Genomic DNA, 55,556 nt, shown 5'->3' on the forward strand with positions numbered 1-55,556 from the left:
CACCAGCATCGTTGAAGGGATCAACAACACGATCAAGGTCATCAAGCGCAGAGCTTACGGGTACCGCGACGAGGAGTACTTCTTCCTCAAAATCCGCGCCGCGTTCCCCGGAAATCCTCGATGAACCGAAAAAAAGCCCCGCGTGCCAGGCATCGCGGGGCTTCTCAACGATTCACAGTCGACATTGCGCGCCACCGGCGCGCAATGTTCGCGTTACTCCGAGCGCTGCGGATTCAATTTGTCCGCATTCGAATAGAGTTTGTTGAGCGCCGAGAAATATGCCTTCGCGGACGCCGCGACGATATCCGGATCGGTGCCGGTGCCGTTGACGATGCGTCCGCTCTTCGACAACCGAACGGTCACTTCGCCCTGCGCCTGGGTGCCGGTCGTGATCGCGTTGACCGAGTACAGCAGCAGCTCGGAGCCGCTGCCCACTTCCGTTTCGATCGCGTTGAGCGTGGCGTCGACCGGGCCATTGCCGCGCGCTTCGCCGGTGAACTCTTTACCCTCTACCGAGAATACGACCTTCGCGTGCGGCTGCTCACCGGTTTCCGAATGCTGCGACATCGACAGGAATTTGTAGTGCTCCTTCTCGTGCGCTTCGGCCGATTCCTCGTTGACGATCGCGATGATGTCTTCGTCGAAAATCTCCGCCTTGCGATCCGCAAGTTCCTTGAAGCGCGCGAACGCGGTGTTCAGTTCGGCTTCGCTGTCGAGCGCGATGCCGAGCTCCTGCAGACGCTGTTTGAACGCATTGCGGCCCGACAGCTTGCCGAGCACGATCTTGTTCGCGGTCCAACCCACGTCTTCCGCACGCATGATTTCGTAGGTGTCGCGGGCCTTCAGCACGCCGTCCTGATGGATGCCCGACGCATGCGCGAATGCGTTCGCGCCGACCACGGCCTTGTTCGGCTGCACGACGAAGCCGGTGATCTGCGACACGAGCTTCGAGGCCGGCACGATTTGAGTCGTATCGAGACCGACGTCGAGTCCGAAGTAATCCTTGCGGGTCTTCACCGCCATCACGATTTCTTCGAGCGACGTGTTGCCCGCGCGCTCGCCGAGACCGTTGATCGTGCATTCGACCTGGCGCGCGCCGCCGATCTGCACGCCGGCGAGCGAATTCGCGACCGCCATGCCGAGGTCGTTGTGGCAATGCACGGAGAACACCGCCTTGTGCGAGTTCGGAATGCGCTCGCGCAGCGTCTTCACGAGTTGGCCATAGAGCTCCGGCACACCGTAGCCGACCGTGTCCGCGATGTTGATCGTGGTCGCGCCTTCGGCGATCACCGCTTCGAGCACGCGGCACAGAAAGTCCATATCCGAGCGGCTGCCGTCTTCCGGCGAGAATTCGACGTCGTCGGTAAACTTGCGCGCGAAACGCACCGCGAGCTTGGCCTGCTCGAATACCTGCTCGGGCGTCATGCGCAGCTTCTTTTCCATGTGCAGCGGCGACGTCGCGATGAACGTGTGGATGCGGAAATGATCGGCCGGCTTCAGTGCGTCTGCGGCCTTCTGAATGTCCTTGTCGTTCGCGCGCGCAAGCGAGCAGATCGTGCTGTCCTTCACCAGGCCGGCGATCGTATGGATCGCGTCGAAGTCGCCGTTCGAGCTGGCCGCGAAGCCCGCTTCGATCACGTCGACTTTCATCCGTTCGAGTTGCTTGGCGATGCGGATCTTCTCTTCCTTCGTCATCGACGCGCCGGGCGATTGCTCGCCGTCACGCAGCGTGGTGTCGAAAATGATCAGTTTGTCGGACATGTCGGGCCTCCTCGGGAGTCGTTCAGATGTGTGACCTGGTTTTGGAATAGGACGATGGGTGCGGCCGCTGGCAAGGTAAGGCGATCGCGATGATCGCGGCCGGCGCGGACGGAACGCAAAGACGCATAAGGGCGAGAACCAAGCATGATGGCGCGGCGCAGCGAACGATCTCGCCGACTCGGCAAAATCGGCCAGGTCAACGCACTGATCCGACGACTATAGCGGCATTCCAGCCACCACGCAATGCGCTCCGGCGCGGCCTGCCCCGCGCTCCGAAGCGGGCTCGTAACAGCATCAGCCAATGAAAAACGGCAGCGCGTGGGCTGCCGTTTTTCGTATGTCGCTGCGATGCAGCGAAGCTCAATTCGTCACCGGTCGTGCGACATCGAACGCGCCGGATTGGCCCGGCCGCGTATCGCCTGATAGGCCCAGAACACGTAGCCGGACAGACCGTACAGCACGAACAGACCGAACAGCATCAGCGGCGGATCGGACGACACGAGCACGAACGCGACCACGACCAGCAGGATCACGCCGAACGGCACGCGATGCCGCACGTCGAGCGCCTTGCCGCTGTAGAACGGTGCGTTCGACACCATCGTCACGCCCGCATAGATGGTCAGCACGAAGGCGACCCACGGCAGCCAGACGAGCTTCAGCGGCACGCGGTTGTCGGTGGCGAGCCACACGAAACCGGCGATCAGCGCCGCCGCGGCCGGGCTCGGCATGCCCTGGAAAAAACGCTTGTCGACCACGCCGATGTTCGTATTGAAGCGCGCGAGCCGCAGCGCCGCGCCCGAGCAATAGACGAACGCCGCGAGCCAGCCCCACCGGCCGAGGTCTTTCAGTATCCACTCGTACATCACGAGCGCGGGCGCAACACCGAACGACACCATGTCCGACAGGCTGTCGAACTGCTCGCCGAACGCGCTTTGCGTATGCGTCATGCGCGCGACGCGGCCGTCCATGCCATCGAGCACCATCGCGACGAAGATCGCGATCGCCGCGATCTCGAAGCGCACGTTCATCGCCTGCACGACGGCGAAGAAACCGCAGAACAGCGCGGCCGTGGTGAACGCGTTCGGCAGCAGGTAGATGCCGCGTTTTCTGAGGAACTGCTGACGCTGCGCGCGCCGGCTGTCGGCGGCCGGCGACTCCGTGACCACCGGCTTGTTGCGGCGAAACGGACGCGGCAGCGGTCCGCTGCTGCGAGGTCGACGCGGTTTGAATGCGGCCATTCGAACAACCTCCTGTATGCCGCTTTACAGCTCGGCGAGGATCGTGGACGACGCCGACACCTTCTCGCCGATCGATACGCGCGGACGGCTGCCCACCGGCAGATACACGTCGACGCGCGAACCGAAGCGGATGAATCCGTAACGCTGGCCGCGGGTCAGCGGCTCGCCGGCACGGACGTAGCAAAGAATGCGCCGTGCGATCAATCCGGCGATCTGCACCGAGGTGACCGTCTGGCCGCCGGCCATTTCGATCACCACCGCGTTGCGCTCGTTTTCGAGCGAGGCTTTATCGACCGCGGCGTTCAGATACGCGCCAGGAAAGTATTCGACCTTCGAGATCGCGCCGTCGACCGGCGAGCGCTGCGAGTGCACGTTGAACACGTTCATGAAGACGCTGATCTTCAGCGCTTCACGATTCGCATAAGGATCATGGGCGGTTTCTACCGCGACGATGCGACCGTCGGCGGGACACAGCACCGCGTTGGCCTGCGTCGGAATCGGACGCGCCGGGTCGCGGAAGAACTGCACGACGAAGATCAGGATCAGCCAGAAGAGCCACGCAAAGCCGAACCCCGCGAAGGCGTGAACCAGTAGTGCAACGACGGCCGCGATGGCGATGAACGGCCAGCCTTCTCGCGCGATGATCGGATGAGGGTAATTCATGGATGGCTTCTGTGTTTTTGTAAAACCGTAGGATAGCAAAAGCCGCCCAGGGTTCAGCACCCTTGGACGGCTTTTTGACTGGTCCGGCCGCCGCGCCGAAGCGCCGCGCCGGACCTGGTTACGTCGAGACGCTTAGTTCTTCGACTGGTCGACGAGCTTGTTCTTCGCGATCCACGGCATCATCGCGCGCAGCTTCGAGCCAACCTGCTCGATCTGGTGCTCGGCCGTCAGACGGCGACGCGATTGCAGCGTCGGTGCGCCAGCCTTGTTCTCGATGATGAAGCTCTTCGCGTATTCGCCGGTCTGGATGTCGGTCAGCACGGCCTTCATCGCCTTCTTCGTTTCGGCGGTCACGATGCGCGGACCCGTCACGTACTCGCCGTACTCGGCGTTGTTCGAGATCGAGTAGTTCATGTTTGCGATGCCGCCTTCGTAGATCAGGTCGACGATCAGCTTCAGTTCGTGCAGGCACTCGAAGTACGCCATTTCCGGCGCGTAACCCGCTTCGACCAGCGTTTCGAAGCCAGCCTTGATCAGGTCGACGGTACCGCCGCAAAGCACGGCCTGCTCGCCGAACAGGTCGGTTTCGGTTTCTTCGCGGAAGTTCGTTTCGATGATGCCGGCACGGCCGCCGCCGTTAGCCGCTGCGTACGACAAAGCGATGTCGCGCGCCGCGCCCGACTTGTCTTGCGCAACCGCGATCAGGTGCGGCACGCCGCCACCTTGCGAGTAGGTGCCGCGAACCGTGTGGCCCGGGGCCTTCGGCGCGATCATGATCACGTCGAGGTCAGCACGCGGGATCACCTGGCCGTAATGAACGTTGAAGCCGTGCGCGAACGCGAGCGCTGCGCCCTGCTTGATGTTTGCGTGGACTTCCTTCGCGTACACGTCGGCGATCTGCTCGTCCGGCAGCAGCATCATCACGACGTCCGCGCCCTTCACCGCTTCTGCGACTTCCTTGACTTGCAGGCCGGCGTTTTCAGCCTTGCTCCACGATGCGCCGCCCTTACGCAGACCGACCGTGATGTTCACGCCGCTTTCCTTCAGGTTCAGCGCGTGCGCATGGCCTTGCGAGCCATAGCCGATGATGGTGACCTGCTTGCCCTTGATGAGGGAGAGATCGGCGTCCTTGTCGTAGAAAACTTTCATGTCGGTTCCTTGGCTAGATTCGATGATTCAGAGAAATTCAGGTACTGCGAATGTTGTTATTGCAGCCGGGCGATGCCGCGTTGCCCGGCCTTTCGATCGGGACGTCAGACCTTCAGAATGCGCTCGCCGCGACCGATGCCCGAGCTGCCCGTGCGAACCGTCTCGAGAATCGCCGTGGAGTCGAGCCCCTCGATGAAGGCGTCGAGCTTGTCGCTCGCCCCCGTCAGTTCGATCGTGTAGGTCTTTTCGGTGACGTCGATGATGCGGCCGCGGAAAATGTCCGACATCCGCTTCATCTCCTCACGTTCCTTGCCGACCGCCCTCACCTTGATCAGCATCAACTCGCGTTCGATGTGGGCGCCCTCGGTAAGGTCGACCACTTTCACCACCTCGATCAGGCGGTTCAGATGCTTCGTGATCTGTTCGATCACGTCGTCGGAGCCAACGGAGACGATGGTCATGCGCGACAGCGAACGATCTTCGGTCGGAGCCACCGTCAAGGTTTCAATGTTGTAGCCGCGTGCCGAGAACAGACCCACCACGCGCGACAGCGCGCCCGGTTCGTTTTCCAGCAGGACTGAAATGATGTGTCTCATGTTTCGCTTCTTCCAGATGATGTGTCGATGTCTGCGAGCGGAGCGGCGCCGCCTCGTCTGCTCTCGCCTTTTGTGAAGGCGCGCATTACGAAGCCGGCGCTGGATTCAACCAAACGCCCCGTCGTTAAAGATCTTCCGAACCCATGAGCATCTCGGTGATGCCCTTGCCGGCCTGAACCATCGGCCAGACGTTTTCGGTCGGGTCGGTCTGGAAGTCGAGAAACACCGTGCGATCCTTCAGGCGCAGCGCTTCCTTCAGCGCCGGTTCCACATCGGCCGTCCGCTCGATGCGCATGCCCACGTGACCGTACGCTTCGGCGAGCTTCACGAAGTCCGGCAGCGCATCCATGTACGAATGCGAATAGCGCTTGCTGTATTCGATCTGCTGCCACTGGCGCACCATGCCCAGATAGCGGTTGTTCAGCGAAATAATCTTGATCGGCAGGTCGTACTGCTTGCAGGTCGACAGCTCCTGGATGCACATCTGGATCGAGCCTTCGCCCGTGATGCACAGCACGTCGTCGTCCGGATGGGCCATCTTCACGCCCATCGCGGCCGGCAAACCGAAGCCCATCGTGCCGAGGCCACCGGAGTTGATCCAGCGACGCGGCTTGTTGAACTTGTAGAACTGCGCGGCCCACATCTGATGCTGGCCGACGTCGGAGCACACGAACGCGTTGCCGTCGGTCAGTTCCCACGCCTTTTCGACCACGTACTGCGGCTTGATGATGTCGCTCTTGCGGTCAAACTTCAGGCAGTCTTTCGCGCGCCAGCCTTCGATGTCCTTCCACCACTCGGCGAGCGCCGCGGTGTCGGGGCCATGCTCGGCCGTCTGCAACTGCTCGATCAGTTCCTTCAGCACTTCCTTCACGTCGCCGACGATCGGAATGTCGACCTTAACGCGCTTCGAAATGGAAGAAGGATCGATGTCGATATGAATGATCTTGCGCGGCCGCGACGCGAAGTGGTTCGGGTCACCGATCACGCGGTCGTCGAAGCGCGCGCCGATGGCGATCAGCACGTCGCAGTGCTGCATTGCCATGTTGGCTTCGTACGTACCGTGCATGCCGAGCATGCCGAGGAATTTCTTGTCGCTCGAGCGGTAGCCGCCCAGGCCCATCAGCGTATTGGTGACCGGATAGCCGAGCAGATCGGCAAACTGGTTCAGCTCACGCGACGCGTCCGCGAGCACGATGCCGCCGCCGGTGTAGATATAGGGGCGCTTCGCCGACAGCAGCAGCGACACCGCCTTGCGGATCTGACCGGAGTGGCCCTTCGTGACGGGGTTGTATGAGCGCAGCGACACGCTCTTGATCGGCTCGTACTGGCACGGCGCCTTCGACACGTCCTTCGGAATGTCGATCAGCACCGGGCCGGGACGGCCGGTACGGGCGATGTAGAAGGCTTTCTTGACGGTGGCCGCGAGGTCGCGCACGTCCTTCACGAGGAAGTTGTGCTTCACGCAGGGACGCGTGATGCCGACCGTGTCACATTCCTGGAATGCATCCTGACCGATCGCGGCAGTCGGCACCTGGCCGCTGATCACGACCATTGGGATCGAATCCATATAGGCGGTGGCGATGCCGGTCACCGCATTGGTGACGCCGGGGCCGGAGGTCACGAGACACACGCCGACCTTGCCGGTGGAGCGGGCGTAGGCGTCGGCAGCGTGCACGGCAGCCTGCTCGTGGCGCACCAGCACGTGCTGGAACTTGTCCTGCTTGTACAGCTCGTCGTAAATGTAGAGTACCGAGCCGCCGGGATAGCCCCAGATGAATTCGACGTCTTCGTCGGCCAGTGCCTTCATGAGCACGGTGGCGCCGATAGAGTCTGCTTCGTGAGGGGGGGTCGTATCCGACGTGGAGAATTCCGCGCTGGGCATATTCATTGATTCACCTTTCGAATTTTCGGCAAAAAATTGATCGGGTGCTCTCTGCCGGGCTTGTGGCTCGGGTTCAAGCGGCGCGTCCAGTTGACAGGCGGGCTTCTTGGGCCACACCTCAATTGAGACAACTCACTTATGTTGCGAACCAGCGACGATAGCTGTTGGCGCGCTCGCGGTCAAGAAAATATTGCCATTAGTACACGCGCGGGAGCGCGCGATCGGGCGGAATGTCGACTGTCATGCAAATGCAAGGTTCAGCAGGTTTCACCCCAATCTGAGCAAAAGTTTGTTAGCATCCGCGGGTTTTACGACATTTTTCGACCGATTACGCGCACGCTTGCTGCGCCGACCCCACACGGATGGCATCAGACAAGGAACTCGCCGATTTTCTGGCGGGCGTCGAAAGGCGCGCGTTCAAGCAGACGGTCTACGCCGTGCGGGACGACGATGCGTCCCTCGACATCGTGCAGGACGCGATGATCAAGCTCGCCGAGAAATACGGCGACCGCCCGGCGGCAGAGCTGCCACTGCTGTTTCAGCGTATTCTGCAGAATGCGACACACGACTACTTCCGTCGTGCCAAAGTACGCAACACTTGGGTTAGTCTGTTCTCGTCGCTCGGCAACGCCGATGACGACGAATTCGATCCGCTGGAAACCTTCGAAGCGGAGGCGGGTTCGACTGGCGCCGAGAGCAACGAACAGAAGCTCGAGCGCGAGCAGGTCCTGCAGTTGATCGACGACGAGATCCAGAAATTACCGGCACGTCAACGGGAGGCGTTTCTCATGCGTTATTGGGAAGATATGGATGTCGCCGAGACTGCCGCCGCAATGGGCTGCTCCGAAGGCAGTGTGAAAACGCACTGCTCCCGGGCCACCCACACGCTTGCGCAAGCGCTCAAGGCGAAAGGAATCACGCTATGAGCTCCCTCGAAAACACAGAACTCGAGTTCGCGCGTCAACTGCGCCGCGCGCTCGACGAAAACACCGCCAGCCTCCCGCCCGCCACCGTCGACCGGCTCGCCGCCGCACGTCGCGCCGCGTTGGCGCGCAAAAAGCCTGAAGCCGTCAGCGCGCCGGTGTTCGTGCCTGCGTTCGCCGGCATGCCGGCGGGGCTGCCGCAGGGAGGCTTCGAGCCGCGCCGCCGCTGGTCGCTGCGCCGCTTCGCGCTCGCGTGGCCGCTCGCCGCGCTGGTGGTGAGCCTGATCGGCATCGCGTACTGGGAAGACCAGCAGCGCACCGCCGAACTCGCCGATATCGATGCCGCCATGCTTAGCGACGATCTGCCGCTCAATGCCTATCTCGACCACGGCTTCAACGCGTATCTTTCACGCGCACACTGAGCGGGAGATTCCTCGGGTGAGTTACAAGCGCGGCCTGGCCGTTGTTTTCGGATGCGCAATCGCGGCTCTGGTGTCCTTCGTCGCGACCTATCCGCGTTTTCATCCGAGCCCGTCCCCGGCGGGCCATCCGTCGCCTGACGTCAACGTCGCCGCGTCCACGCCCGCCCCCGCACTTTCCGTCGACTTGCCTGGCCTGCCCGGCAGCAACAGCCCGCTCGCGTGGTCGCGTCTAAGCGCCGCTGAGCATATCGCGCTCGCGCCCTTCGCATCGCAGTGGGATTCGTTCAGCGACGAACGCAAGCGAAAGTGGATCAAGATCGCGTCGCGATACGCAAAGATGTCGCCGGATGCGCAAAAGCGTCTGCATGAGCGCATGAGCGAATGGGTGCGCATGACGCCCGATCAGCGCCGCGTCGCGCGCGAGAACTACCAGGTTTCGAAGGAATTGCCGCGCGAAGCGCGCCAGAATGCATGGAAGGCGTACCAACAACTGCCCGAGGAAACCAAGGAGCGGCTCGCCGCCAGTGAGCGCAAGCGCCGCCCCAGCGTCGTGAGCGCGCCGCCGTCGGCTCGCAATGAGATCAAGGGCATCGACCGGTTCGTGAACGCGCGCGAGCACGGCGCGGCCGCCAGCGCTGCCGCGGCGGCGAGCGCCGCGCCGGCCGCCTCCGCACCGGCCGCGGCCTCGCTGCCGGCTACCCCCGCGATTCCGGCGGCGGGCAGCTTCGTGCCGGCGACGCCCGTGCCGGTGTCGCCGGCCGAAGCGCCGGCGATTTTCCACGGCTCCTGATTCCCGACTCGAGCCCATTACGTGTCCCAGCCGCTCGTCACTCCCACCCTGCCCGCCGCCGCGCCCGGCGGCACGGCGCCCACCGTCCGGCGACGGCTGGCGGCGCTGCTCTACGAAGCGGTCATTCTGTTCGGCGTGGTGTTTCTCGCCGGCTATCTGTTCAGCACGCTGACGCAGCAGCGGAACGGGCTCGCGCATCACAACCTGCTCGCCGGCTGGATTGGCCTCGTGGTTGGCGTGTATTTCGTCTGGTTCTGGACGCATGGCGGCCAGACGCTGCCGATGAAAACCTGGCGGTTACGGGTTGTCGGCGCTGATGGCCAGCCGATTTCCATTGGACGGGCGATTGGGCGGTACTTGCTCGCCTGGTTGTGGTTTTTGCCGCCGTTGGCGGTGCATCCGCTTCTTGGGTTGCGGGTGCCGCAGACGCTTGTCGTTGCGGGGGTCTGGTTCGTGGTGTGGGCCGCGAGTGGGCGGTTTGATTCGCAGCGGCAGTTTTTTCATGATCGGCTCGCGGGGACGCGGGTGGTCCAGGTTGTGCGCTAGCGCGCGTGCTGAATGCGTTGCCGCCTTTGGCGGGGTTAGGCTTTTTTGTCGTTGTTCTGGCTTCTTTGGCCTTTCCTTGCTGACTTGTCGGTCTATTGGCGTTGCACAGGCGCAACGCTAATAGACAAAGCAAGGAAAGGCCAAAAAAGCCAGAACAACGAAAAAACAGGCCCCGCCAAGGCTGCTCCGTAATAAGAACTTCTCGTGACTGTCATGGCAGAGTCACTCGCGCCTGGCCCAATACGGGCACCGCCACTCGACGCGTGAGCCATGGACCCCAATACGTCCGCGACTTCCCTGTTTCGTCAAACCGGACCGAGCGTCGACCCCGTCGCGTTCCGGCCCGCCCCGGGTTCTACTCATCACGGCTTGCCGCTGCCGGCGACGCCATCGCTCGACGCCCACGCCGATCATTCCGATGACGGCCACGACGATCCGCATCGCTATCGCACGATCTGGCTCTCGGATATCCATCTCGGCTCGAGCGGCTGCCAGGCGGGTTATCTGCTCGACTTCCTGCGCCACAACGAATCGGAGTACCTGTACCTCGTCGGCGACATCATCGACGGCTGGCAGTTGAAGAAAGGCTGGTACTGGCCGCAGGCCCACAACGACGTCGTCCAGAAAGTGCTGCGCAAGGCGCGCAAAGGCACCCAGGTCATCTACGTGCCCGGCAATCACGACGAAGCCGCGCGCCAGTTCTGCGACCTCGCGTTCGGCGACATCCACGTGCGCGGCGAAGCGTTCCACACGACGCTCGCCGGCAAGCGGCTGTGGATCGTGCACGGCGATCTGTTCGACGGCGTGATCCAGCATGCGAAGTGGCTCGCCTATCTCGGCGACACGCTGTACACGATGATCCTCGTGCTGAACCGCTGGTTCAACCGCATTCGCAGCAAGCTCGGCTTCCCGTACTGGTCACTGTCGCAATACCTGAAGCATCAGGTCAAGAACGCGGTCAACTTCATCTCGTCGTTCGAAACCGTGATGACCGACGAAGCGCGTCGCCGCGGCTGTGACGGTGTGGTCTGCGGGCACATCCACAAGGCCGAGATGCGCGAGATCGACGGCGTGCTCTATTGCAACGATGGCGATTGGGTCGAGAGTCTGTCGGCGCTCGTCGAGACCTATGAAGGCGAACTCAAGGTGATCTTCTGGACCGCGCTGCGCGCGCCCCAGGCGCGTGCGCAAAAAGCCCGCGCCACCGCCTGAGCACTTCCACTGTCCACTTCCACAGGGCCCGCAGCGATGAACAACGCGATGAAGATCATGATCGTCACCGACGCATGGGAGCCGCAGGTCAACGGCGTCGTGCGCACGCTGAAGAACACCCGGCGCGAACTGGCCGCGCTCGGCCACCAGGTCGATCTGCTGACACCGCTCGAATTCCGCACCATCCCGTGCCCGACTTATCCGGAGATACGCCTGTCGCTGCTGCCGCGCCGCCGGCTGCGCGAGCGCATCGACCGTTTCGCGCCCGATGCGTTGCACATCGCCACCGAAGGTCCGCTCGGCATGGCCGCGCGCGCGTATGCGCTGGAGCACAAGCTGCCGTTCACGACCGCGTATCACACGCGCTTTCCCGAGTACGTGCAGGCGCGCTTTCGCATCCCGCTCGCGGCGACCTACAAGTTTCTGCACTGGTTCCACAAGCCGTCGCTCGCGGTGATGGCGCCGACGCCCGTCGTCAAGCAGGACCTCGAAAAGTTCGGCTTCACCAACGTCGTGCTGTGGACGCGCGGCGTCGATCTCGAGATCTTCCGTCCGATGGACTCGAAGGTGCTCAACACCGCGCGGCCGATCTTCCTGTACGTGGGACGCGTGGCGGTCGAGAAGAACGTCGAGGCATTCTTGCAGCTCGATCTGCCCGGCTCGAAGTGGGTCGCGGGCGAAGGTCCGGCGCTCGCCGAGCTGAAGTCGCGCTACCCGCAGGTGAACTATCTGGGCGTGCTGTCGCAGGCCGAACTCGCGAAGGTCTACGCGGCCGCCGACGTCTTCGTGTTTCCGAGCCGCACCGACACGTTCGGGCTCGTGCTGCTCGAAGCGCTCGCATGCGGCACGCCGGTGGCCGCGTATCCGGTCACCGGCCCGATCGACGTGCTAGGCGACGGCGGCGCCGGTGCAATGCACGAGGATCTGCGCGAGGCCTGTCTCGAGGCACTGAAGATCGAGCGATCGCATGCGCGCGCGTGGGCCGAGCGCTTTTCGTGGGCAGCGGCGTCCGCACAATTCGCCGCGCATTTGAAGCCACTGCGCGGCACGGCGTATCGTGAGGAAAGCGCCGCTGCGTGATGCGGCGCGCGGAGCTATCCATGCGAAGCAGTCGATCCAGCGCCGAAGGCGCGTCGAACGGCGCACTGCGCGCCGTCGAGTCCAGCCGCGACACCGCGAGCATCGAACCGTTCGATGATGTCCGCGAGCCGGGTGTGAGCGGGCATGCGGACACCGTGCATCGGGTGGACGGCGCGAGGTCCATGAACGGCGGCCCCAGCGTCTCGGGCGGCGTGCAGCATGACGCCAGCCACGACACAACTCGCGACTCGAGCCACGACGTCCCCAACGAACCGCTCAGTCCCGACGACCCGCTCGCCCCGCTGCCCTTCAACCCCTACAAGGGCAACCGCGGCCCCACGCGCGCATGGCACGCGATGAAAAACTCGCTGGCCGGCTTTCGCGTCGCGATTCGCGAGGAAAGCGCGTTTCGTCAGGAACTCACGCTGGCCGCGATCCTGATTCCGTGCGGCCTCGTGGTACCCGTCGATCCCGTGTCGCGTGTGCTGCTGCTCGGCTCGGTGCTGCTCGTGCTGATCGTCGAGCTGCTCAATTCGAGCGTCGAAGCAGCCATCGACCGGATCTCGCTCGAACGTCACGAGCTGTCGCGGCGCGCGAAGGATCTCGGCAGCGCGGCCGTGATGGTCGCGCTCGGCATGTGTGTGATGACGTGGGGGGTGATCGTCGGGCCGCTGGTCGTCGGCTGGGTTCGCGCGTGGCTTTGAATCTCGACGCGGGTTGCAGCGCACGCTTGCCCCTGTCCGACATGGTTGAATATCCCCGCAGGCGGTTGGGTATTAGAACGCTCGGTTTATAATCGTTTAACGGTCTCACAGGAAAGGCGCTCGCGCAAACGTATCCGCGCATCGCCTCATCCTGCCCTTTCGGGGGGCCCGCCGCGTGTCGGCGGGTTCGGGAGAGCTCAATATACCAACCGCATCCGGGTGGAACACGCAGCGGCGGCACGCCGCCATGCGCCCAGCCCGGCATAACGAGGGCCGGACGACATGGAAGCCAAACCTCCCCGCCGCACGCGCGAACGGATTCTCGAACTGTCGTTGAAGCTGTTCAACGAAATCGGCGAGCCGAACGTCACGACGACGACGATCGCCGAGGAAATGGAAATCAGCCCAGGCAACCTGTACTACCACTTCCGCAACAAAGACGACATCATCAACAGCATCTTCAGCCAGTTCGAGCAGGAGATGGAGAAGCGTCTGCGTTTCCCCGACGACCATCGCGCGACCATCGACGAAATGTGGTCGTATCTGCAGTACATGGTCGATTTCACGTGGCGCTACCGCTTCCTGTACCGCGACCTGAACGACCTGCTCGCACGCAATCGCACGCTCGAGACGCACTTCAAGCAGATCATCAGCCACAAGGTGCGCTTCGCGAGCCAGTTCTGCGAGCAGCTCGTCGCCGATGGCGAAATGGTCGCGACGCCGCAGGAAATGCAGGTGATTGCGACCAACGTCGGCGTGATCGGCACGTACTGGCTGTCGTATCAGTTCGTGATGAATCCGCGCAAATACAACGAGCAGGAAGCGATCCGCGAGGAACTGCATCAGGTCAGCGTGCAGATCGTCTCGCTGATGGCGCCCTACCTGCGCGGCCGCTCGCGGCAGCTGTTCGACGACCTCGTATCGGGCATCCTGCCCAAGCGCGAGTTCTACGACTACCTGCCGCCGCGTGAAGGCGCCGCGCCTCGCAACGAATCGAAGGAAAGTTGAGTATGAAGTCGGTGTGTGTCTATTGCGGCTCTTCTATGGGAGCCAAACCGCTGTATGCGCAGGCGGCGCGCGCGTTCGGCCGCGCCCTCGTCGAGGCCGATCTCGCGCTCGTCTTTGGCGGCGGCAAAGTGGGACTGATGGGCGTGATCGCCGACACCGTGATGGCCGAAGGCGGCCGCGCGATCGGCGTGATTCCCGAGCTGCTCGTCAGCAAGGAAGTGGGTCATAACGGCCTGACCGAGCTGCACGTGGTGCCCGACATGCATCATCGCAAGAAGATGATGGCCGAGCTGTCCGATGCGTTCGTCGCGATGCCGGGCGGCGCGGGCACACTCGAGGAGCTGTTCGAGGTCTTTACGTGGGCGCAGCTCGGCTATCACGGCAAGCCGGTCGCGCTGCTGAACACGGGCGGCTTCTACGAACCGCTGATCCGCCTGCTTGAGCACACAGTCGACGAAGGCTTCCTGCGTAAGACCTATCTCGACATGCTGCAGATCGACGCCGATCCGCTCGCGTTGATCGGCAAGCTGCAACGTTACGCGCCGCCCGCTCGCGACAAATGGACGGCGGTCCAAAGCGACGCGATCTGAATCCGCGGCACGCCGCACACGCATCACCCCGACGACGAGGTTGCGATGACGAAAGCTGTTCTTATCACCGGCGGCAGCCGCGGCATTGGCCGAGCCACCGCGCGTCTGCTAGGCGCGCGCGGCTGGTATGTCGGCGTGAACTACGTGCGTGACCTCGCCGCCGCCCAGCAGACGGTCGCCGAGGTCGAACACGCGGGCGGCCGCGCGCTCCCGATCGCCGGCGATGTCGCGAACGAAGCCGACGTGATTCGCATGTTCGATATGCTGCAGCAATCCTTCGGCCGCATCGACGCGCTCGTCAACAACGCCGGCATCGTCGCGCCGTCGAGCCAGCTCGCCGATATGGACTTCGCGCGTCTGAAACGCGTGTTCGACGTCAACGTCCTCGGCGCCTATCTGTGCGCGCGCGAAGCGGCGCGGCGCATGTCGACTCAGCGCGGCGGCGCGGGCGGCGCGATCGTCAACGTTTCGTCGGCGGCGGCGCGGCTCGGTTCGCCGAACGAATACGTCGACTACGCCGGGTCGAAAGGCGCAATCGACACGATGACGATCGGCCTCGCAAAAGAACTCGGCCCGCAGGGCGTGCGCGTGAACGCGGTGCGTCCGGGTCTGATCGACACCGAGATCCATGCGAGCGGCGGCAAGCCCGAACGCGCCGCACAACTGGGCGCGACGACACCGCTCGGCCGCCCCGGCCGGGCCGACGAAGTCGCCGAGGCCATCGTATGGCTGCTCAGCGACGCGTCGTCGTACGTGACGGGCGCGCTGTTCGACGTCGCCGGCGGCCGCTGAGCGAACGTCGCGTTCAACGGGACACACAAGCCTCGAACGCATAGCGCGGTCCGCTACGGCCGCGCCTTTTTCCGCGCTCCCTCTCTCGTTCCACGAATCCCCGTCGATTTGTCGTGAAACCGACATAGCCGCGCATCGAATGCGCGCCTTTCTGCACCTGTAATCTTCCGTAATAATGCGGCGCTACAATCGGTCGGATCGAATGCATTCGCAGGCGACGTAAGCAAAACATAAGTACGAGGCCAACGCCGACGCGTACGCTGACCAGAGACTTCCATGCAAGACAAGCAGTCCACGCGCTGGCGCGCGCACAATGCCAGCGCGACGGCCGTGACCTCGGCCGCTCCAGCAGGCCGTGCGCAAGAGGCCGCGCTTAGCGCCAGCACCGCGCACCCGTTCGCCGGCGCGCAGGCCCAGCCCGCAATTGGAGACACCGCGGCTTCGGCGCTCGCGATCCATAGCGTCGACACAGCGCAGACATCGGACTCAGCCGTTTCCGCCGACCGCGCCGCGCGCGGCCTGCAGCGTTGGCGCGCGCTCGCGGCGATTCGTCCGCTGCTGTGGTTCGTCGCGCTGGCGATCCTGTGCGCGTGGCTCGTCCCCGGCATTCTCGGCCACGAGCCATGGAAGCAGGACGAAACCTACACATTCGGCATCGTGCAGCACATGCTCGATACCGGCGACCTCGTCGTGCCGACCAATGCCGGCCAGCCCTTCGTCGAAAAGCCGCCGATCTACGACTGGGTCGCCACCGGCCTCGCGTGGATGTTCGGCCGCTATTTGCCGCTGCACGATGCGGCACGGCTCGCGAGCGCGCTGTTCGCGGGCCTGACGGTGTACTACACCGCGCGCGTCGCGCGTCGCGCGGTCGCTGCGTCGAGCTGGTTCGACCTGCGCGTGATCGGCACGCTCGCGCTGTTCGGCGGCACGCTCGTCGTCGTCAAGCACGTGCACGACATGATGACCGACGTCGCGCTGATGGCCGGCGCCGCGCTCGGCTTTTGCGGACTATTCGAACTCGTGCTGGTGCATCTGCGTGACGACCCGCGCGCGGCCTCTTATTTCCCGATGGATGCTCAGGCCGCCCGGCAGATCAAACCGCTCGATGCCCGCGCGCGGCGTCACGCGATCCTCAGCGGCGCGACGATGTTCGGCGCGGGCGTCGGCGTGTCGCTGCTCGCCAAGGGGCTGTTCGTGCCGCTCGTGTTCGGCGCCACCACCTGTGCTGCGCTGTTGCTCTATCCGGCTTGCCGCAGCCGCGGCTTCGCGGGCGCGCTGAGCCTCGCCGCGCTCGTCTGCGCGCCCTTCGCGCTGATCTGGCCAATCTGCTTCTACCTGCGCTCCGAGGCACTCTTCAAGGTGTGGCTGTGGGATAACAACGTCGGGCGCTTCTTCGGTTTTTCAGTCGCCGAGCTCGGCTCCGAAAACGAGAGTCACCTGTTCGTGCTGCGCACCGTGCTGAGCGTCGGCTTTCCGGTCGTGCCGCTCGCGCTGACCGCGCTCGCGGGTGGCGCATGGCGGCGCTGGCGCGATCCGTGCGTGGTGTTGCCGATGCTGTTCGCCGGCATCGGTTTCGCGGTGCTGCAAACTTCGGCGACGGTCCGCGAACTCTACATCCTGCCGTTCATCGCACCGCTCGCGCTGGTCGCGATGCAGGGCGTCGAACGCTTGCCGGCGCGCCTGCATACCGGCTGGGATATGACGAGCCGCGTGCTGTTCGGCAGCGCGGCCGCACTCGTGTGGATCGTCTGGTCCACCATGACGAACCCGGCGAGCAACCATGCGTCGCTGCATCTGCTCGGCCGCTGGCTGCCGCTCGACTGGGTGCTGCCGATTTCGCCCGCGCTGATCATCGGTGCACTCGTGCTGACGATCGGCTGGCTGTGGCTGCTGCCGTCGTTCAAGTACGCGGGCAAATGGCGCGGCGCGCTCAGCTGGTGCGCGGGCGCGATGCTCGTCTGGGGGCTCGTCAGCACGCTGCTGCTGCCGTGGCTCGACTACGCGAAAAGCTACCGCTCGGTGTTCCGCGACCTCGGCGCGAAGATGGATATCGAATGGAACGACGGCGACTGCATGGCGAGCTCCGGCCTCGGCGAATCCGAAGCGCCGATGCTCTTCTACTACACGGGCATCGTGCATCAGCCGAGCGAAGATCCGCGCACGACCGCCTGCACGTGGCTGATCGAGGAAAGCCACCGCGATAACGCGCGGCCGCCGGCCGGCGAATGGCGGCTGTTCTGGTCCGGCGCGCGGCCGGGTGATTCGGATGAGCTCTTGCGCGTGTTCGTGCGCACGCCGGTGGCGGGCAAGCTACGCGGCGACGAGTAAAGCCGCGCAACACGTCGCGCCGGCCGAGTGCTTCGCGTGCGCGTCCGCGCTGATTCAGAACCTCGAACCGGGCTCGCGCAGAAACGCGATCTCCTCATCGCTCGATTCACGTCCGAGCAACACGTTGCGATGCGGAAAGCGGCCAAACCGCTCGATCACTTTCGCGTGGCGCAGCGCGTGTTGATAGTAGCCGTCACCGCCCGGCTCCTGCGCCAGCTGTTTGAAGAGGCGCAGCGACTCCTGCTGGCTCGCGAGCGATTCAGCGTGCTCGAACGGCAGATACGCGAACGCCCGATGCTGCACGCCTGGCAACAGCCGATCGGCGCCGCTCGCGATCATTCGTTGCGCGGTTTGCAGCGCCTTGCTGTCGGTCGCGAACGCGCGCGGCGTCCCACGATGGCAGTTGCGGGAAAACTGGTCCAGCACGATCACGAGCGCCAACGCGCCCAACGGCGTGGCCTGCCATGCGTCGAGCTCCCCCGCGTTGGCCGCATCGATCAGGTTCCCGAAACGCTCGCGCAGCATCGCATCCACGGCGTCATTGCGCTTGAACCAGAGCTTGCGCTCGGTGCCGTGCTCCGGCGTGCCCGGCGCGCCGAACCAGCAGTCGAGAATCTCCCGTGCGCGCGGCTCGAGCGCCGCATAGTCGGCTTCGACCGAGTACGGTGCCGAGGCGGCGTGCGGCGGCGTGTCAGCCATTGCGGTTGCGCATCCAGTCGGCGGTTTCGAAGAACGAGCCGAGCAGCCGCTCGCGCAGCGGCTCCGGCAAGCCGATGTCCTCCATCGCCCACGCCATGCACCTCAACCACTGGTCGCGCTCGCTCGACGCGATCGCAAACGGCAGATGCCGCGCGCGCAAACGGGGATGGCCAAAGCGGCTGATGTAATGATCGGGACCGCCGAGCCAGCCGCACAAAAACCAGAACAGCTTGTCGCGCGAACCCTCGAGCGATGCCGGATGCAGCGCGCGAATCCCGGCGAAATCCGCCTCGAGATCCATCAGGTCGTAAAACTGGTCGACCAGTTCGCGCACGCGCGCCTCGCCGCCCACCAGTTCGAAGGCCGTCGGCTTGTCCGAGGACACTTCGTCGTTCAAATCGCTCATACCCTGCTCAACAGCAAATAAACATCACAAAGAAAGCTCACGCGTCGCGCAGCGATTGCAGCGCGGGCCGCGCCAACACATGCCGCAGACTCAGCCACCCGCCGACACCAGCACAGGCGATACCCGCGCAAATGCCCGCCGGCAGCAGCCACGGATCGAAGTCCAGATAGAACTCGAACACGTGCGTGGCCAGCAGCGAGCCGATGACCTGCGCGCCGACCGCCGCCATCAGGCCTGCTAGCGCACCGACCGCGACGAACTCGGCCACCTGCACCGCCCGCACCTGACGATGCGATGCGCCCAGCGCACGCAGCAGCGCGGATTCTCGCATACGCTCGTCGCGCGTACCGGCGAGCGCCGCGTACAGCACCAGCACGCCGGCCGCGAGCGTGAACGCGAACAGGAACTGCACCGCGCCGATCACCTGCTGCAACACGCGCTGCACCTGCGCGAGGATCGGGCCGGTGTCGATCGCGGTCAGATTGGGATACGCGGCGATCAGGCCGTCGATCGTCGACTGCTTATCCGCGGGCAGATGGAAGCTCGTGATGAATGTCGCCGGGAAGTCCTGCAACGAGACGGGCGGCATCAGTACGAAGAAATTGACCTTGAACGACCCCCAGTCGAGCTTGCGCACGCTCGTCACCGGCGCCTCGATGGTCAGTCCCGTCACGTCGAAGCGCAGTACGTCGCCGGGCTTCACGTTGATCAGCTTCGCGAGACCCTGCTCGATCGAAATCTGCGGCTTCGTCGTATCGCCGAACCAGCTGCCCGCGGCGATCCGGTTGTCGTCGGGCAGTTGCGTCGTGTACGACAGGTTGAACTCGCGGTCCACCAGACGCCTAGCGTCCGCGCCCTTGAACGAGTCCGGGTTGACTGCCTTGCCGTTGATCGCGACGAGCCGCCCGCGCACCATGGGCGACAACTCCACGCCAGCGATGCCGTGCGCGTCCAGATACTGCGTGACCGCGTCGCGCTGATCAGGCTGGATGTCGATGATGAACTCGTTGGGCGCATCGGGCGGCGTCGATTTGCGCCAGCCCTGCACGAGGTCGTTGCGCGTCATCGCGATCAGCAACAGGCACATCAGGCCGATGCCGAGCGCGGTGATTTGCAGCGCACTGGTGCTGCTGCGCCGCTCCAGCGACGCGAGCGCATAGCGCCAGCCGATGCCCGCATTGACGCGCTCGCTGCGCACCACGCGCGCCGCGCCCCACAGCGCGAGCCGCGCGATGCCTGCGAACACCAGCAAGCCGCCCGCGAATCCACCCGCGACGATGCCGCCGAGCTTCAATTCGCCGGCGGCGAGAATCAGCAACCCCGCGAACAGCACAATGCCGAACGCATAGGCGGCCCACGCGGTGCGCCCCTCCTCGCCCCATTCACGCCGCAGCACGCGCACCGGTGGAACGCGCGTGAGCGGCAACAGCGGCGGCAGCGCGAAGCCGAGCAGCAGCACGAGGCCGGCCGCAATGCCTTCGAACGCGGGCCACAGCGTCGGCTGCGGCAGCACCACGTCGATCAGGCCGCCGAGCCACGTCAGCAGCGCGAGATGCCCCAGATAACCGAGCGCCACGCCGAGCACCCCGCCGAGCAGGCCGAGCCCGACGAATTCGAGCGTGAACAGCGCCCGTAGCGCGGCCTGGCTCGCGCCGAGACAGCGCATCGCCGCGCAGCCGTCGAGATGCCGGCGCATGAAGCGGTGCGCGGCCATCGCGATCGCGACCGCTGCGAGCAGCGCGGTCAACAGCGACACGAGCGTCAGGAAATGGCCCGCGCGATCGAGCGTCTGACGCACCTGCGGCTGGCCGTCCTGCAGAGACTCGAGCGCGACGCCGCGCATCTTGCCGGCGTCGACGTGCTCGTGCGCAAACTGCGCGAAGCGCGCGACCGCGTCGTCGGAGCCGGCGACCAGCAACCGGTACGTGACCCGGCTGCCGTACGTGATCAGGCCGGTCGCCTGCACTTCGTCGGCGCGCAGCATCAGGCGTGGCGAAAAGTTGACGAACGAGAAGCCGCGATCGAGCTCGCGCGTGATCAGCGCGCCGACCGTGAAGCTGCGATTGCCGACCTTCACCGCATCGCCGACCTTCAGCTTCAGCGCGTCGAGCAATTCCTGGTCGACCCAGACGGTGCCCGGCGCCGGAATCGAAGTTGCCGGATGATCGGCCGCACCCGGCGCCGCCGCGATGCGCAGCGCGCCGCGCAACGGATAGCCCGGCGACACCGCCTTGACGGCGGCGAGCCGCGACGCCGGCTGCGCGCCGGTCGAGTTGATCATGCTGGGAAAGATCGCCGTGGTGGCGGTGCGCAGGCCCAGGGCGTGCGCCTCGGCCGCGAATTGCGGATCGACCGGATGATCGGCGCGCACGATGAAGTCGGCGGCGATCATGCGCCGCGCATCGCGCTCGAGCCCCTGATGCAGCCGGTCGCCCAGAAACCCGACGCTCGACAACGCCGCGACCGCCAGCACGAGCGCGAGCAGCAACATCGTCAGTTCGCCCGCGCGCCAGTCGCGCGCCGTCATCCGCATGGCCTGGCGCAACAGATCGATGCCGCCGAGCCGGCGCGCCGGTCTGGTGTCGGCGCGCGTTCTTGAACCCGCCTTAGATCCTGGTAGTGCTTCGCTCAATCGTGCCTGCTCCTCGCCAATCGCGACACCATGTGCGTGGCCATGCCGCGAAAACCGCCCTGCACGCCACGCCACAATCGCGGCAACGCCCACGCCGCGAGTAGCAGAAAGCCTACCATCAAGACCAGAAACGCGAGCGGCACGAATAGCGCAAGCAGTACCCCGCCGACCGCGAGGCCGTCCTCGGCGGTCGACGTGACGACGTTCGACACCGGTTCCGGCGACAGATTGATCAGCGCGCGGGTGCCCGCCTTCGCGAGATGCGCAGTGCCGGCGAGCGTGCCGCCCGCGAGCGCGGCGACGGTCAGCAGCGTCGGATCGGCGTGGCCGAGCGCGCCGGCGGCCAGCACGGCGCCGGCTGGAATGCGGATGAAGGTGTGGATCGCGTCCCACAGCGAATCGAACGCGGGGATCTTGTCGGCGAGGAATTCGGTGAGCGTCAGCACGGCCGCCGCGCCGATCACCCATGGCGACGACAGCGCGGACAAGGTGTCCGGCAAGTGAATCAGGCCAAGACGTTCCAATACGCCGGCCAAAAGGACCGTTAGATAGAGGCGCAGACCGCTGCCCCATGAAAGGCCCGCTGCAAGCGAAAGTGATTCAAGCATGGCCGCCTCCACGCGCTTTGTGCTTGCCTGACGGCTTCGGCGGGAACCAGCGGGGGTTCCGCGCCCAAGCCGTCAGGCTTGCCAAGCCGGCCGCGCCAGCCAGGCCGCGGGCAATCTCAACGTCGTTGCTGTCTCATTATAGCTACGATGATTCGCGGAACGTAGAGCGGCGAGGCCGCGCTGTGGCTTGCAGGCAATGGCGGCCGCGCGCCGGGCGGACGGGGCCGAGGGGTCAGTGCCCCGACGACAGCTTCAGCCCGACGAGGCCGATCACGATCAGCGACGCACTGGCGACGCGCGCGAGCGTCAACGCCTCGCCCATCATCACGACGCCGAAGATGAACGCGCCGACCGCGCCAATTCCTGTCCACACCGCATAGGCCGTGCCGAGCGGCAGTTGCCGCATCGCCAGCGCGAGCAGCGCGAAGCTGCCGAGCGCGGTCACGACCGTGAAGACGGACGGCCAGAAGCGGGTGAAACTTTCGGAAGTTTTGAGACCGGCCGCCCAGGCGACTTCGAGCAAACCGGCGATCAACAGAAGAAACCAGGACATTGAAACAGCTCCATGAAAAATGGGGCCGTCCCCGATGATCGACAAAAGCGTAAGGTCGTCCTTACGTCGGGAGATTATAACGGAGCAGCTTCGCGGACGAACTCACACCGCGCCCACCAGCCGATACCCGACGCCCGTCTCAGTGACGATATGCTCGGGCTGCGCCGGATCGCGCTCGAGCTTGCCGCGCAGATGCGCCATGTAGATGCGCAAATAGTGGTGACTCTCCACATGCGACGGCCCCCACACGTCGCGCAGCAGCTGCCGGTGCGTGAGCACGCGGCCGGCGTGGCGCACGAGCGTCGCGAGCAGCCGGTATTCGATCGGCGTCAAATGGACCGCGGCGCCGTCGCGCGTGACCTGGCGCAGCGCGAGGTCGACAGTGACCGCGCCGAAGCGCACCTGCGGCGATTCGTTCGCGCCGCCGTGATTGCGCCGCCGCAGATGCGCGCGGATGCGCGCGAGCAACTCGGACACGCCGAACGGCTTGGTCAGGTAGTCGTCGGCGCCGGCGTCGAGCGCGGCGACCTTTTCGCTTTCCTGGGTGCGCGCCGACAGCACGATCACCGGCAGTTCGCTCCAGCCGCGCAACTCGCGGATCACGTCGAGGCCGTCGGTGTCGGGCAGGCCCAGATCGACGATCACCAGATCGGGCTTGCGCGTCGCCGCTTCGACGAGCCCTTGCTTTCCGGTCTCGGCGTCGTACACGGCGATGCCCTCGCCTTCGAGCGCCGTGCGCACGAAGCGGCGAATCTGCTTTTCGTCTTCGATCAGAACGACGGTGATGCTCAGGTCACTCATGGGCGGGTCGGGTGAGCGGGTTGAGGTCGGCGGCGGTGTCGTCGGCGGCGCCTTCGTCTTCGAGCGTATCGAACGTTTCAGGAGCATCGGGCGGCGTCTTGACCGGCAGTGTGAACCAGAAGCGCGCGCCCTCGACGTGGCCATCCGCTGCCGTCCGGTTGAGCGCGCCGATTGTACCGCCGTGCGCCTCGACGATCGCGCGGCAGATCGCGAGCCCAAGGCCGATGCCCGGTTTCGCCGATTCCTTCTCGCCGCGCGTGAACTTCTCGAACACCCGCGCTTCCATGCCGGCGGGCAGGCCGGGGCCGTTGTCGTCGATCGTCACGCGCACGAACGGCGCGCCGTCCGCGTCGATCTGCTGCGCGCCGATCATGAGCGGCGTGCCCGACGCCGTGTATTTGGCCGCGTTCTCGAACAGGTTCGAGAACAGCCGCTCCATCAGCACCGCGTCGAGATGCAGCAGCGGCAGATCGGCGGGCAGCGTGACCTGCACCGGATGATCGGCGAGCACGCGCTTGCACGCGCGCAGCGCGGCGCCGACCGTCTCCTCGAGCAGCGTCCATTGCTGGTTCAGTTGCAGGCTGCCGGCCTGCAGGCGCGCCATGTCGAGCAGATTCGTGACGATGTCGGTCATGCGCAGCGCTTCTTCGTGGATTGCATCGACGAGTTCGTCGTTACGACGCGCGGCGGATTGCGGGTCGGTCGGCCCCTGCGCTCGCTGCCCCTGGGCGAGCATCGATGAAAACCCGACGATCGTCGTCAGCGGCGTGCGCAGATCGTGCGATATCGCCGACAGCAGCGAATTGCGAAGTCGTTCCGACTCCATGTTGACGAGCGCATCGCGCGCGATATCGACGTAATGCACGCGTTCGAGCGCGAGGGCGATCTGCGCGGCGAACGCATCGAGCATGCGCCGCTGTTCCGGCACGGTCAGCTCGCGCTCGTCACGCACGACGACCGCGAGCACGCCGCGTGTGCGCATCGGCGCCTTCAGCGGCAGGTACAGCGCCGCGGCGGCCGGCAGCGTGTCGGTGCCGTGGCCGGCCGGCTTCTGCTGATCGTAGACCCACTGGCCGACGTCGAGGTCGAGCGCGTCGCCTTCCAGCGTGATCGCCGGGTCCGGGTCCTCGATCTTCTGTTTGACCTGATCGGCGCTGTCCGGCAGCAGGATCGCGACTCGCGCGCCGAACACTTCGCTCAAGTGCCGGGTGCCGATGCCGACGATCTGCTCGGCCGCAAGCGCCGCGGCGAGCTCGCGCGCCATCTCGTACATCGCGCCGGTGCGCTGCTCGCGGCGTCGCGCGACGCTCGCCTCGCGGCGCAGGCTCGAAGTCAGATGGCTGATCACGAGCGATGTCAGCAGCATGCCGAAGAACGTCAGCAGGTACTGCGTATCGGACACCGACAGCGACATGCGCGGCGGCACGAAGAAAAAATCGAACGCGGCGACGCTCGCGAACGACAGCACGACACCCGGCCCGCGTCCGAGCTTCACCGCGGTGAAGATCACGCCGAGCAGGTACAGCATCACGAGGTTGGTCAGATCGATGCGGTCGATCAACTGGCTCGACAGCAGCGTGATCGCCGCGCCGATCGCAAGCGCGCACGCATACGCGCGCGGCGGCGAGCGACGCTCGCGCGCCGCGCTCAACGCTTCGCGCCACGCGTTCGCGGTCGTGTTCAACAGCCGCCGCTGTTCGCCGGCGTCGCGCTCCGACGACACGCGAATCAGCGTGAGATCGAGATCGCCGCTCTTCTCGGCGATGCGCTCACCAAGCGGCCGGCGCAGCCAGCGGCTAATGCCGGTGCGCGACGATGCGCCCGCCACCAGCTTCGATACGTTGCGCGCCTGCGCGTAACCGATCAACGCGTCGAGCGCATCCGCGGCGGCGAGCGTCGCGGTTTCGGCGCCGAGTTCGGCGGCGAGCTTCAGCGCGTTCAGCGTGCGTGCGCGGCGCGCGTCGGGCAGACGCTGCAACGCGGGCGTTTCGACATAGACCGCGAGCCAGTCGGCCTTCAGGCTCGCGGCGAGGCGCGCAGCAGAACGCACCAGCGCCGGCGCCTCGGGACCAGGACCTACGCACACCAGCAGCCGCTCGCGCGCCTGCCAGATACGCTGGATCGACCGGTCGGCGCGGTACTCGCGCATCTGCGCGTCGACGCGATCGGCGGTGCGGCGCAGCGCGAGTTCGCGCAGCGCGATCAGGTTGCCCTTGCGAAAGAAGTTGCGCACCGCGCGCTCGGCCTGCTGCGCCATGTACACCTTGCCGTCGCGCATGCGGTCGAGCAGTTCCTCGGCCGGCAGATCGACGAGCGTGACTTCGTCGGCATGATCGAACACGCGATCGGGCACGGTCTCCCAAACGCGGATGCCGGTGATCTGGCCAACCACGTCGTTCAGGCTCTCCAGGTGCTGCACGTTGACGGTCGTATAGACGTCGATGCCGGCGTCGAGCAGTTCGTAGACGTCCTGCCAGCGCTTCAGATGGCGCGCGCCCTGCACGTTCGAATGCGCGAGTTCGTCGACGAGGATCAATTGCGGCTTGCGCGCGAGCGCGGCGTCGAGATCGAACTCGCCGAGCTTGCGGCCGCGATAGTCGATATGCGCGAGCGGCAGCACGTCGAGTCCCGCGAGCAACGCGGCGGTTTCGCCGCGCCCATGCGTTTCGGCGATGCCGACCAGCACGTCGACACCCTCTTCCTTGCGGCGGCGCGCGGCCTGCAACATCGCATACGTCTTGCCGACACCTGCCGACGCGCCAAAGAAAATTTTCAGCCTGCCGCGCAGACGCTTTTCTTCGTCGCGCTGCAGCTTGTCGAGCAGTTCGTCAGGATCGGGGCGGTTCATGCTCAGTGATTGTCATAGTCGTGCGAGCGGCGGTGCCTGCATGTTGGCACGGCCCGCGCCGGCCCGCAAATGGCGCAGCGGCGCCACGCGGACGCCGCTGTTTTGCCGATGAACCGCAATCGCGGTTGATGAGTCGTCGTTTGCGTTTCGGGTCAACCGCGCTTCATTTCATCGAGCGCGAGATTGAGCTTGAGCACGTTCACGCGCGGCTCGCCGAGCACACCGAACTGGCGCCCCGTCGTATAACGCTCGACGAACACCTGCACGTCGCTCGGCGCGAGGTGGCGCGCCTGCGCGACCCGCTCCACCTGGTACGCGGCCGCGGCCGGACTGATCTCCGGATCGAGCCCGCTGCCCGACGACGTGACCAGATCGACCGGCACCGGCTTCGACATGTCGGTGCCCGCAGCCTTAAGCGCCGCGAGCCGACCCTTGATCTCGTCGAGCAGCGCCGGGTTGTTCGGCCCGAGGTTCGAGCCGCCCGAGCCCTGCGGGTTGTACGGCATCGGGCTCGTCGCCGATAGCCGGCCCCAGAAATACTGGGGCGCGTCGAACTGCTGGCCGATCAGCTGCGAGCCGACCACCTTGCCGTTCTGCTCGATCAGGCTGCCGTTGGCCTTGTCGTGGAACGCCGCCTGGCCGAACGCGGTCATCACCGCGGGATAAGCGAGTCCGGTGACCGCGGTCAGCACCGCGAAGATCACGATCAGCGGACGGAACAGATTTTTCATGATGGGTCTCTTTCCCTTTTCATCAATGCTGGTTACCGCGTAGCGACGCGCTGCGCGCTCAAACCCAGCCGAACACGGCGAGCACCATATCGATCAGCTTGATGCCGATGAACGGCACGATGATCCCGCCGAGGCCGTAGATCAGCAGATTGCGGCGCAGCAGGATCGCAGCTCCTAGCGCGCGATAGCGCACGCCCTTAAGCGCAAGAGGAATCAGCAGCACGATGATCAGCGCGTTGAAGATCACCGCCGACATGATCGCCGAGGTCGGTGTCGCCAGATGCATCACGTTCAGCGCATTCAGCGCCGGATACGTCGATGCGAACGCGGCCGGGATAATCGCGAAGTACTTGGCGACGTCGTTGGCGATCGAGAACGTGGTTAGCGAACCGCGCGTCATCAGCATCTGTTTGCCGATCTCGACGATCTCGATCAGCTTGGTCGGATTCGAATCGAGGTCGACCATGTTGCCGGCCTCTTTCGCCGCCTGCGTGCCGGTGTTCATCGCGACCGCGACGTCGGCCTGCGCAAGCGCGGGGGCGTCGTTGGTGCCGTCGCCGGTCATCGCGACCAGACGCCCTTCGGCCTGGTGCGCGCGGATCGTCGCGAGCTTCGTCTCCGGTGTCGCTTCGGCGAGGAAGTCGTCGACGCCTGCTTCGGCCGCGATCGCGGCGGCGGTCAGACGGTTGTCGCCCGTCACCATCACGGTCTTGATGCCCATCTTGCGCAGCTCGGCGAAGCGCTCCTTGATGCCGCCCTTCACGACGTCCTTCAGCTCGATCACGCCGAGCACGCGCGCGCCCTGCTCGCTCTTCTCGGCGACCACGAGCGGCGTGCTGCCGCGTCGCGCGACCTCGGCGACCGCGTTGCTGACTTCGTTCGGGAAACGGCCGCCGTTCGCTTCGACGTAGTGCTTGACCGCATCGGCCGCGCCCTTGCGGATTTCTCGGCCATGCGTTCCGGCGGGCGTTCCTTGCGGCGACAGATCGACCCCGCTCATGCGGGTCTGCGCGGTGAACGCGAGAAACACCGCGTGTAGCGAGGCCATGTCGCGCTGGCGGATATTGAAACGCTGCTTTGCGAGCACGACGATGCTGCGGCCTTCCGGCGTTTCGTCGGCGAGCGACGACAACTGCGCGGCATCGGCAAGCGCTTCTTCGGTGAGACCCGGCGCGGGCAGGAACTGCGACGCCTGGCGGTTGCCGAGCGTGATCGTGCCGGTCTTGTCGAGCAGCAGCACGTCGACGTCGCCGGCCGCTTCGACCGCGCGGCCCGAGGTCGCGATCACGTTCGCCTGCATCATGCGGCTCATGCCGGCTACGCCGATCGCCGACAGCAGGCCGCCGATCGTCGTCGGGATCAGACACACGAGCAACGCGACGAGCGCGGTGATCGTCACCACGTGGCCCGCCGAATTGGCCAGGTGAGCGGCTCCGACAGAGAAGATCGAGAACGGCAGCAGCGTCGCGGTGGCGAGCAGCATCACGATCGTCAACGCGACGAGCAGGATGGTCAGCGCGATTTCGTTCGGCGTCTTCTGACGCTTCGCGCCTTCGACCATCGCGATCATGCGATCGAGGAACGCCTCGCCCGGGTTCGCTGTGACGCGCACGACGATCCAGTCCGACAGCACGCGCGTGCCGCCCGTCACCGACGAAAAGTCGCCGCCCGACTCGCGGATCACCGGCGCCGATTCGCCGGTGATCGCCGATTCGTCGACCGATGCGACACCGTCGATCACTTCGCCGTCGGCCGGAATCACGTCGCCGGTCTCGACCAGCACGACGTCGCCTTTACGCAGATCGGTCGCGGTCGTGATGCGGATCGGCGACTTCGGATGCGGCTCGTTGAGCTTCTTGGCCATCACGTCTTTCTTCGCGCTGCGCAGCGACGCGGCCTGCGCTTTCGAGCGGCCTTCGGCGAGCGCCTCCGCGAAGTTCGCGAACAGCACCGTGAACCACAGCCATAGCGTGACCGCGAGAATGAAGCCCGCGGGCGCTTCGGCCTGACCGCCGAGCGCGGCGATCCACAGAATGGTCGTCAGAATGCTGCCGACGTACACGCAGAACATCACCGGGTTGCGAAACTGCGTGCGCGGCGTGAGCTTTTTGAAGGAGTCCACGATCGCCGGACGCAGCAGCGCCGGGTCGAACATGGACCGCGTAGCGTTATGTTCAGTCATTGAATCCTCGAATATCCTTGTGCGCTTGCAGGCTTGCCGCGTGCAAGCGCCGGTTCGGTCGTCGGGCGTCGTTGATCGCGGCCCCCGCGTCAACCGTCACTGCACGCCGATCATCATCAGATGCTCGACGCCGGGACCGAGCGCGAGCGCCGGGACGTAGGTCAGCGCGCCGACCAGCAGCACCGTGCCGAGCAGCAGCACGACGAACAGCGGTCCGTGCGTCGGCAGCGTGCCGCCGGTCACGCCGATGCGCTTCTTCGCGGCGAGCGAGCCGGCGATCGCGAGCACCGGCACGATCGTGCCGAAGCGGCCGAACCACATCGCGATCGCGGTGAGCCAGTTGTAGAACGGCGTATTCACCGAGAGACCCGCGAACGCGCTGCCGTTGTTGTTCGCGGCCGAGCTGAACGCGTAGAGGATTTCGGAGAAGCCGTGCGCGCCGGGGTTCGCGATACCCGCCTTGCCGGCGTCGGTCAGCACCGCGATCGAGGTGCCGACGAGCACCAGCAGCGGCGTGAGCAGCACGACGATCGACACCATCTTCATCTCGTACGCCTCGATCTTCTTGCCGACGTATTCAGGAGTGCGCCCGATCATCAGTCCCGCGACGAACACCGCGAGCAGCGCGAACACGAGCATCCCGTACATGCCGGAACCGACGCCGCCGAAGATCACTTCGCCGAGCTGCATCAGCAGCATCGGGTATAGGCCGCCGATCGGCGTCAACGAATCGTGCGTATTGGCGACCGCTCCGCACGAAGCCGCCGTGGTCGCGACCGTGAAGATGCCCGACTGCGCGATACCGAAGCGCGTTTCCTTGCCCTCCGCATTGCCGCCCGATTGCAGCGCGTTCGCCGACTGATCGACGTTGAGCGCGGTGAACGCGGGATTGCCGCTTTGCTCGGCGCTGATCTCGCCGAACACGCAGACGCCGAACGCGATCGTCATCGCCGCAAGCACCGCGACACCCTGGCGGCGATCGCCGATCACGCGGCCGAACACGAGCGCGAGCGCCGCCGGGATGATCAGGATCGAGAAGATCTGCACGAAGTTCGAGAACGGCGTCGGGTTTTCGTACGGATGCGCGGAGTTGCCGTTGAAGAAGCCGCCGCCGTTGGTGCCGAGCATCTTGATCGCTTCCTGCGACGCGACCGGTCCCATCGCGATGGTCTGCGTCTTCACGGGCGTGTCGACCGTTACCGGATTGCCCTTCGCGTCCTTCACCGGATTGCCTTGCGCGTCGAGCTTCGGCGCGGCGTAGGTGGTGGTCTGCAGCGTCGGCACGTCCTGATACGCCTTGAAGTTCTGGATCACACCCTGGCTCATCAGCAGTGCCGCGACGATCGCCGCCATCGGCAGCAGCACGTACATCGTCACGCGGGTGATATCGACCCAGAAGTTGCCGATGGTCTGCGCGGTATGCCGCGCGAAGCCGCGAATCAGCGCCATCACGACGACGATGCCGGTCGCCGCCGACAGGAAGTTCTGCACGGTCAGGCCGAGCATCTGCGTCAGATAGCTGACCGTTTGCTCAGGCGTGTAGTCCTGCCAGTTGGTATTCGACACGAAGCTGACAGCGGTGTTGAACGCGCTGTCGACCGACATCGCGCCGAACTGCTGCGGATTGCCGGGCAGCCACCCTTGCACGCGCAGCAGCACGTACAGGAACGCCACGCCGAGCACGTTGAACGCGACCGCGGCGATCGCGTAGTGCTTCCAGCCCATTTCCGCCGCTGGATCGACGCCCGCGATACGGTAAAGCAGCCGTTCAAGCGGCGCGCAGAAGCGCACCACGCGTGAGCTGCCGTCCATCACGGCGCCCAGATAGCTCGCCACCGGCACCGCGGCGGCCAGTAGCACGACGATAAAAAGACCCGCCTGCAGGACATCATTCGTGTTCATTCAATGTCCTCCGCGCGCAGCAGCGCATACACGAGATAAACGAACAGCAGCGCGGTGGACGCGCCGGCCAGCCACAGCATCCAGGTCATCAGCGTGCTCCCTGTCCGCGACGGAACTGCATCAGCTTCTCGCAGCCGCCAATCAGCGCAAAGGTCAGCACGGCAAACAGCGCCAGGCCACCGACATACAACACATCCATTTGTGTTCCCCATTTACGGATTTTGGATAGGTAGAACGGTATGCCGATCCGCCTAAAGGGCTGGTCAAAGATTGCGCGGTGCGCGTAAAAATCGCGTAAACGGACAAGGCCGTTTCATCTCGCGATGAAACGGCCCTGGTGGAGGTGAGGTAGCGCGGCCGGAGGCCGCGAAGTTTCTTTACGGCAGCAGGATCGTCGAGCCCGTCGTGCGGCGCCCTTCGAGGTCGGCATGCGCCTGCCCGACGTCCGGCAGCGCATAGCGCTGATTGATACTCGTCTTGACCTTGCCCGAGCTCAGCACGTCGAACAACTCGGCCGACATCGCCTCGTAATCGGCGCGTTTCGCGATATAGGTGAAGAGCGTCGGTCGTGTAAAGAACAGCGAACCGCGTCCCGCGAATTCCGACGAGTCGATCGGCGGCAGCGGACCCGACGCGTTGCCGAAGCTCACGAAGAGGCCGAGCGGCGCGAGGCAGTCGAGCGACTTTTCAAAGGTGTCCTTGCCGATCGAATCGTAGACGACCGGCACGCCCGCGCCGTTGGTGATCTCGCGTACGCGCTTCGTGAAATTCTCGCGCGTATAAACGATCGCGTGATCGCAGCCGTGCGCTTTGGCGATCTCGGCTTTCTCGTCGGAACCGACCGTGCCGATCACCGTCGCGCCGAGCGCCTTCGCCCACTGGCACACGAGCAGGCCGACGCCGCCCGCCGCGGCCTGAATCAGGATCGTGTCGCCGGCCTTCACCCGATACGTGCGGCGCAGCAGATACTGCGCGGTCAAGCCTTGCAGCATCACCGACGCGGCCTGCTCGTTGCTGATCGCGTCGGGCAGCTTGACGACCTGCGCGGCCGGCAGCACGCGCTCCTGCGCATAGGCGCCGGGCGGCCGCGCGACATACGCGACGCGGTCGCCCACCTTCAGACCGCTCACGCCCGAGCCGAGCGCGCTGACCTCGCCGGCCGCCTCCATGCCGAGCCCGCCCGGCAGCGGCAGCGGATACAGACCGGTGCGGAAATACACGTCGATGTAATTGAGGCCGACCGCCGTCTGGCGAATGCGGATCTCGCCCGCACCGGGCTCGCCCACCTCGACGTCGACCCATTTCATTACTTCGGGGCCGCCGGTTTTGTCGAATCGGATTGCCTTGGCCATCATGTCTCCTTGATCTGTAGAAATGTGGGTGCGGCGACGCGCGCGCTCACGCCTCGCCCGACATGCGCAACGTCAGCACGTCGAGCACCATGCGCGCGGTCGAAATATTCGTCGCGCACGGAATGTTGTGCACGTCGCACGCGCGCACCAGCGCGTTGATGTCCGGCTCGTGCGGCTGCGGCGTCATCGGGTCGCGCAGGAAAATCACCATGTCGACGCGGCCTTCGGCGAGCTGCGCGCCGATCTGCAGATCGCCGCCGTGCGGGCCCGACAACATGCGCTCGACCGTGAGGCCGTGCGCGTCGCTGATGCGTCCGCCGGTCGTGCCGGTCGCCACGATCTCGCAGCGCGCGAGCGTGTCGACGTATTCGCCGGCCAGTTTGACGATGTCGTCTTTCTTGTGATCGTGCGCGATCAGCGCAATGCGGGTGCTCATGACTTAAGACTCCTCAAACCGTTGTGAATATCGTTGTTGTGATGTCATGCGTGCCGTTCGCGCGCGGCGGCTCGGTACGTGCGTGCTCGGTACGTGCGTGCTCAGTACGTACCGGCTCAGTACGTCCCTGGATAAGCGCCGCCGTCGATCAGCCAGTTCTGCCCGGTGATGTAGCCAGCATGCGTGCTGCACAGGAACGCGCAGGCCCGGCCGAATTCTTCGCGATTGCCGAAGCGTCCGGCGGGGATCGTCTTCATGCGCTGCTTGCGCGCTTCGTCGATGGAAATGTTGTGCGTCTTCGCCTGCGCCTCGAACGTGACCGCGATGCGGTCGGTATCGAACAGACCCGGCAGCAGGTTGTTGATCGTCACGCCGGTCGGCGCGACCTTGCGCGCGAGACCCGCGACGAAACCGGTCAGCCCCGAGCGCGCGCCGTTCGACAGGCCCAGCACGTCGATCGGCGCCTTCACCGCCGAGCTCGTGATGTTGACGATGCGCCCGAAGCCGCGCGCGCTCATCGTGTCGATGGTCTGACGGATCAGCTCGATCGGCGTCAGCATGTTGGTTTCGAGCGCGCGAATCCAGTCGTCGTGCGTGAAGCTCCTAAAATCGCCCGGCGGCGGTCCGCCCGCGTTGTTGACGAGAATGTCCGGCTGCGGGCAGGCCGCGAGCGCGGCGGCGCGCCCTTCGGGCGTGGTGATGTCGCATGCGACTGTCTTCACCTCGACGCCGCTCTGCTTGCGGATCGCCTCGGCGGTCGCTTCGAGCGTTTCGGCGGTGCGCGCGACGATCGTCAGGTTGACGCCCTCGGCGGCGAGCGCTTCCGCGCAGCCGCGTCCCAGACCTTTGCTCGCCGCGCAAACCAGCGCGGTACGTCCTGCGATTCCCAAGTCCATGTGGATGCCCTCATTGCGAAGTTTCCCCAGATTCTAGAAGAATCGGTGCCGGACTGTGCCGCGTCGCTGCAATCTCAGGTATCGCCGGGCGCTACTCTTTCGGTAAACTTGCGCGGTGGCGCACATTTCCACCGTCCGTCCGGGCTTCGCGCGCGGACGGACGCAACGGATGGGCGCGCCGAACCGATCCACCTTGCCGCCGCGCGCGAGCCCGCCATGACCCAGGACAGCCGTTTCCCCAATCTTTTCATCCTCGATCACCCGCTGATCCAGCACAAGCTGTCGCACATGCGCGACCGGGACACGTCGACGCGCACGTTCCGCGAGTTGCTGCGCGAAATCACGCTGCTGATGGGCTACGAAATCACCCGCAACCTGCCGATGACGACGCGCCGCATCACCACGCCGCTGGTCGAGATCGACGCGCCGGTGATCGCCGGCAAAAAGCTCGCGATCGTGCCGGTGCTGCGCGCGGGCGTCGGCATGTCGGACGGCCTGCTCGAGCTGGTGCCGTCGGCGCGCGTCGGCCACATCGGCGTGTATCGCGCGGAGGATCATCGGCCGGTCGAATACCTGGTGCGGCTGCCGGATCTCGAAGATCGCGTGTTCATTCTCTGCGATCCGATGGTCGCGACCGGCTACTCGGCCGTGCACGCAGTCGATGTGCTCAAGCGCCGCAACGTGGCCGCCGAGAACATCCTGTTCCTCGCACTCGTCGCCGCGCCGGAAGGCGTCCAGGTATTCCAGGACGCGCACCCGGACGTCAAGCTGTTCGTCGCGTCGCTCGATTCGCATCTGAACGAGCATGCGTACATCGTGCCGGGTCTGGGCGACGCGGGCGACCGGTTGTTCGGCACGAAGAACTGACGCGCAGGGGCCGGCAGGGTGGCCCGGCAGTGCCGCTGCCCTGAGGGCGGACCGCTTTCGACCCCATCCGGCCGTCCGATGGCACATCCGCGCCGCCTTAATTCATTTTCGCTTCGATTTCATTGCATTTGCGGCCGGTTTCGCGCCGCGGCCCCCTCTGCCGCACCCTCGCGGCGTGATAAAATTCGAATCCGCTCGATGAGCGGCTCGACCCGCACGATCACTCGCACCACCGTCTGCAATTTCGACCGGCGCCCCGCGCCTTCATCAGGTCATGCGGCGCCTGGCCGCGCAAGCTGCCCCGCTTCCATCGCGCCGCCGCACTGCGGCCCCGCTTGGGCCGCGGCTCATGTATGAACCGGCTCGAACGCCTACCGGCGGGCAAGCTGGGAACGACGCGCGGGAACGGCTGGGCTGAGATCGGCGGCAGGAGCGGCCGCGCCGACGGGCGAACATGAGCAACGAGCACGAGCGGCCGGCAGCCTTTCACCTGACGGTTTGGGATCGGGACACGACACGCGAGGCGCAACCCGCGAGGCGCCCGACATCGCAACGACAATTGCACTATGCGTGCGCCCCGCTGGCGCGCGCGACGGAGAAAAGTATGGCGGGTCATTCGAAATGGGCCAACATCAAGCATAAGAAAGCAGCGGCCGATGCCAAGCGCGGCAAGGTCTGGACGCGGCTCATCAAGGAAATCCAGGTTGCGGCCCGTCTGGGCGGCGGCGAAATCGACTCGAACCCGCGTCTGCGGCTCGCCGTTGACAAGGCGTACGACGCCAACATGCCGAAGGACAACATCAACCGCGCGATCCAGCGCGGTGTCGGCGGCGCGGACGGCGCGAACTACGAGGAAATCCGCTACGAAGGCTACGGCATCGGCGGCGCGGCGGTGATCGTCGACACGATGACCGACAACCGCACCCGCACGGTCGCGGAAGTGCGTCACGCGTTCTCGAAGAACGGCGGCAACATGGGCACGGACGGCTCGGTGTCGTTCATGTTCGATCACGTCGGCCAGTTCCTGTTCGCGCCCGGCACCGCCGAAGACGCGCTGATGGAAGCCGCGCTCGAAGCGGGCGCCGACGACGTCCAGACGAACGAGGACGGCAGTATCGAAGTGCTGTGCCCGCCGCACGATTTTTCGAAGGTGAAGGCTGCTCTCGAAGCCGCGGGCTTCAAGGCCGAACTGGCCGAAGTCACGATGAAGCCGCAGACCGAAGTCGAATTCACCGGCGACGACGCCGTGAAAATGCAGAAGCTGCTCGACGCGCTGGAAAATCTGGACGACGTGCAGGAAGTCTATACAAACGCGTCGATCGCCGGCGAGTGATGGCGCGCCGGGCCTTCGCATCGTTTGCCCTTGCTGTTGATGGTTTATTGCACGGCCGAGCACAGCGCTCGGCCGTTTATGGTTTTTAAGTCTCGGGGATTCACATGAAGTTACTCGTCGTCGGTTCCGGCGGTCGCGAACATGCGCTGGCATGGAAGCTCGCGCAATCGCCGCGGGTCCAGCTCGTCTACGTCGCGCCCGGCAACGGCGGCACCGCTCAGGATGAGCGTCTGCTCAACGTCGACATCACCGATCCGGCCGCACTCGCCGATTTCGTCGAAAAAGAACAGATCGCGTTCACGCTGGTCGGGCCGGAAGCGCCGCTCGCGGCAGGCATCGTCAACCTGTTCCGCTCGCGCGGTCTGAAGATCTTCGGGCCGACCAAAGAAGCCGCTCAGCTCGAAAGCTCGAAAGATTTCGCCAAGGCGTTCATGAAGCGCCACGGCGTCCCGACGGCCGAGTACGAAACCTTCGCCGACGTCGCCGCCGCGCACGCGTATCTGGACGCCAAGGGCGCGCCCATCGTGATCAAGGCCGACGGCCTCGCCGCGGGCAAGGGCGTGGTGGTCGCGCAAACGCTGGAAGAAGCGCACGCCGCGGTCGACATGATGCTGTCGGACAACAAGCTCGGCGACGCCGGCGCGCGCGTCGTGATCGAGGAGTTCCTCGCCGGCGAGGAAGCGAGCTTCATCGTGATGGTCGACGGCAAGCACGTGCTCGCGCTCGCGTCGAGCCAGGATCACAAGCGTCTGCTCGACGGCGACCAGGGCCCGAACACGGGCGGCATGGGCGCCTACTCGCCCGCGCCGATCGTCACGCCGCAGCTGCATGCGCGCGTGATGCGCGAAATCATCCTGCCGACGGTGCGCGGCATGGAAAAGGAAGGCATCCGCTACACCGGTTTCCTGTACGCGGGCCTGATGATCGACGCACAAGGCAACCCGAAGACGCTCGAATTCAACTGCCGGATGGGCGACCCCGAAACGCAGCCGATCATGGCGCGTCTGAAGGGCGACTTTTCGAAAGTGGTCGAACACGCGATCGCCGGCACCCTCGACACCGTCGAGCTCGAATGGGACCGCCGCACCGCGCTCGGCGTCGTACTCGCCGCGCACAACTATCCGGACACGCCGAGGAAGGGCGACCGCATCAACGGCATTCCCGCCGAAACCGCGGATTCGGTCACGTTCCACGCCGGCACCACGCTAACGGACGGCAAGCTGACCACCTCGGGCGGGCGCGTGCTGTGTGTCGTCGGTCTGGCGGATTCGGTGCGCACCGCGCAGGCGGCCGCGTATCACACGATCAACCAGATCGCGTTCGACGGCATGCAATACCGCCGCGACATCGGCTATCGCGCGCTCAATCGCAAGCACGACGGCAAATAAGCGCTTCCGCCGGGCGCCGTGCGAGCGGCGCCCACGCGCGACAGCGCGCCGCGGGCGCGCGACGCGACGCGCGCTACACTGCATTTTTCGCGCTCGTCGCAACAGACGGACACGGAGCCCGCGGATCGACCGGAGCGGCAAGCCGCCTCGCCCATCCGCCTCCCGGCTTCCGTGCAAGCCGAATGCGCGATCCGGGCGTCCCGGCAGCCAACCCGGCGCGAACGCAGCCGTCGCCCTCTTTCGAAGAACCCGCGGCACGACGAGCGTGCCGCCCTCAGAACCTGCATTCATGAGCAATTCGAGCTACGACGCACAAGCCGTGCGCAGCTGGCTGCAAGGCCTGCAATCGCACATCGCCGACACGCTGGGCGCCTTCGACGGCACCGCTTTCGCGACCGACGCATGGCAGCGCGGCCCCGGCGAAAAGCTGCGCGGCGGCGGCGTCACGCGGATTCTCGAAGGCGGCCAGTTCTTCGAGCGCGCCGGCATCGGCTTCTCGGACGTCGCCGGCGACGCGCTGCCGGGCTCGGCGAGCGCCGCGCGGCCGCAATTGGCCGGGCGCGGTTTCGAGGCGATGGGCGTGTCGCTCGTGCTGCACCCGCTTAATCCGCACTGCCCGACCGTTCACATGAACGTGCGCCTGCTCATTGCGACCAGGGAAGGCGAAGAGCCGGTGTTCTGGTTCGGCGGCGGCATGGATCTGACGCCCTACTACGGCTACGAAGAGGACGCGCGGCATTTCCATCAGGTGTGCCGCGACGCGCTCGCGCCGTATGGCGCAGACCTGTACCCGAGCTTCAAGCGCTGGTGCGACGAGTATTTCTTCCTGAAGCACCGCAACGAGGCGCGCGGCATCGGCGGGATTTTCTTCGACGATTTCTCGGCGCCGGGCTTCGAGCAATCGTTCGCGATGCTCAAAAGCGTCGGCGAAGGCTTTCTCAAGGCGTACCTGCCGATCATCGAGCGGCGCCGCAATACGCCCTACGGCGAAGCCGAACGCGCGTTCCAGGCCTACCGGCGCGGGCGCTACGTCGAGTTCAATCTGGTCTTCGACCGTGGCACACTATTTGGGCTGCAGAGCGGCGGACGCACCGAATCGATCCTGATGTCGATGCCGCCCGTGGTGAACTGGCGCTACAACTGGCACCCCGAGCCGGGCACGCCGGAAGCTCGCTTGTACAGCGATTTCCTCGTGCCGCGCGAGTGGGTGTGACGCGCCACCCGTGTCGCTTACGGTCACGACAAAGGATCCTCACCTGAAGCCGAACGCTCACCCTGTCGCGCTGCCCCGCCGGATCGGTCTTCTGGGCGGCACTTTCGATCCGATCCACGACGGCCATCTCGCGCTCGCGCGGCGGTTCGCCGACGTGCTGCGGCTGACCGAACTGGTGCTGCTGCCGGCCGGCCAGCCGTGGCAGAAAGCCGACGTATCGCCCGCCGAACATCGACTCGCAATGACGCGCGCGGCGGCCGCGTCGCTCGCGATCCCCGGCGTGACGGTGCGCGTCGCAACCGACGAGATCGAGCATGAAGGCGCGACCTACACGGTCGACACGCTGCAACGCTGGCGCGAGCGCGAAGGCGACGACGCATCGATCACGCTGCTGATCGGCGCGGATCAATTAGTGCATCTCGACACTTGGCGCGACTGGCGGCGCCTGTTCGAGCTCGCGCACATCGGCGCGGCCACGCGGCCCGGCTTCGACCTCGCGTCGGTGGCCCCCGCGGTGGCCACGGAAATCGCCGCGCGCCGTGCGAAAGCCGAGGTGCTGCAGGCCACGCCCTGCGGCCATCTGCTGATCGACACGACGCTCGCGTTCAACGTTTCGGCCACCGACATTCGCGCGCATCTGCGCGAGCAGGTCAACCAGCGGCTCGTCCACGCGGGTGCGAGCGACGCCGCCCAGGATCAGGCCACGAGTCACGTCCCCGCCGCGGTGTGGGACTATATTCTTCAACATCATCTGTACCACCGGTAACTCCATGGATATTCGCAAACTGCAGCGCGTAATCGTCGACGCTCTCGAAGACGTCAAGGCGCAAGACATCAAAGTGTTCAACACCAGCCACCTGACCTCGCTGTTCGATCGCGTGATCGTCGCGAGCGGCACGTCGAACCGGCAAACCAAGGCGCTCGCGTCGAGCGTGCGCGAAGGCGTGAAGGAAGCCGGCGGCGAGATCGTCAGCACCGAGGGCGAGGACATCGGCGAATGGGTGCTGGTCGATTGCGGCGACGCGATCGTCCACATCCTGCAGCCGGCGCTGCGTCAGTACTACAACCTCGAGGAAATCTGGGGCGACAAGCCGGTGCGCATCAAGCTGTCTACGCCGAGTCCGTTCGGCGGCGCGCGTGCAAGCGAGCCCGACGACGAGGAAGACGAGGAAGCGCCCGCCGCGAAGCCAGCGCGCAAGACCACCGCGCGCCGCAAGTAAGCGAACCGTGTCAGGCGCACCGCCACTTTCCTTGCAATGAAACTGCATATCCTCGCCGTCGGCCACAAGATGCCGGACTGGATCGCGACCGGCTTCGACGAATACGCGAAGCGCATGCCGCCCGAGCTGCGCATCGAGCTGCGCGAGATCAAACCGGAGCAGCGCTCGTCGGGCCGTTCCGCCGAAAGCGTGATGGCCGCCGAGCGGCAGAAGATCGAAGCCGCGTTGCCGAAGAACGCGCGCATCGTCGCGCTCGACGAACGCGGCAAGGACTGGACCACGATGCAGCTTGCGGGCGCGTTGCCGGGCTGGCAACAGGACGGCCGCGACGTGGCCTTTCTGATCGGCGGCGCGGACGGTCTCGATCCCGAGCTGAAGGCGCGCGCCGATATGATGCTGCGCGTGTCGAGCCTCACGCTGCCGCACGCGATGGTGCGCGTGCTGCTGGCCGAGCAGCTTTACCGTGCGTGGAGCATCACGCAAAATCACCCGTATCATCGCGCGTGAGGGCTGGAGCCAGCGCGGCGACGCCTGGCAACCGTTCGTTGTTGATGGCACGTCGCGGGCGCTCCGCTCTCTACGTTTAAGCGTATTGCCACCACTTCATGCGATGATGCGCCCGACGCGCTGTGCATCTATGCCATGAATGGATTCAGCGCATCGATTGCGTCGCCGAATCTAGCTCGCCCCGCCCACTCTTCCAAGCCATCCGCTTTCACCTCCCGCACGCCATCCGTTCCCGCTCCATCGAGACCCGTTCATGCCCACGCCCTCCGCTTCGCTGCATCCGTTCGTCTACCTCGCCTCGCAAAGTCCGCGCCGCCAGGAGTTGCTGCAACAGCTCGGCGTGCGTTTCGAATTGCTGCTGCCGCGCCCCGACGAAGACGCCGAAGCGCTCGAAGCCGAACGGCCCGGCGAACACGCGCGCGACTACGTGCAGCGCGTATGCATCGCGAAAGCGCATGCGGCGCGCGCGCGTCTCGTGGCCGCTGGCCACGCGGTGCGGCCGATCCTCGTCGCCGACACCACCGTCACGATCGACGACGCGATTCTCGGCAAGCCCATCGATGCCGACGATGCGGTCGCGATGCTCACGCGCCTCGCGGGCCGCACGCACGAAGTGCTGACCGCGCTCGCCGTCATCGATGCCGACGGCGTGCTGCTGCCCGCGGCGTTGTCGGTGTCGAAGGTGCGTTTTGCTGCAGTGCACGCAGACGCGTTGCGTCGTTATGCGGCGAGCGGTGAGCCGCTCGGCAAGGCAGGAGCGTATGGCGTGCAGGGACGCGCGGCGGAGTTTATCGAGCATATAGACGGGTCCTATTCGGGTATCATGGGTTTGCCGCTCTTTGAAACCGCTGCCCTCCTGCGTGCAGCGTGCATCGACTTCTAGAACAACACCATGAATGAAGAAATCCTGATCAATGTCACGCCGCAGGAAACGCGCGTCGCGCTCGTTCAACAGGGCGCCGTCCAGGAACTTCATGTCGAACGAACGCTGTCGCGCGGGCGCGTCGGCAATGTCTATCTCGGCAAGGTCGTGCGCGTGCTGCCGGGCATGCAATCGGCGTTCATCGACATCGGCCTCGAACGCGCCGCGTTCCTTCACGTCGCCGACATCTGGCATCCGCGCATCGCCGGCGAAGCACAACACCAGGCACCGCATCAGCCGATCGAAAAGATCGTCTTCGAAGGTCAGACGCTGATGGTGCAGGTCGTCAAGGACCCGATCGGCACGAAGGGCGCGCGGCTGTCCACGCAAGTGAGCATCGCCGGGCGCACGCTCGTTTATCTGCCGCAGGAACCGCACATCGGCATTTCGCAGAAGATCGAAAGCGAAGCCGAGCGCGAGGCCGTGCGCGCGCGCCTGACCGCCGTGCTGCCCGCCGACGAGAAAGGCGGCTACATCGTGCGCACGATCGCCGAGGATGCGACGAGCGAAGAACTCGCCGCCGACGTCGCGTATCTGCGCAAGACGTGGGCGACGATTCTGTCGCAGGCGCAGCGCATGCCGCCCACCAGCCTGCTCTACCAGGATCTGAATCTCGCGCAGCGCGTGCTGCGCGATTTCGTCAACGATGAAACGTCGCGCATTCAGGTCGATTCACGCGAGACGCATCAGATGCTCGCCGATTTCGCGACCGAGTTCACGCCGGCGGTATCGTCGAAGCTGCACCACTACACCGGCGAGCGGCCGCTATTCGATCTGTACAACATCGAGGCCGAGATTCAGCGCGCGCTGTCGCGTCGCGTGGACCTGAAGTCGGGCGGCTACCTCGTGATCGACCAGACCGAGGCGATGACGACGATCGATGTGAACACCGGCGGTTACGTCGGCGCGCGCAACTTCGACGACACGATCTTCAAGACCAACCTCGAGGCCGCGCATACGATCGCGCGGCAACTGCGGCTGCGCAACCTCGGCGGCGTGATCATCATCGATTTCATCGATATGGAAAACGTCGAGCATCGCGATCAGGTGCTAGGAGAATTGAAGAAGGCGTTGTCGCGCGATCGCACGCGGGTGACCGTCAACGGCTTCTCGCAGCTCGGGCTCGTCGAGATGACACGCAAGCGTACGCGTGAGTCGCTCGCGCATGTGCTGTGCGAACCGTGCCCGGTTTGCCAGGGCAAGGGGCAAGTGAAGACCGCGCGCACGGTGTGTTATGACGTGTTGCGCGAGATTTTGCGCGAGTCACGGCAGTTCAATCCGCGCGAGTTTCGCGTGGTCGCTTCGCAGCAGGTGATCGATCTGTTTCTCGAGGAAGAATCGCAGCATCTGGCGATGCTGATCGATTTCATCGGCAAGCCGGTGTCGTTGCAGGTGGAGTCGAATTTGAGTCAGGAGCAGTACGATATTGTGCTGATGTAGGTATTGGCCCCGGATCAGGCCGGATCATTAATACCGCGCAAAGAATCAATCTCGACTGTGCCGCCCATCGCGTCGGGCGGCTCGTCATTGTCACCACCGCCGGAGAGAATCGAAAGGTGGTCTGGGCGCAGTGCCTGGATCACCTTCTTGATTTTGTTGTCATATCGATGGTCATTCGGATCGAGGTGGGCAGTACGGCCGGATTTCCTGTTCGCCAGGAGCGCCGCCTGCACCCGAAGCTTGCCGCTTTGACACGACTGCGATCACATCGCCGCTTTCGACGGCGGACTGTAGCGCACGGATCAACTGCTCCGGCGCAGGACCACTCGCAGACCCGCGGCCGCGTACATTTCGCATGAAGCCGGTGAGCTGCGCTAGCTGGCGTGCGTCGCGGGTATACGTAGCAGAAGGCTGGAGACAGCGCGATAGAACCGAAAACAATCGATGACGTTCTTGTTCGCTGGTCGATCACGCGGAACCAATAAAGCGTCGCCATGCGCGCGTCGAAGCGCCCTGGAGTCCAGACAGATTCGGCATGAGCCAGCCCGCCGGTTTTGGAAGAACACCTTGGCGGTTGAGTGCGGAAATGCCTGTTGCAACGAGTCGAACGTATAAACTCAGCGCAACTTCCAGAGGGAGACATCTGATGCAGCTTCTCGATCACGTATCGATCGGCGTTCCCGACATCGACGCAGCCCGCCCTTTCTACGACGCCATCATGACAGCTCTCGGCGCGAGTAAAGTGTTCGACCGCCCCACCGCGTTAGGCTACGGCGAGCGTTGCACGATCGACGACACCTCATCGACCTATCTGGCCGTGTATCTCGATCCAAATGAAATAACGGAAAACAAACGTCACTGGTGCTTCAAAGCCCCGTCCCGCGCGCACGTCGATGCATTCTTCAAAGCGGGACTCTCGAGTGGCGGCAAATCCGACGGCCAACCTGGCGCGAGGCCCCACTATCACTCCGGCTACTACGCGGCATTTCTGATCGACCCGGCCGGCAATCGCGTCGAGGCCGTATGCCATGCCGCGAAACCCTAATCCCGAACATCTCCAGGCCTAAGCCGCCACCTCACATCCCGCCTGCTCCAACACGGCCTGCGCCCGGTCATGCAGATCACCGCCAGCCAACGACGCATCCGGCGACCTGACCCACGCAGCGATCCTTAACGTCGCGCCGCCATCGGCCGGATAATCCGCAACCGAAACCACCGGCGCAAGCGTCGAACCGCTCAGCACACGCGGCTCGTCGTTCACGAGTTTCTGCAGTTGCCCGATCGCCGCATCCACGTCCTTGCGCTGCGCGAGTTCCACATCGACCTCGATGCGCTGCGTGCCGCCACAACTGTAGTTGATCACCGGATTGCTCCAGATCTGGCTATTCGGCACGAACACGATGTTGCCGTCGCCGCGCTCGATCCGCGTCGTGAAGAGGCCCACCTCGCGCACGATGCCAGCCGCGGCGCCGCTGCCTTCGATCACGTCGCCGACGCGAAACGGTCGCAGCAACAGCAGCATCATGCCGGCCGCGATGTTCTGCAACGTACCTTGCAGCGCGAGGCCGATCGCGAGGCCAGCCGCGCCTAGCACGGCCAATACGCTCGCGGTCGCGATGCCGACTTCGCCGAGCGCCGCGATGAAGGCGAGCACGCGCACTGCCCACGTCCCCATCGCGGCGAGCATCGGCGCGATGGTCGGGTCCGCGTGCGTGCGTGCGAGCGCCTTCGCGATCATCGCACCGACGCGGTTCGACAACCACCAGCCGACCACGAGGATCAGCACGGCAATCGCGATATGAACGACGTCGTGTGTCAGCGTGACGAGCAGTGACGGCTGAAGATGAAAGAAACGGTAGAGGGAGTCGTTCATCGTCGGCGTGATTCGCTTGATCGATACCGATGCAGAGCAAGCACGACGCGTTCCTGTCCATCCGTCGCAAGATGCGGTACGCGGCTTGCTAACCGCACGTCGATCTCGACGGCGTCACGGAGATGCGCTCGTGCATCTCAAAGATTGAAATGAACAGTGCGCTTCAGTGCTGCGCGTCGCGCTCGGCGCGATTCGCAAACTACACGCCGCGAGGCAGCGCTGCCTCGATGAACACCGCGCACAACGCTTCCATGCCCTTCGCGTCCTCCTCGTCGAAGCGCGCGACGACTGGGCTATCGACATCCCACACGCCGATCAGCGTGCCGTCGGGCGCGACCAGCGGCACGACGATTTCCGATTGAGACGCCGAATCGCACGCGATATGACCGGGAAACTCGTGCACGTCGCGCACGACCTGGGTCTGACGGGTTTGCGCGGCCGTACCGCAGACGCCCTTGCCGAGTGCAATGCGTACGCACGCGGGCTTGCCCTGGAACGGGCCGACCACCAGTTCGCGGCCGTCGTGAAAGTAAAAGCCGGCCCAGTTCAGATCGCTCAACGAATGAAAGACGAACGACGCAAAGTTCGCGGCGTTGGCGATCCAGTCCGTTTCGCCGGCCAGGAGCGCGCGCGCCTGCGCAACCAGTTCTTCATATTGCGCGGCTTTCGGCAGATGCGAGGTGGAGGAAACTTCGAACATGACGGTGTCCGTGATCAGAGCGGGATGGTAAACGGCAAAGTTTAAAGCAAGCGCAATCCCCGCGCGCGGATGTCGACCGCGGTGACGCGCGGCTCTCGTCTACGGTCGCGCCCCTTCAGTTCTCAATTTGCCCTTTTTACGTTCTATCTTAATATAATAAATAACTTATTTCGCATTATTTTAATTCAAACTGATTTTTGCGAGTTATATTTTATTATATTACCCACTCTAGGCAGCAGTTAAAGCCGTGGTAACGCAGTACGAATTGACTCGGGCACAGTTCGGCGCTGCCGTGTCTTTTGCTTTTAACTCGTCACGCCAGAACAGACGCGACGCGCTAGGTCCCGCAAATACCGGAGACATAACAGCCGTTGCAGAAAAAATGATGCTCAATGTGATGATTGCCCCGCGCGATCGCAATGGCCGAAAGATCGGTCCTGAGAAGAGAAGTCGGGGACTAACGAGCCGCCGCCAACGAGAATCCGCGCCCTTCCGGCAGTCCGCACAATGACAGGCCACAAGTTTTTTGCATATGTGGCTCTCGCACTGACCGCCTCGGTAAGCGTGCGCGCGGCACAAACACCGCACGCGACAATGAATGATTTCGTCGGCAATTGGGTCGTGACCGATGTAGTTGACTACGCCGATATTTCTGGTGGCATCCCCGAAGCAAAACGGATTCTCGGCATGACGATCGCAATTACGCCGCACTCCATGAGCTTCGACAGTGAAACCTGCAAGCCGAACAAAGGTTTTACCGTCAAACGAATCGACACGCTTTCGGCGTTGAAGAATCAGTTCGGGCTTCGCGCGAATGAAACCGGATTGCCCGCTACAACCGTTGTCGTAGATAGCGACAATTGTTTTGCGGTTTTCCGAATGGACGCTCACAGGATCGTTTTTGGATGGGACGGCATCATCGTTCGCGCGCTGCCGGGATCAGTGAGAACTCGCTGAGTACCCGTCCCAGAGGCCCGGGCCTGCTACTGATCGACCCCGATAATCACGCTCGACGCCTTGAAAATCGCCGTCGCCGTCTTGCCGCTCGCGAGACCAAGACGCTCGACACTGTCGTTCGTGATGATCGCCGCGATCTGTGCGCCGCCTGCACCGATCGTCACTTCCGAATTGACCGCGCCCTTCGTCACGGCCGCGACGGTCCCTTCGATACAGTTGCGCGCCGACACCTGATGCTTCGCGACATCGACCATCACTATCACCGACGATGCCTTCACGAGCGCAAACGCCTGCTTGCCCGCCGCGAGCCCGAGCGACTTCGCGCTGCCGTGCGTGATGATCGCGACGATCTCGAGACCGTCCGACGTGCGCAGCGTGACTTCGTCGTTGACGGCGCCGTGCGTGACGTCGGTGATTTCGCCGCTGAACTGATTGCGTGCGCTGGTTTTCATAGCGTGCTCCCTGTCGATTGAAGCGCGTGGCAACGCGCCAGTGGACGGACAAAGCGAGTGTAGCGGATGCCGCGCGCGCCGCCCCGAACATCCGATGCGCCGCGGATATCGCCGACACCGTATCATCGTGGCCTTGCACCTCATACGCCGAATCTTTATGTCAGTCGCCGTTCTCTCCCGTCGTGCCTGCCGCACCGCCATGGTATGCGCCGCCGTCACGATGCTCGTCGCGTGCGGCACGCCAGCACCGCCGCATCGCACGCAAGCGTTCGTCGACAACGTCACGCTGTTTCCACTCGCCAATTACGACCAGAACGTCGATCACTGGCTCGAACCGAACAGCCCCGACTTCGACCGGCCGTTTCTCAGCGCTGCCGAGCAGCGCGCACATTTCGACGCGCTGTTCGCACGCTACTTCGGCACAGGCGAGAACGCGCCGTCGCCATGGAATCCCGCCTGGGTGACCGCACGCGTGTTTCGCGAGCAGGGCGAGGACATTGCCGCACTGCAACAGCGCCGCATCGACAAGTTCGACAACACCGGCAAGCATGGCAGCGTCATCGGTTACGGCGAAAACTTCCGGCCGCACGACAAGGCGTGGATCGAGGCGATCGCGCGCAACATCAACGTCGCGCAGTTCACGCAAGCGCCGGCGTATCAGCCCGAGCGGCGCGCGATCGCGACCGGCAACCTGATGGTGCGCGAGCTGCCGACCACCGATCCGTCGTTCTATGACCGTCACCTGGCCGGCGAAGGCTATCCGTTCGACAACCTGCAGATCTCGGCGGTCCGGCCCGGTACGCCTCTCTATGTGCTCGGCAGCAGCGTCGACGGTGCATGGCATTACGTGCAGACGCCTGACGTGCAGGGCTGGGTGCGCAGCGACGGCGTCGCGTTCGCCGACGATCGTTTCATCGATCAATGGCGCGCGGCGGCCGGCAAGTCGCTGGGGGCGGTGATCGTCGCATCGGCGGCGGTCAACGACAGCCGCGGCGTGTTCCGCTTCAACGCGCCGGCCGGGACGATGCTGCCTCTGCTGACGGGCGCCTCGGCATCGCCGGCGGCGAGCAGCACCAACGCGGGCACGCTTCAGTTCCTCGTTCCCGCGCGCGACGTCGACGGCCGCGCGCTGATCCGCACCGCGTCGCTCGACGCCACGCAGATCACGCCGATGCCGCTCGCCGCGACGCCGCGCCATCTCGCGATGCTGTTAAAGGCGCTGATCGGCCGGCCGTACGGCTGGGGCAATAGCGGCCTGTACAACGACTGTTCGTCGGAACTGCAAAGCATCTTCGCCGCGTTCGGCGTGTGGCTGCCGCGCCATTCGTCGACGCAGATGAGCGCCGGCCGCATGGTCGATCTGTCGGACTCGACGCCCGCCGAGCGGCTCGACTATCTGGCGCGGCATGGCGTGCCGCTGCGCACGCTGATCTACATCGGCGGCCACGTGATGCTGTACCTCGGCAACACGACGCGCAACGACGCCACGGTCCCCGTCGTCTATCAGGACGTATGGGGCCTGCGTCCGGCCGACAACAGCCGGCGCGCGGTGATCGGCGGCTCGGTAATCCTGCCGCTCGACGAGCGCATCCCCGAGGACGCGACGCTGCAGTCGCTCGCCGCGACGCGGACCTTCCAGATCAGCATCCTCGGCGCACCGGCCGGCAGCGCGGCGCCCACGTCCGCGCCACCAGCGGACGAGGAGAATCCGGCGGGGTAAATCGCGAGGGCGGGTCGCCCTCGCCCGGGCCCAAAAATATTTTTCCCGGAGTGTCGATCCAACGGTCACAAACTCGTCGTAACGTTGAAGACCCAGCTCACGCAGCCGGTCTTTCCACTGAGGAACCGTTACTTCAAGGAGTCACCGTCATGTCCAGCGCCGCAGTCAAACCGATCCCGGAAGGGATGCACTCGCTCACGCCGTACCTGATCTGCAAGAACGCCGCCGAAGCGATCGCGTTCTACACGAAAGCCTTCAACGCCGTCGAACAGGTCCGTCTGCCGGGCCCCGACGGCAAGGTGATGCACGCGACCCTGAAAATCGGCGACTCGATGCTGATGCTGACCGACGAATGGCCCGAGCACCAAACCTTCGGCCCGAACACGCTGAAGGGCACGCCGGTCACGATTCATCACTACGTACCGGACGTCGACGCGAGTTTCAAACAGGCGGTCGACGCCGGCGCGACCGTCACGATGCCCGTCACCGATATGTTCTGGGGCGACCGCTACGGCCAGGTCAAAGACCCGTTCGGCCACAGCTGGTCGCTCGCGACGCACAAGCGCGACCTGAGCACCGAGGAAATCCAGAAGGCGATGGCCGAGATGGATTGTTCGTCGCAAGAGAAGAAGTGAGCTGAAGGTGGGCGTCGGGCGAACGCACGCCCGGCCCCACCGACACCCGTCCCGAAGGAGCAACGTCATGCAGAAAATCGCGCCGTGCCTGTGGTTCGACGGCAATGCGGAAGAAGCCGCGGAGTTCTACACGTCGGTGTTTCCGGCCTCGCGCATCGCCACTACGCTGCACTCCACGGACGCCGGCCCTGGACCGGCAGGCGAGGTCGTCGCCATCACATTCGAAATCGAAGGCCAGGAGTTCATGGTGCTGAACGGTGGCCCGCAATATAAATTCACGCCGGCCATCTCGCTGATGGTTCACTGCGACTCGCAGGAAGAAAGCGACCACTACTGGTCGAAGCTGCTCGACGGCGGCGAGCCGGTGGCGTGCGGCTGGCTGCGGGACCGCTTCGGCGTGTCGTGGCAGATCACACCCAACGTTCTGCTGCGGATGCTGCGCGATCCGGATCGCGCAAAGGCAAGCCGCGTGATGGCGCAGATGATGAAGATGGTCAAGCTCGATATCGCGCCGCTGGAACAGGCGTATCGCGGCGAGTAGGACGGCGTCAGCAGCGAGCGCGCCGCCTTCCCCCGCTTGCGCGATCTTTTGATAGGATCGGTCTCGACCCCAACACGGCGAGACATCCACGGTGCGCGTCAACCATCAGGCGTTCTTCTGCTCGCTGTTCATCGCGCGTCTCGCCGATCAGATCCTGCTCTTTCTGGTGCCGCTCGTCGTCTATCAAACGACGCGCCAGGTCTCGTGGTCCGGCCTCGCGTTCTTTATCGAAACGCTGCCGCGCTACCTCGTGTTCCCATTCTTTGGCGCGCTGTGCGACCGCTTCCCACCGCTACGTCTGATGCGACTGAGCCAGGCAGTGCGCGCGCTCGCGTGCTTCGGCGGTATCGCCGCGTATGCGCTGTTCGGCGGCATCGGCTGGCTGATCGCGCTGTCGGCCGCGTGCGGTGTGCTGACGAGCCAGGGGCTCGTCGCGCGCGAGGTGATGCTGCCGCAGATCTTCAGCACGCAACAGATCCAGAAGGTGCTCGCGTATTCGCAACTGGCCGATCAGCTCGGCTTCGTGCTCGGGCCGATGCTCGCCGCGCTGCTGCTCGGTGTGTGGCGTTGGGAATGGGTGGTCGCCGCGACCGGCGTGCTGTTTCTGTTTGCCGACGCGGCGCTGTTCGTCTGGCAGCGACTGAGCGGTTTTCGCGCGCCCTCGCCCGGGTCCGCTCAATCGCTCGCGCCTGCCGCTCACTGGGGCACGCCGCTGCGCATCGCGCTCAATCACGTGTGGACGCTTCCGGGTTTGAAAAAGGTCATCATGCTCGCGGCCGCGGAGAACCTCGTGATCGGCGTCACGCTCGCGACATCGGCGGCGATGGTGACGGGCTTGCATGCGCAATCCAATCGCTACTACGCAGCTTTGCAAACGGCCGGCGCGGTCGCCACGGTGCTGGTGCTGCTGACGGTGGCGCGCGCCGGCTGGCCCGCGCGCGTGCTCGGTCTCGTCGCGTTCGTGACGATCTGCGCGGGCGGCGTGATCGCGGGCGCGAGCGCATCGCCGTGGGGCTATGCGTTGGGCTTTCTGCTGATCGTCGGCTTCGACAAGATGTTCAACGTCTACATTCGCAGCGCGCGTTTGCAGATCATTCCGCCCGAGGACTACGGCAAGACGATCGGCGTCGCGATTTTGCTGAACAATCTGACGCAGCCGCTCGCTGGCCTGCTGGTCGGCGTGTTCTCCGCTCGTACGCAAACGGGCCCACTGATCGTCGCGCTGTCGCTGACGATGGGCGGCATCGGCGCCGCGGTATCGATCGGCTCGGCGCTGCTGCGGCGCAAGCGCGCGTGGGCGCTCGAAGACTGACAGCGCTTCGACCCACGACGACACACGCGCCAAGTTACCCACAGATTTTGTTGGCAAATCTGTGCATAACTTCCCGGAAAAAGCCGCAAGCCTTTGATACGGCTGTCGTTTTTTCGTCTGCATCGAAGGTGCGGCAGCGCACGGAGTTTTACCGGGGTTCATGGTCGAACGGAAGCCATGATGCGTGACAGGTTGAAACGCAACCGGGAGCGCGCCCGCGCGCTGGACGGCGACGATCCGCGTGACCCAGCGAATAGTTTCAGCCGGCTTCACACACCAGTCAGCTAAGCCCGGCACACTGTAATTCATGACGAAAAGGCTACGTTCGCTTGCGGCGCAATTAGCCGTATTTCACGCGAAACATTCATGAGAAAGTAAAGCCACATGCATAGCGTAGTTTTTTTGTATCGGTGACAATGTGTCTACCAGACCTGAAATTACCGAGTGCGCGCGCGCAATTCCAATGTGAACTCAGGTTCACATTCAATCGAAAATGGTCAATTCAATAGACATAAATTGTCAAATGTGATTTTCAAAATTGAATTGATAAATCACATCTGTCAATTGCGTTCAGAATGAAGCACATTTAATCAAAATGCTTCGCGAGTCGAATACGGAAAGACGAGCCAATCATGAATTGCGGCGCGAAGCCGGCACCGCGCTACGCGAAGACGCGGGGGTTGCCGGCATTTCGACGGGACGGCGACGCGCGCTGAAGGCGCTGTCGTGGCTCGCAATCGCCACGTCCGCTGGCTGGGTCGCGAGCCGCCCGCCGTGGCGCACTTGGACCGCCGACTTCCGCACCGCGACCGGCGAACTGCACGACCTACTGCTCGCGGACGGCTCCCAGATCACGCTGGCCAGCGCGAGCGCGATCGACGTTGCGTTCAAAGCGAACGTTCGGCGCATTCATCTGCTTGAAGGGGAAATCATGGTGCGGCCCGTGAGCGATGTCCGCGGCGCCACGGGCACGCGGACGACTCATCCGCCTCTCCTCGTGCAGACGGCCGAAGGCGTCGTCGAAGCGCGTGGCGCGCAGTTCAGTGTGCAGCAACGGGATGGTTTCACGCGCGTGGCCGCGTTTCGCGGCGACGCGCTGGTGACGCCGACAGCAACCGCGGCGCTGATGCTGACGCAGGGCCAATGTTGCAGGTTCACGCGCGACGGCATCGCGGCACCGCTCACGCTCGACCCACGCGAGGCGATGTGGACACGTGGCCTGCTCTACGCGAACGACACGCGTATCGCGGACCTCGTCGATGAACTCGCGCGCTATCGCGCCGGCGTATTGCGCTGTACCGACGACGTCGCCGATCTGCGCGTGTCGGGCATTTATCAGCTCACCGATAGCGACGCGACGCTCGCGCTGCTGCAGCGGATCTACCCGATCCATCTGCGCTCGATCACGCCTTACTGGACTCTCGTCGAAGCGCTCGACAGCGCGAGAGTCTGACGCTCAAGCCGCCACGGCCTGCGGCAACGCGAACCCTTGCTCGCCCTGCTCGCCGCCGAGCGCATCGATCAGATCGCGCAGCATGCGGTCGAGTTCGGCCGTCATCAGCGCGACGTCGGAATCGAAGCGTTCGTCGTCGTTCTGCGCGGTCGGGTCGCTCGCTTCCTTGAGCACGTCGAGCGGCGCGATGCGCTTGATCGTCAGCGACGGCGTCAGCACGAACGACACGCGATCGTTCCACGTCATCGCCAGCCGCATGCATTGCTTGCCCGCCTCGATGTGGCGGCGCATGTCTTCGGCGTCGAGCGCGTGTCCGACATAGCGGACCGTCGCGTTGCCTTCGGCGGGCGAACGCAGCTCGGTGTCCTGATCGAGCGTGAAACCCGCCGGCGCGTCGCCGTCGAGCAGCCAGCCGGTCATCGCCGCGACCGGCGACTGCGCGACGCGCACCGTCATCAGCGGCAACTGGTCGATCGACTTGACGAGCAGACCGCGCACATCGTCGGCGAGCGCCTGCGACGCCGCGTCGATCACGAGCCAGCCATTCGTGCAATCGATCCACACGCGCGTATCGCGGCGGATGCTGAACGCGCGCGGGCGCAACTCGTCGGTGACCTGCTCCTTCAGGTCGCGCATCTGCTTGCGGCCCGGCTTGAAGCCCTGCTGCTCCTCGAGCTCGGCCGCGCGCTCGCGCGTGATCTGGGTGACCACCGACGCGGGCAGCAGCTTCTTCTCGGCCCGGAACGTCAGCAGCATCTGACCGTTCATTGCGTAGACGAGCGAGTCGCCGTCGCGCGGCGGCGCCCAGCCCTGGGCCTGCATCTCGACGCTCTGGCCGGGCGCGAACGCGTACGGCGCGAGCCACTTCTGCATCTGTTCAGGGGTGACGGACCACGGAGCGGGCAGACGGTGCAGCTGAAGGTTTTTGAACCACATGAGCGAAGTCGGATTTAGGCAAAGCGCAGCATTTTATCCGACGGGAACCAGCCGGGGCGTTCTGGCAGACGCGAACATGGAGGTGAGGTATTTTCAATTAAAAAATGAGAATCCTTCCATCGACAGGCCAATTATCAAACGCGACCGATGCCAGCAAACTGCGTTTCATCAACTCACTTCCAAGGAGCGCATCATGAGCAACGCTACGATTTCCCGTCTTGCCCGTCAGGCTCTCGTCGCCGTCAGCGTTGCCGGTGCGCTCGGCGCACAGGCTGCGGATTCCGCGCCAAGCGCCAACGACGCCACGCTGCCCACGCCGCACCATCTGGCCGTCGACAGCACTTCCCCGCAAGGCGCCGCAGTCGTGCTCGCTGCGCGCCGCTACGCCGGGTTCTGGAACACGGGCGACGAAGCGTATGCGCGGCTCGCGCTGTCGCCCGAGTTCATCGACCGGACGCTGCCGGACGGCCGCCCGCAGGGCCCGAACGGTCCGCTGGAAGCGTCGAAGGGATTCCGCGCGGCGGTGCCCGACCTGCACGCGGACATCGACGATCTCGTCGTCGCCGGCGACCGCGCGTCGGTGCATCTGCACTTTCGTGGCCACTTCACGGGCGAGTTTCAGAACCGGAAGGGCAACGGCCAGGCCGTCGACTTCCAGGCGTTCGATCTGTATCGCGTGCAGGATGGCCGGATCGTCGAAAACTGGCACCTCGAGGACAATCTGACGGTGCTGAAGCAGCTCGGCGCGATCAAACCGTAGTCCAAGCCGTCACGGTTTGGCCGTAGCCGCGCGCCCCGCGCGTTTTGGCGGCAAATCACCTAGACTTTTGGACAGGACAGACCCAGACGGAGGCGGTCATGGCCGACCAAACCGCAAGTTGGCAGACGGTGCAATACGAGGGCTTCGAGATACACGTGTCGCCCGTCGAGAAGGACCCGCCCGACCCGGCGCACGCCGCCGATTCGGCCGCGCATAAGAGCCGCTACACGTATCTCGGCTACGTCTGCCATCCGGGCGCCAATCCTCAGCTTCCCGGCCATGCGGTGCCGTTTCACGCGGACGGTGAAGAGAGCTTCGCGAGCCTCGACGACGCGCTATACGAAGCGGTGCACGTGGGGCGCAGCATTATCGACGGCACGCATCCGGACCTGACGGTGCTGCCGCTCGTGACAGGCGGCGTTTGACAGGCGTCGTACGTCGAGCATCCGCTGCTTTGCGGTTCGACGCCCGTCAGCCCAACGCGCGCTTGATGCGCGACTTCAGCAGCGCACGACGCAGCCGGCCGGTGCGCTCCGGCTCGCTGACCGCGAGCGCGCCGTCGATGGCGGTGCCGCGGCGCAGGTAATAGCGGTCGAACGTCGCCTGCGTCATTCCCCACTTGTTGAGAAACTGGCGGCGCCCGTCGTTCTTCACGATCTTGCCGGTGCTCTTCTGCTGGAAGTGATAGACGAGACTGTCGCCGACGCCGACGAACACGCGGCAGCCCGCGTCCCACAGCTTCATCGAGAAATCGTTGTCGCTGCTCATGCCGGGGCTCAGCTCGCTGCTGTAGCCGCCCAGCTTGAACCACCAGTCGCGATGCACGAGCGTCGGCGGCCACGTCGCGCCACGCCAGTCGGCACGCACGAGGCTGGGCGCGGCAGCGACCAGCTCGTCGGCGCGAAACACCTGCGCATCGCGGCCGAAGTCGCGCACGACCACGCATGGATTGCCCGAATCGACCGGCTCGATCATCGTGCCCGACAGCATGAACAGCCCGTCCGCCGGCATCTGCGCGAGACGCTTGACGAGCGCTTCATCCCAGCCGGGACAGCAGTACATGTCGTCGTTCATGTAGACGATGTAGTCCTGCGTCGCGCGCGCCGCCGCGATATTGACCGCGTGGCAGATGCCGATATTGCCTGGGGACGCCGTGTGCTCGATGCCCTCGTCGCGCACCCACGCGAGCGTGCCGTCCGAGCCGTCGTTCACGTGCACGATGATCTGGTGCGGATACGTCGAATGACGGCGCAGGCTTTTGATCACGAGGCGCAGATAAGGCAGGTTGTTCCAGGTCGGGATGATGATTGAGAACATCGAGTCGGTCCGTTGAGCTGGGCGCGGGGCGCGGCACGCGCCGCACGCCGGCCATGAATGTCGCGCGATTGTACCGCCCCCCGCCCGCACGCACGACAGGCGCCGCCCGCCGCCGCGCCGCATACCGCGGGCCGACGGAACCTTAGCGCGTGCGGCGGCAAGCATTCCGCAAGGAAGCGCATGGTTATAATCCGGATCGCTCTGCCGTCTTGAAAAACCTCAAATGGTCCGGCGTCCCCTGCAATTTCACCACCGGAACGGTAGTGTGCTCATCGATAAC

57 protein-coding genes are annotated in these 55,556 nt (G+C 64.8%); 30 read left to right on the plus strand and 27 right to left on the minus strand.

Annotation, left to right across the window (positions count from 1 at the left end; genetic code table 11):
• A partial coding sequence (locus tag AB3X89_RS27935; RefSeq protein WP_199125460.1) for a transposase occupies nt 1-124 on the plus strand: 124 nt, incomplete at its 5' end.
• 89 nt (nt 125-213) lie between these two features.
• Here the strand turns inward: AB3X89_RS27935 and AB3X89_RS27940 are convergent.
• The 6 genes from AB3X89_RS27940 to AB3X89_RS27965 all read right to left on the minus strand — a co-directional run bounded on the left by AB3X89_RS27940 (nt 214) and on the right by AB3X89_RS27965 (nt 7,295).
• Nucleotides 214-1,761: a 2-isopropylmalate synthase gene (locus AB3X89_RS27940; RefSeq protein ID WP_368586176.1), complete on the minus strand. Its 1,548-nt coding sequence runs from the start codon at nt 1,759-1,761 to the stop codon at nt 214-216.
• Between the two features lie 368 nt (nt 1,762-2,129).
• Nucleotides 2,130-2,999, minus strand: coding sequence for a CDP-diacylglycerol--serine O-phosphatidyltransferase (gene pssA, locus AB3X89_RS27945; RefSeq protein WP_013088925.1), 870 nt, complete (start codon nt 2,997-2,999; stop codon nt 2,130-2,132).
• A 24-nt stretch (nt 3,000-3,023) separates the two neighbouring features.
• Complete coding sequence (locus AB3X89_RS27950; RefSeq protein ID WP_115102455.1) at nt 3,024-3,662, minus strand: phosphatidylserine decarboxylase; 639 nt, start codon at nt 3,660-3,662, stop codon at nt 3,024-3,026.
• A 132-nt stretch (nt 3,663-3,794) separates the two neighbouring features.
• Nucleotides 3,795-4,811 carry a ketol-acid reductoisomerase gene (gene ilvC, locus AB3X89_RS27955; RefSeq protein ID WP_008920617.1) on the minus strand — a complete coding sequence of 339 codons (1,017 nt, stop codon included), beginning with the start codon at nt 4,809-4,811 and terminating at the stop codon, nt 3,795-3,797.
• Between the two features lie 104 nt (nt 4,812-4,915).
• Nucleotides 4,916-5,407 (minus strand): acetolactate synthase small subunit, encoded by a 492-nt coding sequence (gene ilvN, locus AB3X89_RS27960; protein WP_008920618.1) that lies wholly within the window; start codon nt 5,405-5,407, stop codon nt 4,916-4,918.
• A 124-nt stretch (nt 5,408-5,531) separates the two neighbouring features.
• Nucleotides 5,532-7,295: an acetolactate synthase 3 catalytic subunit gene (locus AB3X89_RS27965; RefSeq protein ID WP_368586177.1), complete on the minus strand. Its 1,764-nt coding sequence runs from the start codon at nt 7,293-7,295 to the stop codon at nt 5,532-5,534.
• Between the two features lie 356 nt (nt 7,296-7,651).
• Here AB3X89_RS27965 and AB3X89_RS27970 point away from each other — a divergent pair, with 356 nt between their 5' ends.
• From AB3X89_RS27970 to AB3X89_RS28020, 11 genes are all read left to right on the plus strand, one after another.
• Entirely contained in the window at nt 7,652-8,215 is a 564-nt protein-coding gene (locus tag AB3X89_RS27970; RefSeq protein WP_368586178.1) for an RNA polymerase sigma factor, read from the plus strand.
• Complete coding sequence (locus AB3X89_RS27975; RefSeq protein WP_368586179.1) at nt 8,212-8,634, plus strand: DUF3619 family protein; 423 nt, start codon at nt 8,212-8,214, stop codon at nt 8,632-8,634. The genes AB3X89_RS27970 and AB3X89_RS27975 overlap by 4 nt, the downstream gene beginning before the upstream one ends.
• Before the next feature lie 16 nt (nt 8,635-8,650).
• Nucleotides 8,651-9,424, plus strand: a complete 774-nt coding sequence (locus AB3X89_RS27980) for a DUF3106 domain-containing protein (protein WP_368586180.1) — start codon at nt 8,651-8,653, stop codon at nt 9,422-9,424.
• A gap of 21 nt (nt 9,425-9,445) precedes the next feature.
• Entirely contained in the window at nt 9,446-9,970 is a 525-nt protein-coding gene (locus tag AB3X89_RS27985; RefSeq protein ID WP_368586181.1) for an RDD family protein, read from the plus strand.
• Nucleotides 9,971-10,240: 270 nt separating this feature from the next.
• Nucleotides 10,241-11,182 carry a UDP-2,3-diacylglucosamine diphosphatase gene (locus tag AB3X89_RS27990; protein ID WP_368586182.1) on the plus strand — a complete coding sequence of 314 codons (942 nt, stop codon included), beginning with the start codon at nt 10,241-10,243 and terminating at the stop codon, nt 11,180-11,182.
• A gap of 48 nt (nt 11,183-11,230) precedes the next feature.
• A complete protein-coding gene (locus AB3X89_RS27995; RefSeq protein ID WP_368586234.1) occupies nt 11,231-12,262 on the plus strand; it encodes a glycosyltransferase family 4 protein in 1,032 nt (343 codons plus the stop codon).
• A 20-nt stretch (nt 12,263-12,282) separates the two neighbouring features.
• Nucleotides 12,283-12,966 (plus strand): diacylglycerol kinase, encoded by a 684-nt coding sequence (locus tag AB3X89_RS28000; RefSeq protein WP_368586183.1) that lies wholly within the window; start codon nt 12,283-12,285, stop codon nt 12,964-12,966.
• A 282-nt stretch (nt 12,967-13,248) separates the two neighbouring features.
• Nucleotides 13,249-13,974 carry a TetR/AcrR family transcriptional regulator gene (locus AB3X89_RS28005; protein ID WP_368586184.1) on the plus strand — a complete coding sequence of 242 codons (726 nt, stop codon included), beginning with the start codon at nt 13,249-13,251 and terminating at the stop codon, nt 13,972-13,974.
• 2 nt (nt 13,975-13,976) lie between these two features.
• On the plus strand, nt 13,977-14,564 hold the full coding sequence (locus AB3X89_RS28010) for a TIGR00730 family Rossman fold protein (RefSeq protein ID WP_368586185.1): 588 nt from the start codon (nt 13,977-13,979) through the stop codon (nt 14,562-14,564).
• Between the two features lie 45 nt (nt 14,565-14,609).
• On the plus strand, nt 14,610-15,356 hold the full coding sequence (locus tag AB3X89_RS28015; protein WP_368586186.1) for an SDR family oxidoreductase: 747 nt from the start codon (nt 14,610-14,612) through the stop codon (nt 15,354-15,356).
• 276 nt (nt 15,357-15,632) lie between these two features.
• Entirely contained in the window at nt 15,633-17,684 is a 2,052-nt protein-coding gene (locus AB3X89_RS28020) for an ArnT family glycosyltransferase (protein ID WP_368586187.1), read from the plus strand.
• Nucleotides 17,685-17,738: 54 nt separating this feature from the next.
• On the opposite strand, the gene AB3X89_RS28025 is transcribed toward AB3X89_RS28020, so the two are convergent.
• The 15 genes from AB3X89_RS28025 to AB3X89_RS28095 form a co-directional block, all read right to left on the minus strand.
• Complete coding sequence (locus AB3X89_RS28025) at nt 17,739-18,383, minus strand: DUF924 family protein (protein ID WP_368586188.1); 645 nt, start codon at nt 18,381-18,383, stop codon at nt 17,739-17,741.
• Nucleotides 18,376-18,789 carry a group II truncated hemoglobin gene (locus AB3X89_RS28030; RefSeq protein ID WP_368586189.1) on the minus strand — a complete coding sequence of 138 codons (414 nt, stop codon included), beginning with the start codon at nt 18,787-18,789 and terminating at the stop codon, nt 18,376-18,378. Before AB3X89_RS28030 ends, AB3X89_RS28025 begins: the two co-directional genes overlap by 8 nt.
• 37 nt (nt 18,790-18,826) lie before the next feature.
• Nucleotides 18,827-21,316, minus strand: coding sequence for an ABC transporter permease (locus AB3X89_RS28035; protein WP_368586235.1), 2,490 nt, complete (start codon nt 21,314-21,316; stop codon nt 18,827-18,829).
• Between the two features lie 101 nt (nt 21,317-21,417).
• Complete coding sequence (locus AB3X89_RS28040) at nt 21,418-22,029, minus strand: DUF4126 domain-containing protein (RefSeq protein ID WP_368586190.1); 612 nt, start codon at nt 22,027-22,029, stop codon at nt 21,418-21,420.
• A 232-nt stretch (nt 22,030-22,261) separates the two neighbouring features.
• Complete coding sequence (sugE, locus tag AB3X89_RS28045; protein WP_176109148.1) at nt 22,262-22,582, minus strand: quaternary ammonium compound efflux SMR transporter SugE; 321 nt, start codon at nt 22,580-22,582, stop codon at nt 22,262-22,264.
• Between the two features lie 102 nt (nt 22,583-22,684).
• Nucleotides 22,685-23,383 carry a two-component system response regulator KdpE gene (gene kdpE / locus AB3X89_RS28050; RefSeq protein ID WP_176109149.1) on the minus strand — a complete coding sequence of 233 codons (699 nt, stop codon included), beginning with the start codon at nt 23,381-23,383 and terminating at the stop codon, nt 22,685-22,687.
• Nucleotides 23,376-26,231, minus strand: coding sequence for a DUF4118 domain-containing protein (locus AB3X89_RS28055; RefSeq protein WP_368586191.1), 2,856 nt, complete (start codon nt 26,229-26,231; stop codon nt 23,376-23,378). The genes kdpE and AB3X89_RS28055 overlap by 8 nt, the downstream gene beginning before the upstream one ends.
• A gap of 152 nt (nt 26,232-26,383) precedes the next feature.
• Nucleotides 26,384-26,962 (minus strand): potassium-transporting ATPase subunit KdpC, encoded by a 579-nt coding sequence (gene kdpC / locus AB3X89_RS28060; RefSeq protein WP_368586192.1) that lies wholly within the window; start codon nt 26,960-26,962, stop codon nt 26,384-26,386.
• A gap of 58 nt (nt 26,963-27,020) precedes the next feature.
• Nucleotides 27,021-29,144: a potassium-transporting ATPase subunit KdpB gene (gene kdpB, locus AB3X89_RS28065; RefSeq protein WP_368586193.1), complete on the minus strand. Its 2,124-nt coding sequence runs from the start codon at nt 29,142-29,144 to the stop codon at nt 27,021-27,023.
• 96 nt (nt 29,145-29,240) lie between these two features.
• Complete coding sequence (kdpA, locus tag AB3X89_RS28070; protein ID WP_368586194.1) at nt 29,241-31,046, minus strand: potassium-transporting ATPase subunit KdpA; 1,806 nt, start codon at nt 31,044-31,046, stop codon at nt 29,241-29,243.
• Nucleotides 31,043-31,135 (minus strand): K(+)-transporting ATPase subunit F, encoded by a 93-nt coding sequence (gene kdpF, locus AB3X89_RS28075; protein WP_013088901.1) that lies wholly within the window; start codon nt 31,133-31,135, stop codon nt 31,043-31,045. The genes kdpA and kdpF overlap by 4 nt, the downstream gene beginning before the upstream one ends.
• On the minus strand, nt 31,135-31,245 hold the full coding sequence (locus tag AB3X89_RS28080) for a potassium ABC transporter ATPase (protein ID WP_176121285.1): 111 nt from the start codon (nt 31,243-31,245) through the stop codon (nt 31,135-31,137). The genes kdpF and AB3X89_RS28080 overlap by 1 nt, the downstream gene beginning before the upstream one ends.
• 178 nt (nt 31,246-31,423) lie before the next feature.
• Nucleotides 31,424-32,398, minus strand: a complete 975-nt coding sequence (locus AB3X89_RS28085) for a quinone oxidoreductase (RefSeq protein WP_368586195.1) — start codon at nt 32,396-32,398, stop codon at nt 31,424-31,426.
• A 46-nt stretch (nt 32,399-32,444) separates the two neighbouring features.
• Complete coding sequence (locus tag AB3X89_RS28090) at nt 32,445-32,834, minus strand: methylglyoxal synthase (protein WP_368586196.1); 390 nt, start codon at nt 32,832-32,834, stop codon at nt 32,445-32,447.
• Nucleotides 32,835-32,950: 116 nt separating this feature from the next.
• Nucleotides 32,951-33,730, minus strand: a complete 780-nt coding sequence (locus tag AB3X89_RS28095) for an SDR family oxidoreductase (RefSeq protein ID WP_368586197.1) — start codon at nt 33,728-33,730, stop codon at nt 32,951-32,953.
• A 216-nt stretch (nt 33,731-33,946) separates the two neighbouring features.
• Between AB3X89_RS28095 and upp the strand changes: the two genes are divergently transcribed.
• The 9 genes from upp to rng all read left to right on the plus strand — a co-directional run bounded on the left by upp (nt 33,947) and on the right by rng (nt 42,620).
• Nucleotides 33,947-34,597, plus strand: coding sequence for a uracil phosphoribosyltransferase (upp, locus tag AB3X89_RS28100; protein ID WP_013088896.1), 651 nt, complete (start codon nt 33,947-33,949; stop codon nt 34,595-34,597).
• A gap of 604 nt (nt 34,598-35,201) precedes the next feature.
• On the plus strand, nt 35,202-35,930 hold the full coding sequence (locus tag AB3X89_RS28105) for a YebC/PmpR family DNA-binding transcriptional regulator (protein ID WP_368586198.1): 729 nt from the start codon (nt 35,202-35,204) through the stop codon (nt 35,928-35,930).
• Between the two features lie 104 nt (nt 35,931-36,034).
• Nucleotides 36,035-37,318, plus strand: coding sequence for a phosphoribosylamine--glycine ligase (purD, locus tag AB3X89_RS28110; RefSeq protein WP_368586199.1), 1,284 nt, complete (start codon nt 36,035-36,037; stop codon nt 37,316-37,318).
• A gap of 289 nt (nt 37,319-37,607) precedes the next feature.
• Nucleotides 37,608-38,531, plus strand: a complete 924-nt coding sequence (hemF, locus tag AB3X89_RS28115; RefSeq protein WP_368586200.1) for an oxygen-dependent coproporphyrinogen oxidase — start codon at nt 37,608-37,610, stop codon at nt 38,529-38,531.
• Between the two features lie 10 nt (nt 38,532-38,541).
• A complete protein-coding gene (locus tag AB3X89_RS28120) occupies nt 38,542-39,297 on the plus strand; it encodes a nicotinate-nucleotide adenylyltransferase (protein WP_368586201.1) in 756 nt (251 codons plus the stop codon).
• 4 nt (nt 39,298-39,301) lie between these two features.
• Entirely contained in the window at nt 39,302-39,751 is a 450-nt protein-coding gene (gene rsfS, locus AB3X89_RS28125; RefSeq protein ID WP_013088890.1) for a ribosome silencing factor, read from the plus strand.
• 36 nt (nt 39,752-39,787) lie between these two features.
• Entirely contained in the window at nt 39,788-40,258 is a 471-nt protein-coding gene (rlmH, locus tag AB3X89_RS28130) for a 23S rRNA (pseudouridine(1915)-N(3))-methyltransferase RlmH (RefSeq protein ID WP_368586202.1), read from the plus strand.
• A 253-nt stretch (nt 40,259-40,511) separates the two neighbouring features.
• On the plus strand, nt 40,512-41,141 hold the full coding sequence (locus AB3X89_RS28135; protein WP_368586203.1) for a nucleoside triphosphate pyrophosphatase: 630 nt from the start codon (nt 40,512-40,514) through the stop codon (nt 41,139-41,141).
• 9 nt (nt 41,142-41,150) lie between these two features.
• Nucleotides 41,151-42,620, plus strand: a complete 1,470-nt coding sequence (gene rng / locus AB3X89_RS28140; RefSeq protein ID WP_368586204.1) for a ribonuclease G — start codon at nt 41,151-41,153, stop codon at nt 42,618-42,620.
• A 14-nt stretch (nt 42,621-42,634) separates the two neighbouring features.
• Here the strand turns inward: rng and AB3X89_RS28145 are convergent, their stop codons facing one another.
• Nucleotides 42,635-42,853, minus strand: a complete 219-nt coding sequence (locus tag AB3X89_RS28145; protein WP_368586205.1) for a hypothetical protein — start codon at nt 42,851-42,853, stop codon at nt 42,635-42,637.
• A 413-nt stretch (nt 42,854-43,266) separates the two neighbouring features.
• On the opposite strand from AB3X89_RS28145, the gene AB3X89_RS28150 reads away from it, so the two are divergent.
• Nucleotides 43,267-43,665, plus strand: coding sequence for a VOC family protein (locus tag AB3X89_RS28150; protein WP_368586206.1), 399 nt, complete (start codon nt 43,267-43,269; stop codon nt 43,663-43,665).
• 18 nt (nt 43,666-43,683) lie between these two features.
• Here the strand turns inward: AB3X89_RS28150 and AB3X89_RS28155 are convergent, their stop codons facing one another.
• Together AB3X89_RS28155 and AB3X89_RS28160 are read right to left on the minus strand one after the other, a co-directional pair.
• Nucleotides 43,684-44,493, minus strand: coding sequence for a mechanosensitive ion channel family protein (locus AB3X89_RS28155; protein ID WP_368586207.1), 810 nt, complete (start codon nt 44,491-44,493; stop codon nt 43,684-43,686).
• 199 nt (nt 44,494-44,692) lie between these two features.
• Nucleotides 44,693-45,193 carry a GAF domain-containing protein gene (locus AB3X89_RS28160; protein ID WP_368586208.1) on the minus strand — a complete coding sequence of 167 codons (501 nt, stop codon included), beginning with the start codon at nt 45,191-45,193 and terminating at the stop codon, nt 44,693-44,695.
• Between the two features lie 507 nt (nt 45,194-45,700).
• Here AB3X89_RS28160 and AB3X89_RS28165 point away from each other — a divergent pair.
• Nucleotides 45,701-46,150 (plus strand): hypothetical protein, encoded by a 450-nt coding sequence (locus AB3X89_RS28165; RefSeq protein WP_368586209.1) that lies wholly within the window; start codon nt 45,701-45,703, stop codon nt 46,148-46,150.
• A gap of 26 nt (nt 46,151-46,176) precedes the next feature.
• On the opposite strand, the gene AB3X89_RS28170 is transcribed toward AB3X89_RS28165, so the two are convergent.
• Entirely contained in the window at nt 46,177-46,602 is a 426-nt protein-coding gene (locus tag AB3X89_RS28170; protein ID WP_368586210.1) for a molybdopterin-binding protein, read from the minus strand.
• 157 nt (nt 46,603-46,759) lie between these two features.
• Here AB3X89_RS28170 and AB3X89_RS28175 point away from each other — a divergent pair, with 157 nt between their 5' ends.
• The 5 genes from AB3X89_RS28175 (at nt 46,760) to AB3X89_RS28195 (ending at nt 52,263) form a co-directional block, all read left to right on the plus strand.
• Entirely contained in the window at nt 46,760-48,322 is a 1,563-nt protein-coding gene (locus tag AB3X89_RS28175; RefSeq protein WP_368586211.1) for an SH3 domain-containing protein, read from the plus strand.
• A gap of 149 nt (nt 48,323-48,471) precedes the next feature.
• On the plus strand, nt 48,472-48,957 hold the full coding sequence (locus AB3X89_RS28180) for a VOC family protein (RefSeq protein ID WP_368586212.1): 486 nt from the start codon (nt 48,472-48,474) through the stop codon (nt 48,955-48,957).
• Between the two features lie 67 nt (nt 48,958-49,024).
• Nucleotides 49,025-49,498, plus strand: coding sequence for a VOC family protein (locus tag AB3X89_RS28185; RefSeq protein WP_368586213.1), 474 nt, complete (start codon nt 49,025-49,027; stop codon nt 49,496-49,498).
• Nucleotides 49,499-49,589: 91 nt separating this feature from the next.
• Nucleotides 49,590-50,810: an MFS transporter gene (locus AB3X89_RS28190; RefSeq protein ID WP_368586214.1), complete on the plus strand. Its 1,221-nt coding sequence runs from the start codon at nt 49,590-49,592 to the stop codon at nt 50,808-50,810.
• A 595-nt stretch (nt 50,811-51,405) separates the two neighbouring features.
• Nucleotides 51,406-52,263 (plus strand): FecR family protein, encoded by an 858-nt coding sequence (locus AB3X89_RS28195; RefSeq protein WP_368586215.1) that lies wholly within the window; start codon nt 51,406-51,408, stop codon nt 52,261-52,263.
• A gap of 3 nt (nt 52,264-52,266) precedes the next feature.
• On the opposite strand, the gene AB3X89_RS28200 is transcribed toward AB3X89_RS28195, so the two are convergent.
• Entirely contained in the window at nt 52,267-53,199 is a 933-nt protein-coding gene (locus AB3X89_RS28200; protein WP_176366918.1) for a recombination-associated protein RdgC, read from the minus strand.
• A gap of 193 nt (nt 53,200-53,392) precedes the next feature.
• On the opposite strand from AB3X89_RS28200, the gene AB3X89_RS28205 reads away from it, so the two are divergent.
• Both AB3X89_RS28205 and AB3X89_RS28210 read left to right on the plus strand, forming a co-directional pair.
• Nucleotides 53,393-53,959, plus strand: a complete 567-nt coding sequence (locus AB3X89_RS28205) for an ester cyclase (RefSeq protein WP_368586216.1) — start codon at nt 53,393-53,395, stop codon at nt 53,957-53,959.
• Nucleotides 53,960-54,057: 98 nt separating this feature from the next.
• Nucleotides 54,058-54,384 carry a hypothetical protein gene (locus tag AB3X89_RS28210; RefSeq protein WP_368586217.1) on the plus strand — a complete coding sequence of 109 codons (327 nt, stop codon included), beginning with the start codon at nt 54,058-54,060 and terminating at the stop codon, nt 54,382-54,384.
• A gap of 46 nt (nt 54,385-54,430) precedes the next feature.
• On the opposite strand, the gene AB3X89_RS28215 is transcribed toward AB3X89_RS28210, so the two are convergent.
• Nucleotides 54,431-55,276, minus strand: coding sequence for a glycosyltransferase family 2 protein (locus AB3X89_RS28215; RefSeq protein ID WP_368586218.1), 846 nt, complete (start codon nt 55,274-55,276; stop codon nt 54,431-54,433).
• Nucleotides 55,277-55,556: the final 280 nt, after the last annotated feature.

It is taken from the genome of Paraburkholderia sp. BR14320 (assembly GCF_040948665.1).
Lineage (GTDB): Bacteria > Pseudomonadota > Gammaproteobacteria > Burkholderiales > Burkholderiaceae > Paraburkholderia > Paraburkholderia youngii.

Excerpts from the sequence above, each read along its gene's own strand:
- rng (WP_368586204.1), top strand. The coding sequence starts at position 41,151 with ATGAATGAAGAAATCCTGATCAATGTCACGCCGCAGGAAACGCGCGTC.
- AB3X89_RS28155 (WP_368586207.1), bottom strand. The coding sequence starts at position 44,493 with ATGAACGACTCCCTCTACCGTTTCTTTCATCTTCAGCCGTCACTGCTC.
- AB3X89_RS27995 (WP_368586234.1), top strand. The coding sequence starts at position 11,231 with ATGAAGATCATGATCGTCACCGACGCATGGGAGCCGCAGGTCAACGGC.
- AB3X89_RS28000 (WP_368586183.1), top strand. The coding sequence starts at position 12,283 with ATGCGAAGCAGTCGATCCAGCGCCGAAGGCGCGTCGAACGGCGCACTG.
- AB3X89_RS28010 (WP_368586185.1), top strand. The coding sequence starts at position 13,977 with ATGAAGTCGGTGTGTGTCTATTGCGGCTCTTCTATGGGAGCCAAACCG.
- AB3X89_RS28200 (WP_176366918.1), bottom strand. The coding sequence starts at position 53,199 with ATGTGGTTCAAAAACCTTCAGCTGCACCGTCTGCCCGCTCCGTGGTCC.
- ilvN (WP_008920618.1), bottom strand. The coding sequence starts at position 5,407 with ATGAGACACATCATTTCAGTCCTGCTGGAAAACGAACCGGGCGCGCTG.
- AB3X89_RS28025 (WP_368586188.1), bottom strand. The coding sequence starts at position 18,383 with ATGGCTGACACGCCGCCGCACGCCGCCTCGGCACCGTACTCGGTCGAA.
- AB3X89_RS28095 (WP_368586197.1), bottom strand. The coding sequence starts at position 33,730 with ATGGACTTGGGAATCGCAGGACGTACCGCGCTGGTTTGCGCGGCGAGC.
- kdpC (WP_368586192.1), bottom strand. The coding sequence starts at position 26,962 with ATGAAAAATCTGTTCCGTCCGCTGATCGTGATCTTCGCGGTGCTGACC.
- AB3X89_RS28085 (WP_368586195.1), bottom strand. The coding sequence starts at position 32,398 with ATGGCCAAGGCAATCCGATTCGACAAAACCGGCGGCCCCGAAGTAATG.
- hemF (WP_368586200.1), top strand. The coding sequence starts at position 37,608 with ATGAGCAATTCGAGCTACGACGCACAAGCCGTGCGCAGCTGGCTGCAA.
- purD (WP_368586199.1), top strand. The coding sequence starts at position 36,035 with ATGAAGTTACTCGTCGTCGGTTCCGGCGGTCGCGAACATGCGCTGGCA.
- pssA (WP_013088925.1), bottom strand. The coding sequence starts at position 2,999 with ATGGCCGCATTCAAACCGCGTCGACCTCGCAGCAGCGGACCGCTGCCG.
- AB3X89_RS28055 (WP_368586191.1), bottom strand. The coding sequence starts at position 26,231 with ATGAACCGCCCCGATCCTGACGAACTGCTCGACAAGCTGCAGCGCGAC.
- AB3X89_RS28080 (WP_176121285.1), bottom strand. The coding sequence starts at position 31,245 with ATGGATGTGTTGTATGTCGGTGGCCTGGCGCTGTTTGCCGTGCTGACC.
- AB3X89_RS28195 (WP_368586215.1), top strand. The coding sequence starts at position 51,406 with ATGCTTCGCGAGTCGAATACGGAAAGACGAGCCAATCATGAATTGCGG.
- AB3X89_RS28210 (WP_368586217.1), top strand. The coding sequence starts at position 54,058 with ATGGCCGACCAAACCGCAAGTTGGCAGACGGTGCAATACGAGGGCTTC.
- kdpB (WP_368586193.1), bottom strand. The coding sequence starts at position 29,144 with ATGACTGAACATAACGCTACGCGGTCCATGTTCGACCCGGCGCTGCTG.
- kdpE (WP_176109149.1), bottom strand. The coding sequence starts at position 23,383 with ATGAGTGACCTGAGCATCACCGTCGTTCTGATCGAAGACGAAAAGCAG.
- rlmH (WP_368586202.1), top strand. The coding sequence starts at position 39,788 with ATGAAACTGCATATCCTCGCCGTCGGCCACAAGATGCCGGACTGGATC.
- AB3X89_RS28015 (WP_368586186.1), top strand. The coding sequence starts at position 14,610 with ATGACGAAAGCTGTTCTTATCACCGGCGGCAGCCGCGGCATTGGCCGA.
- AB3X89_RS28150 (WP_368586206.1), top strand. The coding sequence starts at position 43,267 with ATGCAGCTTCTCGATCACGTATCGATCGGCGTTCCCGACATCGACGCA.
- AB3X89_RS28105 (WP_368586198.1), top strand. The coding sequence starts at position 35,202 with ATGGCGGGTCATTCGAAATGGGCCAACATCAAGCATAAGAAAGCAGCG.
- AB3X89_RS27990 (WP_368586182.1), top strand. The coding sequence starts at position 10,241 with ATGGACCCCAATACGTCCGCGACTTCCCTGTTTCGTCAAACCGGACCG.
- AB3X89_RS28040 (WP_368586190.1), bottom strand. The coding sequence starts at position 22,029 with ATGCTTGAATCACTTTCGCTTGCAGCGGGCCTTTCATGGGGCAGCGGT.
- AB3X89_RS28035 (WP_368586235.1), bottom strand. The coding sequence starts at position 21,316 with ATGACGGCGCGCGACTGGCGCGCGGGCGAACTGACGATGTTGCTGCTC.
- kdpA (WP_368586194.1), bottom strand. The coding sequence starts at position 31,046 with ATGAACACGAATGATGTCCTGCAGGCGGGTCTTTTTATCGTCGTGCTA.
- ilvC (WP_008920617.1), bottom strand. The coding sequence starts at position 4,811 with ATGAAAGTTTTCTACGACAAGGACGCCGATCTCTCCCTCATCAAGGGC.
- AB3X89_RS28165 (WP_368586209.1), top strand. The coding sequence starts at position 45,701 with ATGACAGGCCACAAGTTTTTTGCATATGTGGCTCTCGCACTGACCGCC.
- AB3X89_RS28175 (WP_368586211.1), top strand. The coding sequence starts at position 46,760 with ATGTCAGTCGCCGTTCTCTCCCGTCGTGCCTGCCGCACCGCCATGGTA.
- AB3X89_RS28030 (WP_368586189.1), bottom strand. The coding sequence starts at position 18,789 with ATGAGCGATTTGAACGACGAAGTGTCCTCGGACAAGCCGACGGCCTTC.
- sugE (WP_176109148.1), bottom strand. The coding sequence starts at position 22,582 with ATGTCCTGGTTTCTTCTGTTGATCGCCGGTTTGCTCGAAGTCGCCTGG.
- upp (WP_013088896.1), top strand. The coding sequence starts at position 33,947 with ATGACCCAGGACAGCCGTTTCCCCAATCTTTTCATCCTCGATCACCCG.
- kdpF (WP_013088901.1), bottom strand. The coding sequence starts at position 31,135 with ATGACCTGGATGCTGTGGCTGGCCGGCGCGTCCACCGCGCTGCTGTTC.
- AB3X89_RS28185 (WP_368586213.1), top strand. The coding sequence starts at position 49,025 with ATGCAGAAAATCGCGCCGTGCCTGTGGTTCGACGGCAATGCGGAAGAA.
- AB3X89_RS28170 (WP_368586210.1), bottom strand. The coding sequence starts at position 46,602 with ATGAAAACCAGCGCACGCAATCAGTTCAGCGGCGAAATCACCGACGTC.
- AB3X89_RS28180 (WP_368586212.1), top strand. The coding sequence starts at position 48,472 with ATGTCCAGCGCCGCAGTCAAACCGATCCCGGAAGGGATGCACTCGCTC.
- AB3X89_RS28005 (WP_368586184.1), top strand. The coding sequence starts at position 13,249 with ATGGAAGCCAAACCTCCCCGCCGCACGCGCGAACGGATTCTCGAACTG.
- AB3X89_RS28215 (WP_368586218.1), bottom strand. The coding sequence starts at position 55,276 with ATGTTCTCAATCATCATCCCGACCTGGAACAACCTGCCTTATCTGCGC.
- AB3X89_RS28205 (WP_368586216.1), top strand. The coding sequence starts at position 53,393 with ATGAGCAACGCTACGATTTCCCGTCTTGCCCGTCAGGCTCTCGTCGCC.
- AB3X89_RS27965 (WP_368586177.1), bottom strand. The coding sequence starts at position 7,295 with ATGAATATGCCCAGCGCGGAATTCTCCACGTCGGATACGACCCCCCCT.
- AB3X89_RS27970 (WP_368586178.1), top strand. The coding sequence starts at position 7,652 with ATGGCATCAGACAAGGAACTCGCCGATTTTCTGGCGGGCGTCGAAAGG.
- rsfS (WP_013088890.1), top strand. The coding sequence starts at position 39,302 with ATGGATATTCGCAAACTGCAGCGCGTAATCGTCGACGCTCTCGAAGAC.
- AB3X89_RS28160 (WP_368586208.1), bottom strand. The coding sequence starts at position 45,193 with ATGTTCGAAGTTTCCTCCACCTCGCATCTGCCGAAAGCCGCGCAATAT.
- AB3X89_RS28090 (WP_368586196.1), bottom strand. The coding sequence starts at position 32,834 with ATGAGCACCCGCATTGCGCTGATCGCGCACGATCACAAGAAAGACGAC.
- AB3X89_RS27975 (WP_368586179.1), top strand. The coding sequence starts at position 8,212 with ATGAGCTCCCTCGAAAACACAGAACTCGAGTTCGCGCGTCAACTGCGC.
- AB3X89_RS27940 (WP_368586176.1), bottom strand. The coding sequence starts at position 1,761 with ATGTCCGACAAACTGATCATTTTCGACACCACGCTGCGTGACGGCGAG.
- AB3X89_RS27950 (WP_115102455.1), bottom strand. The coding sequence starts at position 3,662 with ATGAATTACCCTCATCCGATCATCGCGCGAGAAGGCTGGCCGTTCATC.
- AB3X89_RS28020 (WP_368586187.1), top strand. The coding sequence starts at position 15,633 with ATGCAAGACAAGCAGTCCACGCGCTGGCGCGCGCACAATGCCAGCGCG.
- AB3X89_RS28135 (WP_368586203.1), top strand. The coding sequence starts at position 40,512 with ATGCCCACGCCCTCCGCTTCGCTGCATCCGTTCGTCTACCTCGCCTCG.